General features: G+C 65.4%; 52 protein-coding genes (2 of these 52 cut by a window edge). 32 read left to right on the top strand and 20 right to left on the bottom strand.

Going from position 1 to position 56,673, the window contains the following annotated elements:
- The 3 genes from AB7F11_RS00515 to AB7F11_RS00505 all read left to right on the top strand — a co-directional run.
- Window positions 1-725, top strand: the 3' portion of a protein-coding gene (locus tag AB7F11_RS00515; RefSeq protein WP_428288647.1) for an aldehyde dehydrogenase family protein. 769 nt of this gene lie to the left of the window's left edge; the window shows 725 of its 1,494 coding nt (coding positions 770-1,494); the start codon falls outside the window, past its left edge; its stop codon occupies window positions 723-725.
- 22 nt (window positions 726-747) lie between these two features.
- Window positions 748-2,067, top strand: a complete 1,320-nt coding sequence (locus AB7F11_RS00510; protein ID WP_428288646.1) for a CaiB/BaiF CoA transferase family protein — start codon at window positions 748-750, stop codon at window positions 2,065-2,067.
- Window positions 2,068-2,131: 64 nt separating this feature from the next.
- Window positions 2,132-3,145: a DctP family TRAP transporter solute-binding subunit gene (locus AB7F11_RS00505; protein ID WP_428299809.1), complete on the top strand. Its 1,014-nt coding sequence runs from the start codon at window positions 2,132-2,134 to the stop codon at window positions 3,143-3,145.
- Window positions 3,146-3,166: 21 nt separating this feature from the next.
- On the opposite strand, the gene AB7F11_RS00500 is transcribed toward AB7F11_RS00505, so the two are convergent.
- From AB7F11_RS00500 to AB7F11_RS00480, 5 genes are all read right to left on the bottom strand, one after another.
- On the bottom strand, window positions 3,167-3,877 hold the full coding sequence (locus AB7F11_RS00500; protein WP_428300716.1) for a FadR/GntR family transcriptional regulator: 711 nt from the start codon (window positions 3,875-3,877) through the stop codon (window positions 3,167-3,169).
- A 112-nt stretch (window positions 3,878-3,989) separates the two neighbouring features.
- Window positions 3,990-5,630, bottom strand: a complete 1,641-nt coding sequence (locus tag AB7F11_RS00495) for a GMC family oxidoreductase (RefSeq protein WP_428288643.1) — start codon at window positions 5,628-5,630, stop codon at window positions 3,990-3,992.
- Window positions 5,631-5,650: 20 nt separating this feature from the next.
- Window positions 5,651-6,679: a DctP family TRAP transporter solute-binding subunit gene (locus AB7F11_RS00490; RefSeq protein ID WP_428288642.1), complete on the bottom strand. Its 1,029-nt coding sequence runs from the start codon at window positions 6,677-6,679 to the stop codon at window positions 5,651-5,653.
- A gap of 117 nt (window positions 6,680-6,796) precedes the next feature.
- Entirely contained in the window at window positions 6,797-8,074 is a 1,278-nt protein-coding gene (locus tag AB7F11_RS00485) for a TRAP transporter large permease (protein ID WP_428299810.1), read from the bottom strand.
- Window positions 8,071-8,679 carry a TRAP transporter small permease gene (locus AB7F11_RS00480; protein ID WP_428288640.1) on the bottom strand — a complete coding sequence of 203 codons (609 nt, stop codon included), beginning with the start codon at window positions 8,677-8,679 and terminating at the stop codon, window positions 8,071-8,073. The genes AB7F11_RS00485 and AB7F11_RS00480 overlap by 4 nt, the downstream gene beginning before the upstream one ends.
- 352 nt (window positions 8,680-9,031) lie before the next feature.
- On the opposite strand from AB7F11_RS00480, the gene AB7F11_RS00475 reads away from it, so the two are divergent.
- Genes AB7F11_RS00475 through gtdA form a run of 4 tightly spaced genes read left to right on the top strand, consistent with a single transcriptional unit; the run spans window position 9,032 to window position 13,543 of the window.
- Window positions 9,032-9,739 carry an EthD domain-containing protein gene (locus tag AB7F11_RS00475; protein ID WP_428288639.1) on the top strand — a complete coding sequence of 236 codons (708 nt, stop codon included), beginning with the start codon at window positions 9,032-9,034 and terminating at the stop codon, window positions 9,737-9,739.
- Window positions 9,736-10,635, top strand: a complete 900-nt coding sequence (locus AB7F11_RS00470; protein WP_428288638.1) for an NAD(P)-dependent oxidoreductase — start codon at window positions 9,736-9,738, stop codon at window positions 10,633-10,635. The genes AB7F11_RS00475 and AB7F11_RS00470 overlap by 4 nt, the downstream gene beginning before the upstream one ends.
- Before the next feature lie 18 nt (window positions 10,636-10,653).
- A complete protein-coding gene (locus AB7F11_RS00465) occupies window positions 10,654-12,408 on the top strand; it encodes an FAD-dependent oxidoreductase (RefSeq protein ID WP_428288637.1) in 1,755 nt (584 codons plus the stop codon).
- A 40-nt stretch (window positions 12,409-12,448) separates the two neighbouring features.
- Window positions 12,449-13,543 carry a gentisate 1,2-dioxygenase gene (gene gtdA / locus AB7F11_RS00460; RefSeq protein ID WP_428288636.1) on the top strand — a complete coding sequence of 365 codons (1,095 nt, stop codon included), beginning with the start codon at window positions 12,449-12,451 and terminating at the stop codon, window positions 13,541-13,543.
- Window positions 13,544-13,627: 84 nt separating this feature from the next.
- Here the strand turns inward: gtdA and AB7F11_RS00455 are convergent, their stop codons facing one another.
- The gene (locus AB7F11_RS00455) at window positions 13,628-14,593 is read right to left on the bottom strand and encodes a Bug family tripartite tricarboxylate transporter substrate binding protein (protein WP_428288635.1); all 966 of its coding nucleotides are present in this window, start codon (window positions 14,591-14,593) and stop codon (window positions 13,628-13,630) included.
- Between the two features lie 166 nt (window positions 14,594-14,759).
- On the opposite strand from AB7F11_RS00455, the gene AB7F11_RS00450 reads away from it, so the two are divergent.
- Both AB7F11_RS00450 and AB7F11_RS00445 read left to right on the top strand, forming a co-directional pair.
- Window positions 14,760-15,581: an SDR family NAD(P)-dependent oxidoreductase gene (locus AB7F11_RS00450; RefSeq protein ID WP_428288634.1), complete on the top strand. Its 822-nt coding sequence runs from the start codon at window positions 14,760-14,762 to the stop codon at window positions 15,579-15,581.
- A gap of 61 nt (window positions 15,582-15,642) precedes the next feature.
- The gene (locus tag AB7F11_RS00445; RefSeq protein WP_428288633.1) at window positions 15,643-16,377 is read left to right on the top strand and encodes an SDR family NAD(P)-dependent oxidoreductase; all 735 of its coding nucleotides are present in this window, start codon (window positions 15,643-15,645) and stop codon (window positions 16,375-16,377) included.
- 16 nt (window positions 16,378-16,393) lie between these two features.
- On the opposite strand, the gene AB7F11_RS00440 is transcribed toward AB7F11_RS00445, so the two are convergent.
- Window positions 16,394-17,287 (bottom strand): FadR/GntR family transcriptional regulator, encoded by an 894-nt coding sequence (locus AB7F11_RS00440; RefSeq protein ID WP_428300715.1) that lies wholly within the window; start codon window positions 17,285-17,287, stop codon window positions 16,394-16,396.
- Between the two features lie 18 nt (window positions 17,288-17,305).
- Here AB7F11_RS00440 and AB7F11_RS00435 point away from each other — a divergent pair, with 18 nt between their 5' ends.
- Window positions 17,306-18,745 (top strand): NAD-dependent succinate-semialdehyde dehydrogenase, encoded by a 1,440-nt coding sequence (locus tag AB7F11_RS00435; protein WP_428288631.1) that lies wholly within the window; start codon window positions 17,306-17,308, stop codon window positions 18,743-18,745.
- A 24-nt stretch (window positions 18,746-18,769) separates the two neighbouring features.
- Window positions 18,770-20,365, top strand: coding sequence for a GMC family oxidoreductase (locus tag AB7F11_RS00430; protein WP_428288630.1), 1,596 nt, complete (start codon window positions 18,770-18,772; stop codon window positions 20,363-20,365).
- A 75-nt stretch (window positions 20,366-20,440) separates the two neighbouring features.
- Here the strand turns inward: AB7F11_RS00430 and AB7F11_RS00425 are convergent, their stop codons facing one another.
- The 5 genes from AB7F11_RS00425 to AB7F11_RS00405 form a co-directional block, all read right to left on the bottom strand.
- Window positions 20,441-21,733 (bottom strand): TRAP transporter large permease, encoded by a 1,293-nt coding sequence (locus tag AB7F11_RS00425; protein ID WP_428288629.1) that lies wholly within the window; start codon window positions 21,731-21,733, stop codon window positions 20,441-20,443.
- Window positions 21,727-22,230 (bottom strand): TRAP transporter small permease, encoded by a 504-nt coding sequence (locus AB7F11_RS00420; protein ID WP_428288628.1) that lies wholly within the window; start codon window positions 22,228-22,230, stop codon window positions 21,727-21,729. Before AB7F11_RS00420 ends, AB7F11_RS00425 begins: the two co-directional genes overlap by 7 nt.
- On the bottom strand, window positions 22,227-23,270 hold the full coding sequence (locus AB7F11_RS00415; RefSeq protein ID WP_428288627.1) for a TRAP transporter substrate-binding protein: 1,044 nt from the start codon (window positions 23,268-23,270) through the stop codon (window positions 22,227-22,229). The genes AB7F11_RS00420 and AB7F11_RS00415 overlap by 4 nt, the downstream gene beginning before the upstream one ends.
- 253 nt (window positions 23,271-23,523) lie before the next feature.
- Window positions 23,524-23,979: a MarR family winged helix-turn-helix transcriptional regulator gene (locus AB7F11_RS00410; protein ID WP_428288626.1), complete on the bottom strand. Its 456-nt coding sequence runs from the start codon at window positions 23,977-23,979 to the stop codon at window positions 23,524-23,526.
- A gap of 22 nt (window positions 23,980-24,001) precedes the next feature.
- Window positions 24,002-25,615 (bottom strand): flavin-containing monooxygenase, encoded by a 1,614-nt coding sequence (locus AB7F11_RS00405; protein WP_428288625.1) that lies wholly within the window; start codon window positions 25,613-25,615, stop codon window positions 24,002-24,004.
- A 177-nt stretch (window positions 25,616-25,792) separates the two neighbouring features.
- On the opposite strand from AB7F11_RS00405, the gene AB7F11_RS00400 reads away from it, so the two are divergent.
- From AB7F11_RS00400 to AB7F11_RS00355, 10 genes are read left to right on the top strand one after another with little or no spacing between them, the layout of a single operon-like run.
- A complete protein-coding gene (locus AB7F11_RS00400) occupies window positions 25,793-26,728 on the top strand; it encodes an alpha/beta hydrolase fold domain-containing protein (RefSeq protein ID WP_428288624.1) in 936 nt (311 codons plus the stop codon).
- Complete coding sequence (locus AB7F11_RS00395; RefSeq protein ID WP_428288623.1) at window positions 26,725-28,827, top strand: acetate--CoA ligase family protein; 2,103 nt, start codon at window positions 26,725-26,727, stop codon at window positions 28,825-28,827. Before AB7F11_RS00400 ends, AB7F11_RS00395 begins: the two co-directional genes overlap by 4 nt.
- Before the next feature lie 14 nt (window positions 28,828-28,841).
- Window positions 28,842-29,822 (top strand): aldo/keto reductase, encoded by a 981-nt coding sequence (locus AB7F11_RS00390; protein WP_428288622.1) that lies wholly within the window; start codon window positions 28,842-28,844, stop codon window positions 29,820-29,822.
- A gap of 52 nt (window positions 29,823-29,874) precedes the next feature.
- The gene (locus AB7F11_RS00385) at window positions 29,875-30,120 is read left to right on the top strand and encodes a hypothetical protein (RefSeq protein ID WP_428288621.1); all 246 of its coding nucleotides are present in this window, start codon (window positions 29,875-29,877) and stop codon (window positions 30,118-30,120) included.
- A gap of 32 nt (window positions 30,121-30,152) precedes the next feature.
- Window positions 30,153-31,019: an alpha/beta hydrolase gene (locus AB7F11_RS00380; protein ID WP_428288620.1), complete on the top strand. Its 867-nt coding sequence runs from the start codon at window positions 30,153-30,155 to the stop codon at window positions 31,017-31,019.
- The gene (locus AB7F11_RS00375) at window positions 31,016-32,161 is read left to right on the top strand and encodes a CaiB/BaiF CoA transferase family protein (RefSeq protein ID WP_428288619.1); all 1,146 of its coding nucleotides are present in this window, start codon (window positions 31,016-31,018) and stop codon (window positions 32,159-32,161) included. The genes AB7F11_RS00380 and AB7F11_RS00375 overlap by 4 nt, the downstream gene beginning before the upstream one ends.
- Window positions 32,158-33,012: a PaaI family thioesterase gene (locus AB7F11_RS00370; RefSeq protein ID WP_428288618.1), complete on the top strand. Its 855-nt coding sequence runs from the start codon at window positions 32,158-32,160 to the stop codon at window positions 33,010-33,012. Before AB7F11_RS00375 ends, AB7F11_RS00370 begins: the two co-directional genes overlap by 4 nt.
- A gap of 1 nt (window position 33,013) precedes the next feature.
- Entirely contained in the window at window positions 33,014-33,907 is an 894-nt protein-coding gene (locus AB7F11_RS00365) for an NUDIX hydrolase (protein ID WP_428288617.1), read from the top strand.
- Window positions 33,897-34,706, top strand: coding sequence for an enoyl-CoA hydratase/isomerase family protein (locus AB7F11_RS00360; protein WP_428288616.1), 810 nt, complete (start codon window positions 33,897-33,899; stop codon window positions 34,704-34,706). The genes AB7F11_RS00365 and AB7F11_RS00360 overlap by 11 nt, the downstream gene beginning before the upstream one ends.
- 6 nt (window positions 34,707-34,712) lie before the next feature.
- Window positions 34,713-35,957, top strand: coding sequence for a CaiB/BaiF CoA transferase family protein (locus AB7F11_RS00355; RefSeq protein ID WP_428288615.1), 1,245 nt, complete (start codon window positions 34,713-34,715; stop codon window positions 35,955-35,957).
- On the opposite strand, the gene AB7F11_RS00350 is transcribed toward AB7F11_RS00355, so the two are convergent.
- Genes AB7F11_RS00350 through AB7F11_RS00330 form a run of 5 tightly spaced genes read right to left on the bottom strand, consistent with a single transcriptional unit; the run spans window position 35,950 to window position 40,181 of the window.
- Window positions 35,950-36,630: an EthD family reductase gene (locus AB7F11_RS00350; protein WP_428299813.1), complete on the bottom strand. Its 681-nt coding sequence runs from the start codon at window positions 36,628-36,630 to the stop codon at window positions 35,950-35,952. The genes AB7F11_RS00355 and AB7F11_RS00350 overlap by 8 nt on opposite strands.
- A gap of 2 nt (window positions 36,631-36,632) precedes the next feature.
- Complete coding sequence (locus tag AB7F11_RS00345; protein WP_428299814.1) at window positions 36,633-37,637, bottom strand: Bug family tripartite tricarboxylate transporter substrate binding protein; 1,005 nt, start codon at window positions 37,635-37,637, stop codon at window positions 36,633-36,635.
- A 53-nt stretch (window positions 37,638-37,690) separates the two neighbouring features.
- Window positions 37,691-38,599 carry a fumarylacetoacetate hydrolase family protein gene (locus tag AB7F11_RS00340; protein WP_428288613.1) on the bottom strand — a complete coding sequence of 303 codons (909 nt, stop codon included), beginning with the start codon at window positions 38,597-38,599 and terminating at the stop codon, window positions 37,691-37,693.
- Between the two features lie 17 nt (window positions 38,600-38,616).
- A complete protein-coding gene (locus AB7F11_RS00335; protein ID WP_428288612.1) occupies window positions 38,617-39,588 on the bottom strand; it encodes a Bug family tripartite tricarboxylate transporter substrate binding protein in 972 nt (323 codons plus the stop codon).
- 59 nt (window positions 39,589-39,647) lie between these two features.
- Window positions 39,648-40,181, bottom strand: a complete 534-nt coding sequence (locus AB7F11_RS00330; protein WP_428288611.1) for a nuclear transport factor 2 family protein — start codon at window positions 40,179-40,181, stop codon at window positions 39,648-39,650.
- A 127-nt stretch (window positions 40,182-40,308) separates the two neighbouring features.
- Here AB7F11_RS00330 and AB7F11_RS00325 point away from each other — a divergent pair, with 127 nt between their 5' ends.
- The gene (locus AB7F11_RS00325) at window positions 40,309-41,619 is read left to right on the top strand and encodes a CaiB/BaiF CoA transferase family protein (protein WP_428288610.1); all 1,311 of its coding nucleotides are present in this window, start codon (window positions 40,309-40,311) and stop codon (window positions 41,617-41,619) included.
- Entirely contained in the window at window positions 41,619-42,260 is a 642-nt protein-coding gene (locus AB7F11_RS00320) for a DUF2889 domain-containing protein (RefSeq protein WP_428288609.1), read from the top strand. The genes AB7F11_RS00325 and AB7F11_RS00320 overlap by 1 nt, the downstream gene beginning before the upstream one ends.
- Window positions 42,261-42,285: 25 nt before the next feature.
- On the opposite strand, the gene AB7F11_RS00315 is transcribed toward AB7F11_RS00320, so the two are convergent.
- Window positions 42,286-43,281, bottom strand: coding sequence for a Bug family tripartite tricarboxylate transporter substrate binding protein (locus AB7F11_RS00315; protein ID WP_428288608.1), 996 nt, complete (start codon window positions 43,279-43,281; stop codon window positions 42,286-42,288).
- A 127-nt stretch (window positions 43,282-43,408) separates the two neighbouring features.
- Here AB7F11_RS00315 and AB7F11_RS00310 point away from each other — a divergent pair, with 127 nt between their 5' ends.
- From AB7F11_RS00310 to AB7F11_RS00290, 5 genes are all read left to right on the top strand, one after another.
- Window positions 43,409-44,098: a nitroreductase gene (locus AB7F11_RS00310; RefSeq protein WP_428288654.1), complete on the top strand. Its 690-nt coding sequence runs from the start codon at window positions 43,409-43,411 to the stop codon at window positions 44,096-44,098.
- On the top strand, window positions 44,098-45,282 hold the full coding sequence (locus AB7F11_RS00305) for a thiolase family protein (RefSeq protein WP_428288607.1): 1,185 nt from the start codon (window positions 44,098-44,100) through the stop codon (window positions 45,280-45,282). Before AB7F11_RS00310 ends, AB7F11_RS00305 begins: the two co-directional genes overlap by 1 nt.
- Window positions 45,279-45,707 (top strand): Zn-ribbon domain-containing OB-fold protein, encoded by a 429-nt coding sequence (locus AB7F11_RS00300; RefSeq protein ID WP_428288606.1) that lies wholly within the window; start codon window positions 45,279-45,281, stop codon window positions 45,705-45,707. Before AB7F11_RS00305 ends, AB7F11_RS00300 begins: the two co-directional genes overlap by 4 nt.
- Entirely contained in the window at window positions 45,704-46,675 is a 972-nt protein-coding gene (locus AB7F11_RS00295; protein WP_428288605.1) for a Bug family tripartite tricarboxylate transporter substrate binding protein, read from the top strand. The genes AB7F11_RS00300 and AB7F11_RS00295 overlap by 4 nt, the downstream gene beginning before the upstream one ends.
- A gap of 112 nt (window positions 46,676-46,787) precedes the next feature.
- Complete coding sequence (locus AB7F11_RS00290) at window positions 46,788-47,357, top strand: nuclear transport factor 2 family protein (RefSeq protein WP_428288604.1); 570 nt, start codon at window positions 46,788-46,790, stop codon at window positions 47,355-47,357.
- Window positions 47,358-47,361: 4 nt separating this feature from the next.
- Here AB7F11_RS00290 and AB7F11_RS00285 read toward each other — a convergent pair whose 3' ends face one another.
- Entirely contained in the window at window positions 47,362-49,956 is a 2,595-nt protein-coding gene (locus tag AB7F11_RS00285; protein ID WP_428288603.1) for a CaiB/BaiF CoA transferase family protein, read from the bottom strand.
- An 89-nt stretch (window positions 49,957-50,045) separates the two neighbouring features.
- On the opposite strand from AB7F11_RS00285, the gene AB7F11_RS00280 reads away from it, so the two are divergent.
- Window positions 50,046-51,035, top strand: a complete 990-nt coding sequence (locus AB7F11_RS00280; RefSeq protein ID WP_428288602.1) for a Bug family tripartite tricarboxylate transporter substrate binding protein — start codon at window positions 50,046-50,048, stop codon at window positions 51,033-51,035.
- Between the two features lie 8 nt (window positions 51,036-51,043).
- The gene (locus AB7F11_RS00275; protein ID WP_428288601.1) at window positions 51,044-52,696 is read left to right on the top strand and encodes an AMP-binding protein; all 1,653 of its coding nucleotides are present in this window, start codon (window positions 51,044-51,046) and stop codon (window positions 52,694-52,696) included.
- On the opposite strand, the gene AB7F11_RS00270 is transcribed toward AB7F11_RS00275, so the two are convergent.
- The gene (locus tag AB7F11_RS00270; protein WP_428288600.1) at window positions 52,617-53,468 is read right to left on the bottom strand and encodes a FadR/GntR family transcriptional regulator; all 852 of its coding nucleotides are present in this window, start codon (window positions 53,466-53,468) and stop codon (window positions 52,617-52,619) included. The two genes, AB7F11_RS00275 and AB7F11_RS00270, sit on opposite strands and share 80 nt — an antisense overlap.
- Window positions 53,469-53,554: 86 nt before the next feature.
- Here AB7F11_RS00270 and AB7F11_RS00265 point away from each other — a divergent pair, with 86 nt between their 5' ends.
- Both AB7F11_RS00265 and AB7F11_RS00260 read left to right on the top strand, forming a co-directional pair.
- On the top strand, window positions 53,555-54,424 hold the full coding sequence (locus AB7F11_RS00265; RefSeq protein WP_428288599.1) for a branched-chain amino acid ABC transporter permease: 870 nt from the start codon (window positions 53,555-53,557) through the stop codon (window positions 54,422-54,424).
- On the top strand, window positions 54,421-56,673 hold the 5' portion of the coding sequence (locus AB7F11_RS00260) for an ATP-binding cassette domain-containing protein (RefSeq protein ID WP_428288598.1). Its footprint extends 267 nt past the window's final position; only the first 2,253 of its 2,520 coding nucleotides appear in the window; it begins with the start codon at window positions 54,421-54,423; the stop codon falls past the right edge of the window. The genes AB7F11_RS00265 and AB7F11_RS00260 overlap by 4 nt, the downstream gene beginning before the upstream one ends.

The raw sequence follows: 56,673 nt of genomic DNA, 5'->3' as shown, positions 1-56,673 counted from the left end.
GCAACATCAAACGCCTCTCGCTCGAGCTCGGCGGCAAGTCGCCCGACATCGTGTTTGCCGATGCCGACCTCGACGCCGCCGTGCCGGGTGCAGCCATGGCTGTGTTTTCCAACACCGGGCAGATCTGCAGCGCCGGCACGCGCCTGTTCGTGGAGAGAAAGATCTACGAGGAGTTCACCCACCGCGTGGCCGAGTACGGCAAGACCCTCAAAGTGGGCAACGGCATCGACCCTGGCACCCAGATCGGCCCGGTGATCTCCAGTGGTCAGCTCGACCGCGTGCTGGGCTATCTGGAGGCGGGCCAGCGCGAAGGCGCGAAAGCGCTCAGCGGTGGCCAGCGACTGAGCGGAGGCGACTACGACAAGGGTTACTTTGTACCGCCCACCGTGTTCGCGGGTGTGAACGACCAGATGACGATTGCGCGCGAAGAAATTTTTGGCCCGGTGATCAGCGCACTGCCCTTCGACGACATGGACGATCTGGTGAAGCGGGCGAACGACACGCCCTTTGGCCTGGGTAGTGGCGTGTGGACCCGCGACGTGGGCAAGGCGCACCGCATGGCCGGTGCCATCCGCGCCGGCACGGTGTGGGTGAACTGCTACCAGATGATGGACCCGGCGGTGCCCTTTGGTGGCTACAAGATGAGCGGCTACGGGCGCGAATCCGGCGTTGAGCACGTTCACGAGTTCCTCAACACCAAGGCGGTGTTCATCAAGAACAGTTGAGGCGGAGGCAACGATGGATTTCATGGCCCAACCCGCCGCTGCCGCGCGCGCCGAACCCCGCGGTCCCTTGCGTGGCATGCGCGTGATCGACTTCACTCACTTCGTGGCCGGCCCGTATGCCACCTTATTGCTGGCCGACCTCGGTGCCGATGTCATCAAGATCGAGAACCCCAGGCGCGGCGACGAGTTTCGTCACTACCCACCGGCGATGGACCAGCTCGGCGGCGAGGGTGCGCCTTTTCTCTGGGTGAACCGCAACAAGAAGAGCGTGGCCGTCGACATGAAGACGCCGCAAGGCCAGCAGTTGCTGCGCGAGCTCATCCGCGATGCCGACATCCTGGTGGAGAACTTCTCCACCGGTGTGATGGAGCGATTCGATCTGGGCTACGAACAACTGGCGAAGGACCACCCCAGGCTGATCTATTGTTCGGTCTCCGCCTATGGACGCAGCGGTCCGTTCGCCGACCGGGTGGGCTTCGACCCCATCGTCCAGGCCGAGAGCGGCTTCATGTCGCTCAACGGCTACCCAGACCGAGAAGGCGTGCGCACCGGCGCGTCTGTCATGGACATCGGCACATCCATGATGGCGGCCAACGGCATCCTGGCTGCGGTGATCGAGCGCCAGCGAAGCGGCCAGGGCCAGCGCGTGGAGACCTCGCTCTACGCCAGTGCCATGACCATGGTGGGCTATTCGCCGTTGCAGGTGATGAGCGACGCCAGCTGGACCGCGGGCCGACACGGCAACGGCAGTCCGGATACGGCGCCTACCGGCGTGTTCCACGCCAGCGACGGGCCGATCTACATCGCCTGCACGGGCACCGAGATCTACCAGCGCCTGTTCCGCCTGATTGGCCGCGAAGACATGGCCGATGACCCCGAACTGACCATCAAGGCGGGCCGACTCAAACACCGAGATCGCCTGTTTGAAGCCGTGAACGCGGCCTTCGCCACCAACACACGCGACCACTGGCTGGCCCGCCTGCGCCATGCGCGTGTGCCTGCAGGCGCCGTGCGCACCGTGGCCGAAGCCCTGCGCTCGCCCGAGACCGAAGCCCTGGGCATCGTCTCGCACATCCCGCACCCCGCGGGCGGGTCGATCGCCAACATCCGTTCTTCGGTAACGCTGGAGAAGACCCCCATGGCCGAACCGGTGGCCGCCCCTTTGCTGGGTGCGCACACGCGCGAAGTGCTGCAGGACGTTCTGGGTTACTCGGAGGAGCGCATTCAGGCCCTCAAAGCCGAGGGCGTGTTCGGTGAACGCCTGACCGACGCGCCCGTGCTCGAAACCCGCGAGGCGGCGATGCTGCGCTGCCCCTTTCTCAACCCTCAGCTCTCGAGCTGAGGCATTTCAAACAGTGCCGGCCAACAGGCACGCTTCTCACCCCCCAACCCCGGAGACATCACCCATGTTCATTTCACGCAAACTCGTTCCCCTGGCCACAGCGGCCGCTGCCTTCCTGTTGGTCGCCAGCCCGGTTCAGGCCCAGATCCAGGATCGCAACATCCGCGCCTCTCTGGTGCTCTCCAAAGACCATTCGCTGGGTGTCGGTCTGACCAAGTATTCGCAGTGCGTGGGCGAGAAATCCGGCGGCAGGATGAAGGTGCAGACCTTCTTCGACGGCGCACTGGGCAACGATGCGCCGGCCATTGCGCAGTTGCGTTCAGGCACGCTGGACATGGTGGTGACTGCCACGTCGGCCATGTCGCAGATGATCCCTTCGGCGGCGGTCTACGATCTGCCGTTCCTGTTCGCCGACGAAAAGGAAGCCGATGCGGCGCTCGACGGGAAGTCCGGCGCGTTGCTTTCTCGCCGCATGCTCGACGTGGGGCTGGTGAACCTGACCTACCTGGAGAACGGCTTTCGCAACGCCACCAACTCCAAGCACCCGATCAACAAGATGGAAGATCTCAAGGGCCTGAAGATCCGCTCCATGCCCAACCCGATGGTGGTGGAGACCTTCAAGGCGCTGGGCGGCTTCGCTTTCCCGATGCCTTTCACCGAGTTGTATTCGGCTCTGGAGACCAAGGCGGTGGATGGCCAGGAGAATCCGGTGCCCATCATCGAGACCGCCAAATTCTTCGAAGTTCAGAAGTACCTGAGCATGACGCGCCACATGTACAACCCTGCGCTGCTGCTGTATTCAAAACCCTTGTTCGACAAGCTCAACCCCGCCGAGCAGACGGTGCTGCGCGATTGCGCCAACGCGGTTCGCGACGAGCAACGCAAGATCAACCGCCAGATGGCCGCCGAGGGCGTGGACCGGCTCAAGGCCAAGGGCATGGTCGTCAACGCCATCGCGCCAGCCGAGGTTACGCGCATGCGCGAGGCGTCGAAGGTGGTCTACGAGAAAAACGCCCCCGTGATCGGCGCGGACATGATGGCGCTGGTGGAGGATGACCTCAAGCGCGTGCGCAAGTAGACAGCCAGCCAGCGGCGCGATTCAGAGGGGATCGCGCCGTGGCCTCTGTTGCGCCTCGGCCAGCAGGAAGCGGTCTTTCACGTGGACGAAGAACTCGTTGAGGTGCTCTTGCGCAGCTGCCGGGTCGCGCCGGCGCATGGCCGAAAGAATCTGGCGGCGCGTCTCGATCATGGCGGTGGTCTGAGGCCGCACCTGCATGACCATGCGCCGCACGATGATGCCCAGTGAATCGACCAGCAGCAGCAGCGCATCGTTGTGCGAGGCTACGGCGATGAGCCGGAAGAACTCGGTGCCGGCGATCAGGCGCTCTTCGAGTTCGCCATAGATTTCCAGGCGCTCGCTCACGTCGATGCTCTTTTCAATGGCATCGAACTCCTCGGGCGTGCCTCGTTCACAAGCCAGCCTGACCACCGATCCGGTGAGCACGATGCGTGCCTCCATGAGATGGTGCATGGAGATGTGGCCGAGGTTGATCAGGTCGTGGATCGACTGCGTGACCACGGTGGGGTCGCCTTCGCGCACAAAGGCGCCACCCTTGAGGCCCTTCTTGAGCACCAGCACGCCCGAGCTCTCCAGTGTTCGAAGCGCCTCGCGCACCGCGGGCCGACCGACGCTGAACTCGGCCGCGAGCTCGCGTTCCGTGGGCAGCTTGTCGCCTGGACGGAACTCGCCACGGGCCAGCTTGCGCCGGATCTGGTCGCAGATCTCCTCGAAGACGCGTCGTCGCCTCACTTTGGAGAATTGAAGGCGGGGTAGGGGTTCGGCGGTGTTGGTGGTCATGGGGACCCCGTGGGGGCCGTGGACAGGGGATGCTCTGGATTCTAGGTTGTGCGGCGCAGCAGGTTCAAGCCGCCAGTGGCTGGGCCTGGCGTGCCTGCAGTATGAAGCGAGCGGCCTTCTCGCCGATCATCATGGCCGGCGCGTTGGTGTTGCCGCCAACGATGTTGGGCATGATCGAGGCGTCTGCCACGCGCAGACCCTCGACGCCACGCACACGCAACTGCGGATCCACGACCGCCATGGCGTCGTGATCTGGCCCCATCTTGCAGGTGCCCACCGGGTGGTAGGCGGTGCCCACCTGGGTGCGGATCGCCACCTCCAGCTCGGCGTCGCTCTGGTACTGGGCGCCAGGCGTCACTTCGGCGCCCGCGTAGGGAGCGAAGGGCTCAGCGGCCAGCATGCGCCGCGCCTCGCGCACACCGCGCATGAGCGTGGCCACGTCCCCTGGCTGTGAGAGGAAGTCCGGGTGCAACAGTGGCGCGTCGGCCGGGTTGGTGCTCTGCAGTTCCAGGTGGCCGCGCGACAGCGGACGCATGAGGTGCACCATGAGCATGACGCCGTGCGTGCGCGGCAGCTTTTGCACCGCCGCCTTCAGGCCGACCACGAAGGTCATCTGCACGTCCGGGCGATCCAGGCCGGGCAGGGTGCGCATGTAGCCGCCCGCCTCGGCCGCGTTGGACGCCAGCATGCCGCGCCGGGCCAGCAGCCAGGCCAGCGGCGCAACGGCCACACGGGGAAGGGTGCGCGCACTCAGCGCATACGATTGCGCGCCGGGATTCAGGCAGGAGACCTGCACCGTGGGGTGGTCCTGCAGGTTGGCGCCCACGCCGGGGAGATCGCTCAGCACCTGGATGCCCAGGCGCGAGAGCGCTGCGGCGGGGCCGATGCCCGAGAGCATGAGCAACTGCGGCGAATTCACGGCGCCGCCCGAGAGCACCACCTCGATCGAAGCGGTCAGGGTTTCCCGGCGGCCTTCGCGCAGCACCGTCACGCCGATGGCGCGGCCTGCCCGCGTGTCCACGTGCTCGACCAGGGTCTCGGTCATCACCGTCAGATTGGGGCGGTGCCACACGGGATGCAGAAACGCCCGCGAAGCGCTGGAACGGACCCCGTTGCTTTGCGTGACGTGGGTCAGGCCAAAGCCGTCCTGCTCTGCGCCATTGGGGTCCGTGTTGTGCGCGTGACCCAACGACACCGCCGACTTCACGAAGGCGTGCGACAGCGGGTTGGTGCCGGGTGGAACGCTCACCTGCAACTCGCCGCCGGTGCCGTGCCAGGGGTTGGCACCGAGGGCGTGGTTCTCCTGGCTCTTGAAAACTGGCAGCACGTCGTCCCAGCCCCAGCCGGGGTTGCCCAGGGCAGCCCATTCGTCGTAGTCCAGCCGATGACCCCGGATGTAGACCGAGCCATTGAGCGAGCTGCAGCCGCCCAGCAGCTTGCCGCGCGGGCAAGGCAGTTCACGCTCGTTCACGCCCTTGTGCCTGGAGAAGTGGTATTTCCAGTTGTACTTGGCGTGGGGCAGCAGGAACAGATTGCCCGCCGGCAAGGAGGTCTTCAGGCTGGTGGGAAAACGTCGATCGGAGGGGCCGGCTTCGATCAGCAACACCTGCACGGCCGGGTCGGCCGAAAGGCGGTTGGCCAGCACGCAGCCGGCCGATCCACCGCCCACGATGATGTAGTCGAAACCTGTCTGGGAACGTGTCACGGCGAAGGCCTTTCGGTTGGTCAGTTGGCGCGAATGCGTTTGAGTTCGGCGGTCACGGCGTTCATCATTTCCGGCCCGATGACGGATGCCTGACGCTCCCAAAGCGCCATGGAGCGTTCGCGCATGCGCTGAATCTCGGTCGGGCTGACTTCGTTGACGACCATGCCGCGTTCTTTCAGTCGTGCCAGGCTCTGTTCGTTCTGTTGCCGGTTCACGCGGCGCTGCTCATCGCGGCCTTCGCGAACACAGTCCTTCAGCATGGCCTGCTCGGGTGGCGTGAGCTGGTCGAAGTTCTTCTTGGAGTAATAGACCATCACCGGGTTGTACATGTGCTTGGTCAGGCTCAGGTACTTCTGCACCTCGAAGAACTTCTGCTGCTCGATGGTGCTGAAGGGGTTCTCCTGCCCATCCACCGTCTTCGTTTCGAGCGCGGTGTAGAGCTCCGGCATGGGCAGCGTCATGGCAAAGCCGCCCATGTTCTTGAAGGCGTCGATGATCACCGGGTTGGGCATCACCCTCATCTTCAGGTTTTGCAGATCCTCCATCTTGTGAATGGCGTGCCTGGAGTTGGTGGTCTGGCGAAAGCCGTACTCCCAGTACCCCAGGCTCACCAGCCCCACCGAAGGCAACTTGCTGGCCAGCAGTTCGCCCACCGGCCCGTCCAGCAGCTGGTCGGCTTCCTTTTCGTTGTTGAACATGAAGGGCAGGTCGAACACGCCTGCGGCCGGCAGGATCGCGGTCACCGAGGCGGTCGCCCCGACGACCATGTCGATCGTTCCCGAGCGCGTCTGCTGTAGCGCTGGGCCGTCACCCGAGGCCAGGGCGGCGTCGAAGAACGGCTGAATCTTGAACTTGCCGCCGGTGCGTTGTGCGGCACATTGCACCACCTTGGTCAGCCCGATGCCCAGGGGGTGTTCTTTGCCCAGGGTGAGCGAGGCGCGCACGTTGCGTTCGGGGAACGTGGTCTGGGCATGCGCGGCGCTGAAGGTGGCGATGGCCACGGCGGCGGAAACCGCAGTACGGACTGTCAGTGAAAGGAAGTTCAGCATGTGTGTCTCCTGTTGTGGGGGTTGCAAGGCGGCCGCTTCAGCCATAGCTGGACACCTCGATGAGGTTGCCATCCGGGTCGCGGCGGTACACGGAATTCATGGGTCTTCGGCACCGTGTCAGAACATCCACTTGAGCGGGACCAGGACCAGCTCGGGGAAGATGATGAGCAGCAACAGGACCAGTGTCTGCGCGAAGAGGAAAGGCCAGACGCCCTTGACGATGGCGCCCATGCTGATCTTGGCCACGCCGCTGAGCACGTTGAGCACGATGCCCACTGGCGGCGTGATCAGGCCGATGGCGTTGTTCATGATGAACAGCACGCCGAAGTACACCGGGTCGATGCCCGCGTGCTTCACGATGGGCATGAGCACCGGCGTGAGGATCAGCAGGGTGGGTGCGAAATCGAGCGCCGTGCCCACCACGATGACCAGCACCATCATCATGAACATCAGCAGGCGCGGATCGTCCAGGAAAGGTTCGAGCATCTCGGCGATTTGCTGCGGCACGCTGGACGTGGTGATCAGCCAGGCCGACACCAGCGCAGAGGCAATCAGGAACACCACCACCGACGTGGTCTTGGCCGCTGTGACCAGCAGCGGGTAGAGGTGGCGCAGCTTGAGTTCACGGTAGAAGCAGGTGCCGACGATGAACGCATAGGCGCAGGCGGCCACCGCGGCTTCGGTGGGCGTGAAGATGCCGAACTTCATGCCGCCCACGATGCCGAAGGGCATGAACAGCGCCCACAGGGCGTTGCGAGTGGCCAGCAGGGTTTCGCGCAGGCTCTTGCGGGGCATGACCGCAACTTTGTCGCGGCGCGCCACCCACAGCCAGGCGATGAGCAGCGCCAGGCCCATCATCAGGCCGGGCACGATGCTGGCGATGAACAGTTTTCCGATCGACACGTTGGCGATGACGCCGAAGACGATCAGAGCCACCGAAGGGGGCATCACGGGCGCAATGATGCTGCCGGCCGCGATCAGGCCGGCCGAGCGCGGCACGTCGTAGTTGGCGGCCCGCATCATCGGTATTAGCAAGGTGCCCAGGGCCGCTGCGTCGGCCGCTGCAGAACCCGAAATGGCGGCCATGAGCACCGCGGCCATGACCGCGACAATGCCCAGCCCCCCGCGGACGTGACCCACGCATGCCATGGCGAATGCCACGATGCGCTTGGACATGCCGCCCGCGTTCATGAGCTCGCCCGCGAGAATGAAAAAAGGAATGGCCAGCAAAGGGAAGCTGTCCGCGCCCTCGATGAGTTTTTGCGACAGGATGGTCATGTCGACCGAACCCTGCGCCACCATGAGGGCCAGTGCGCACACCAGCAGCGCAAAGGCGATGGGCATGCCCAGCGCCATGGCGCCGAGCAGCGAAAACAGGAAGATGGCGACGGTCATGGGCCGTCTCCTGAGCGGGCCTGCACAGGGAGGTGATCGGCAGCCGCGCCAAAGATGTCTTTGTCGGAGGCGGTGCCTGTGACGATGCGCCAGAGCTTGGCCAGCACCAGCAGGCCAATGCCCACGCTGGTGAGGTAGGCCACGCCATAGATCCAGATCAGGGGCATGGAAGTGATCAGCGAGACGGAGGTGGCGTTCACCTCATGCTGCGACCAGGTGCCGCGAAACAGCAGCACGCAGCAGGCCAGCACGATGGATTCGCTCACGAACACCATCGCCAGCTGGCCCTTGCGGGGCAGTCGCCGCAACAGGCTGTCCACGCCCAGGTGAGTGCCTTCGCGAGTGGCCACCACCGCCCCGATGAAGGTCAGCCAGATGAACAGCGTGCGCGAGAGTTCTTCGGACGAAGCAATGCCCGTGCTGAAGCCGTAGCGAAGCACCACGTTGCTGAGCACCATGGCGACCATCGTCAGGAGCATCAGGGCCAGCAGGGCGTCAATGCCTTTGAACGCCAGGTCGATCGGGCCGCCAGATGGGTGCGGGACTGGCCCGGCCGCATGCGCGACGTCGTGTTTTTCGGGGGCGAGGTTTTCTGGCTTTCGCAATGGGGTCTCCGTGCTGTTCTTCGGGTTCAAGTCGATCGCCCGGGACCAGAGAATACGGTCGTACCATCGAATTCAACCTCGGGTTTACCCTGTTTGGAGCTTAGGTAAGACCAAGGTTGTCTGTTGAATAATCCAACCTCTTGGCTCAATGGTATTTGAATATGACGTTGATTTGTAACGACTTTATGGATATCTTCAGCTTGAGAGAAGGCGCCATATTGAATATTTCTATGAGTCGTGTTGTTTGGTAGGACATATAGCCACATGAGCGCCATTTTGGTACTTTGTACGGTGAATGGTCAGACCTATAATCGCGAATTGCCACGACACATCACCCTTTGAGAGAGACACGATGAGCATGAAGACCGTTTGCCTGGCCGCCCTCCGTCCCGTCCCCGAAGTCGTCGAGGCCGTCGAGCGGGCGGTGCGAGAACATCTGCTTGGCCTGGCCGATGTTCGGCAGATCGGGTTGGGCAAAGTGGTGCGCCATGTGCCCACCGACTACATCGCCAACGACCGGTCTTACGGCGGCGTGGTCGCAGAAGCCGATGACATCGGTGTCGTCCTGGACCTGCACGTGGCCCATGCGGGCGCTGGCGCCCAGGTGGTGGCCAGCCCCGCCTGGCGAAATTTCCTGCTGGCCATTTCTCCGGTGGCTCGACCACTGTTCTCGCTGGACAGCGAGGCCAATATCCCGGTGCCCCTGCGTGCCAGGTCCGTGCACGGGGGATTTCGGCGCTGGTTGCTGCTCACGCGCAAGGCCGCCACGCCGCAGGCCTTCCGGGAGGCCTGGTTCGTGCGGCATGCCAATCTGGTGCGGCACCTGCCTCGGCTGGATGGCTATGTGCAGAACCTGGTGAGTGCGCGCTACGACGCGCAGGGCAAGCCGGTGCCCTACGAGGAGCTGCCCATTGATGGCATCGCCGAAGTCTGTTACGCGGATGAAGCCGCCATGGTGGAGAGCTACGCATCTGACGCGCGCCTGCCACTGCGAGACGATGGCGCGGAACTCAACGCACGCGTGAGCACCGTGCTGATTGACGCTCGGGTGATCCAGTGAGCGCGGACCGCATCGGCTTCATCGGCCTGGGCGACATTGGTGCGCCGATGGCCATGCGCATCCTGGATGCGGGGCATCCGCTCACGGTCTTCAACCGGACGCCGGACAAGGCGCAGCCCTTCGCTGAAAAGGGTGCGGCGGTGGCACGGAGCCTGGGTGAACTGGCCGCAGTCTGCGACGTGATCCTTTTCTGTGTGAGCAACGGCGAAGCAGTGGAACACGTGGTGTTCGGCCCAGGTGGCCTGGCCGAGGCGGGTCGGGCCGGTCAGGTGGTGGTGGATCTCTCCACCATTCACCCGGTCCATACACAGCAAATGGCTGCGCGCCTGGCAGCCGAGCGTGGCATGGCGTGGGTGGATGCGCCGGTGTCGGGCGGCCCGGCCGGCGCACGCCTGGGCACACTGGCCGTGATGGCCGGTGGTGATGCGGCCGTGGTGGAGCGCGTGCGTCCGGTGCTCAGTGCCTTTGGTGGGCGCATCACCCACATGGGCCCGGTGGGATGTGGCATGGCCACCAAGGCGTGCAACCAGATGCTCAACTACGGCACTGGCGCCGTGGTGGCAGAGACCCTGAATTTTGCTGCCCGCTTCGGTATCGACCCCGCGCTCATACCCGAGGCCGTGGCGGGCGGCTTTGCCGATTCCAACGTGCTGCGCAACTATGGCCAGCAGATGGTGGCGGGCACCTACAAGGGAAACACCCTGACCGCAATGAAGGACATTGACATCATCATGGACATGGGCCGCATCACCTGCAGCGCCATGCCCGTGACGAGCCTGGTGGCTTCGTTCTTCCGCATGCAGATCGCGCAGGGCTACACCTCGGGTGGCCTGCCTACGCCCATGCGCATGTACGCGCAGGGTCCGCTGAAGGCCGTTGGCGTGAAGAAGAATTGAATCAAGGGGCATCTCATCATGAACGCGAACGAACAGGGTTTTGACCAGATGGTCGATGTGGTGGTGATCGGCACCGGCGCGGGTGGCATGGCGGCCGCGGTGGCCGCGCGCAAGCTCGGCCTGGATGTGCTGCTGCTGGAGAAGGAAGCGCTCTATGGCGGCACCACCGCGCGTTCAGGCGGAGTGCTGTGGGTGCCCAACAACCCGATATCGACCGCCCGGCCCGAGCCGGATTCGATGGACGATGCGCGCACCTACATGCGTTACGAATGCGGCGAGTTCTACGACGAAGAGCGCGTGGAGGCTTTCCTGAAACACGGCCCGCGCATGGTGGACTTTTTCGTCAGGCAGACCGAGGTGCAGCTCATCCCCCTGCCAGAGTACCCCGACTATCACGCCGAGAGCCCGGGTGGTCGCACGGCGGGACGTTCCATCATGGCTGCGCCGATGGACGGGCGCGAGCTGGGAGATCGCATCAAGTCGTTGCGCCCGCCGCTCAAGGAGATCACCTTTGTCGGGATGATGTTCAACTCCAGCGCCGAGGTGGGTCATTTCTTCAATGTCACGCGCTCTCTGACCTCGGCGATGTATGTGGCCCGGCGCCTCTTGACGCACGCATTTGAAATGTTGTTCCACGGACGCGCCATGCGCCTGACCAATGGCAACGCACTGGCCGCGCGTCTGGCGAAGTCGGCCTTCGACCTGAACATACCGATGTGGCTGGAGTCGCCCGCGAAATCGCTCGTCCGCGAAGGTGACCGCGTCACGGGCGTGGTGGTCGGTCGCAAGGATGGCAGCACCGTGCGCGTGGGTGCCCGCCGAGGCGTGGTGCTGGCGGCCGGTGGGTTCCCGCAAGACATGGAGCGCCGCAAACAGCTCTTTCCCCACGCACCCACCGGCCAGGAGCACCTCTCACCTGCGCCACCCGGCAACACCGGCGACGGTCTGCGCATGGCCGAGGCTGTCGGTGCCCAGGTGGCCACCGACCTGCCCAATGCCGCGGCCTGGATTCCGGTGTCTCGCGTGCAGCGTTCCAATGGCGATACCGGCGTGTTCCCGCACCTGATCGACCGCTACAAGCCGGGCATCATCGCCGTCAACCGCCGTGGCCAGCGCTTCGCCAACGAGTCGGACTCGTACCACGACGTGGGCATGGCGATGCAGAAGTCCTGCGCCGAACAGGCCGAGGTTTGCGCCTGGCTGATCGCCGACCACCGCACCATCCGCCGCTACGGCCTTGGCTTTGCCAAGCCGTTCCCGCTGCCACTGGGAGGCCACCTGCGCTCGGGCTATCTGCTGCGCGGGACCACGCTGAAGGAGCTGGCGGCCCAGGCGGGCATCGACGGCGAGCAATTGCAGAAGACCGTGGATGAATACAACCAGGGCGCGGTGGACGGGAGGGACCTGCAGTTCCGCCGCGGCTGGCGCGTCTACAACCGTTTCCTCGGCGACAAGACCCATCAGCCCAACCCGTGCGTGGCGCCGGTCGCGCAAGGTCCGTATTACGCGGTGCGCATCGTCATGGGCGATCTGGGCACGTTTGCCGGCATCCGGACCGACGCCCAGGCGCGCGTCCTGGATGCACAGGGGCAACCCATTGCTGGCCTGTTTGCCGCAGGCAACGACAATGCCAGCGTGATGGGCGGTGGTTATCCGGGCGGCGGCATCACGCTGGGCCCGGCAATGACCTTCGGCTTTCTCGCGGCAGAAGCGATGGCGGCCCAGGCAATTCCGCCTGCGGATGCGCCCGTTCGGCAGGCGGTGGAGGCCTGAGGCCGTCCGCAGCCCGCCTGCGCAACCCAGGAGACCTGCCATGACGAAACATCCCGCGCACCTGCCCGACCTGCGCGACCACTCCGGTGTGGTGCCCACCGTGGACCTGGCGGCAGAAGCCGGCCGCAGCGATTTCTACGCCCGCGCCGCTGAACACCAGCTCGCGCCGCTGTGGCGCGTGCTGCATGGTCTGGTCACCGAGAAGCCCGTGCCACGCTGTGTGCCGGCGATCTGGCATTACCGCGACGTTCGGCCCTTCCTGATGGAGGCGTGCGAGCAGATCTCCACCGAAGAAGCCGAGCGCCGCGTGCTGGTGTTCGAGAACCCGGGCCTGCCTGGGCAGTCGCGCATCACGCAGAGCCTGTTCGGCGGCTTCCAGATCGTGCTGCCGGGCGAGATTGCACCCGCACACCGCCACGTGGCCTCGGCCCTGCGGTTCATCGTCGAAGGCCGCAACGCCTACACCGCCGTCGCGGGTGAAAAAACCATGATGGAGCCGGGCGATTTCGTCATCACGCCTTCGATGGCCTGGCATGACCATGGCAACGAGAGCGATGGCCCCATGGTGTGGCTGGACGGGCTGGACATGCACATCGTCAACCTGCTTGGCGCGAGCTTTCGCGAGGGCTATCCGGGCAAGGTGCAGCCGCTGGACCGCCCCGAGGGCGCAGCCATGGCCGAGGCGGGCACCAACATGCTGCCGGTGGACCATGACTTCGGCAAGACGCTCACCTCGCCGATCTTCAATTACCCCTACGCGCGCACCCGCGAAGCGCTGGACCGCCTGGCCCGCTTTCGAGAGATCAACGCCTGGCACGGGCACAAGATGCGCTACGTCAACCCCGTCAACGGCGACTGGGCGATGCCCACCATGGCCACCAGCATGCAGCTGCTGCCCAGGGGCTTCACGACCCGGCCTTATCGCAGCACCGACAGCACCGTCTTCACCGTGGTCGAAGGCCGTGGCAGCACCACGGTGGAAGGCAAGACCATGCAGTGGGAGCCGCACGACGTGTTCGTCGTGCCGAGCTGGCACCAGGTGACCCACACCGCGAGCGAAGACGCCGTGCTCTTCACCTACTCCGACCGCGCTGTGCAGGAGAAGCTGGGGCTGCTGAGAGAAGAGCCGCTGTAAGTGCGCCAGCCGCGCCATCGTGACGCCTGCGGAACTGGCGCCGCCAGGCCGCAGGTCTTGCCCCCTTGCGGGGGGTGAGCCCAATCAATCCATCGTGATGTTGTTCGCCTTCACCACCTTGGCCCACTGCACGTTGTCCTTGCGGATGATGTCGCCCAGCGCCTGGGTGCCGCTCTGCGGCACCACGTTCACACCACGGATCTTTTCCTGGATTTCGGGCATGGCCACCACTTGTGCGATGGCATTGGCCAGGCGCGTGATGACGGGCTGCGGCGTGCCGGTGCGGGCGACGAGGCCGAACCAGGTCTCGGTGTCGTAGCCGGGCACAACCTCGCCAATGCTGGGCACGTCGGGCAGCAGCGGGCTGCGCCTGGCCGTGGAGACGCCGAGCACGCGCATCTTGCCTTCGGCCACGAGGCCGCGCGTGGCCGATGAAGGCGTGGACAACATGTACTTGGTCTGCCCGGCCAGCAGCGCCTGCGCCGACGGGCCTGCGCCGGGGAACGGCACCATCACCATGTTCTTGATGCCGGCGGCCTCGTGAAACGCTTCCATGGCGAGCTGGCCTACGCCGCCCAGTGCCGATGCGCCCCATTCGAGCTTGCCCGGGTTGGCGCGCGCGTAGTCCACGAAGTCCTTGAGCGTGGCTGGTGTCGATGGGTGCGTCATCAGCACCATCGGCGAGGTGCCGATCAACGAGACCGGCACAAAATCTTTCATCGCGTCGTACAGCGGCTTGCGCTGCACCAGTGGCACGGTAACCAGACCACTGCCGTGCAGCAGGAAGGTGTAGCCGTCGGCCGGTTGCGTGGCCACGTACTGTGAAGCGATGGCACCCCCCGCGCCGGCCTTGTATTCCATGATCACCGGCTGGCCCAGCAGCTTGGACAGTGGCTCCTGCAGGTGACGGCCGAGCACGTCGTTGGTGCCGCCGGCGGCGGCCGGCACGATGAATTTGATCGGCTTGCTGGGCCAGTTGTCCTGGGCCAGGGCAGTGGAGCCCAGCAGGGAGAAAACAAGGGAAGCGAGCAGTGTGCGGCGAGGCAGCATGGGTATCTCCGGTGGATGTCGTGGACAAGGATTGGTCTAAATGGCTATAGGACTGACCAATGAAATGAGCGATGCATAATAGCGCTGCCGCAGGGCGATCGAGTGAGTAAAACCCCTCACCAGACTTCGCTGCGAACACATGGACAGTGCCCTTCAGGAGACCCCCTTGGCTGGACAAAAGACTTCTTCAGATTCACCCGCGCGCGTGGCCGTTGTCACCGGTGCGGGCGATGGCATCGGCTGGGCCACCGCGCAGCGGCTGGCGCAGGATTTCGCGCATGTGGTGATCGCTGACGTGCGTCCGGAGGCGGCCGAGCAACGCGCCGCCGAACTGGGCGCAGGCCATCTGGGCCTGGGTTGCGACGTCACGGCCGAAGCTGCCGTGGTGGCGCTCATGCAGCAGGTTCAACAGCGGTTCGGCCGCATCGACGTGCTGGTCAACAACGCGGGCATCGGCGAGCAAACGGTGATGACGCTGGAGCAGACCGTGGATGCCTTCGATCGCATCCTGGCGGTTCACCTGCGCGGCACTTTTCTGGCCAGCCGCGAGGCCGGTCGCATCTTCGTGCAGCAGCAGTCGGGCGCCATTGTCAACATCAGTTCCATCGCCGGCCTGCAGGGCCACCCGGGGCGCAACGCCTATGGTGCGGCCAAGGCGGGCATCTCGACCATGACCGCAGCGATGGCCGGTGAGTGGGCGCGCGACGGCATCCGCGTCAACGCGGTGGCGCCAGGGTACGTTCTGACCGATCTCGTGAAGGACCTGGCCGCCAAGGGCGCCCTCAATCTGGCGGACCTCGAGAGTTGCACACCCATGGGCCGCACGGCGCGTCCGGAGGAGATCGCAGAAGCCATCGCGTTTCTCGCGTCAGACCGCGCCAGCTTCATCACCGGGGTCACGCTGCCGGTGGATGGCGGTTGGGCTTCGTTTGGCGCGCCGCCGGCCAAGCTGGGCACGGTGGCCGAAAAGCGGGTGGGGCCGAAATGACCCCCTGCCGCGCCTTCGGTGCCGGATCCCCGGTGTTCCTGGATGGCGGTCAGGCGCTCACATGAAAATGTTCGAAGGTCGCTGCATGCTTGTCACCGGGGGCGCCGGAGACATCGGCCGGGCCACCGCGCGCGCCTTTCTGCAGCAGGGTGCCCATGTTCACCTGGTGGACATCGACCACGATCGTCTCGCGAAGGCGCAAGAAGAGTTGCAGTCTCTGGGCCGCGTGTCGGCGCACGCGTCGGCGCTGGCATCGCCAGCCGAATGTCGGGAAGCCTTTGCCTCTTGCGGCCACGCCGTGCATGCGCTGATTCACATGGCCGGCGTCTTCGAGCCTGACCCGCTGGACAGTGACGACCGCCGTGTGTGGGAGCGGGCCATTGCCAGCAACCTCACCAACGCATACGACATGGCCATCGCGTTTCGGGCGCAGCATGTGCCGCCCGCAGCGGGCCGCATCGTGCTGTGCAGTTCCCGCGCCTTTCAGCGTGGAGCCCCTGGGCGCGCTGCCTACACCGCAGCCAAAGGCGGCATCGTGGGGCTCACGCGCACCTTCTCTCGCGAGTTCGCTCCTCACGTTCTCGTGAATGCCGTGGCGCCTGGCCTGATCGAGACGCGCATGACCACCGACGTGATCGCCCGCTTTGGCGACCAGCGCATGGCCGAAATTCCGCTGGGCCGCTACGGCACGCCTGAGGACATCGCGGGGGTGGTGAAGTTCCTCTGCGGACCGGACTCGGCGTACATGACGGGCCAGTTGATCACGGTCGACGGTGGGGTGTTGAACTCGTCCTGAGAATGGCTGTGGAGGGTCACTTGAGCTTGGTGGCCTTGTGGACGACCTGCAGGTATTCATTGAGGTGCTCGATCGCCTGTGCGGCGTTGCGCGCGCGCAGGCTGGCCAGGATCTTTCGGCGCAAGGGCACCAGTTGGGGCCGATGTCCGGCCGGCGTTTTTTCCAGCACCACATAGCGAAGGATCTGCAGCAAGGAGTCGATCAGGATCACCATCACTTCGTTGTGCGTCGCTTTCGCGATGAGGTGAAAGAAGAGGACGGCTTCGTCCGTCCGCTGGGTCCATTCCTTGGCCTTGGCCAGTGCTTCCATGCGGTCCAGATTCGCTTCGATGGCGGCGAAATCCGCGGCGGTGCCGTGCTCGCATGCACTCTGCAGGATGACGCTGTGGATCATCCGGCGGGCGTCGATCAGATTGGGAATCGAAATCCTGCCCAGCGCGATGAGGTCTTGCAAGGGCCGGGCCAGCATGTCTGCATTGCCCTGGCGGATGTAGGCCCCGCCCTTCGTACCCAGCTTGAGTTCGAGGATGCCCGCCATTTCCAGGGTGCGCAAAGCCTCTCGAATGACGGGACGGCTCACGCCAAAGCCGGTGGCAAGGTCCTGCTCCGAAGGCAGTCGGTCCCCAGCCTTCAACTCACCGGTATGCAGCATGGCCCTGATCTGGTCGCCCACTTCCTCGAAGCCACGCCGGGTCTTCACGCTGGTGAACCGGGCATTGGTTCGGGCCTGTGGCGGCGCACTGGCGGCGTCTTTTTTCATCTTGTGAACTCCAAAGACCGAATTACACAACAGCAGGGGATCGCCTGCGCCGCGATGTGGCGAAATATTCCGGCCTCCGCAGTGAGGTGTTTGGACTACAATGCAAATGGACAAACCATTTAAGTAGTTCGGTGGTTTTTCAATATACATCATCACTGGAGAAGGTGCGTGGCTGACATCTATCAGATCGGTTCATTGATCGCGGGAAAAGAGGTGACGCAGGGAGGCCGCGACACCCGTCCCGTGTTGAACCCCGCCACGGGCGAGACCATCGGAATGCTCTCGCTGGCCAGGTTGGAGGACATCGACGCCGCCGCCGAAATGGCCCAGAAAGGCTTCCAGCAATGGAGCGCGCTGTCCGCATTCGAGCGCGCCCGCTGCCTTCAGGCTGTGGCGGTGCAGGTCAGAGCCGACATCGAGCTGATGGCTTCCCTGTTGACGGCGGAGCAGGGCAAGACGTTGAACGAGGCCCGTGGAGAGGTGGCGGGCTCGGCCGATCTCTTTGAATGGCTGGCCGAGGAGGGCAAGCGCCTCTATGGCCGCATGGTTCCCTCCAGGAACGCCGCCATGCAGCAGATGGTGCAGCTGGAGCCGGTCGGGCCTGTGGCTGCCTTCTCACCGTGGAACTACCCTCTCGCACTGGCTGCTCGAAAGATTGCTCATGCACTGGCGGCTGGGTGTTCCGTGGTCATCAAGCCGGCCGAAGAGTCGCCCAGCGCGGTGTTGCACCTGGCGCGGATCTGTATCCGGTGCGGTGTGCCGGCAGAAGCCATCCAGGTGCTGTTCGGCGTGCCCGCCATGGTGTCCGAGCGACTGATCGCGTCTCGCCATATCCGCAAGGTGTCGTTCACGGGTTCGGTGGCGGTGGGCCGGCATCTGGCGGCCCTGGCGGGCCAGGCCCTGAAGAAGGTGACCTTCGAGCTCGGCGGTCATTCGGCGGTGATCGTCATGGACGACGCCGATGTGGAACGCGCTGCGCAACTCAGCGTGGCCAGCAAGTTTCGCAACGCAGGCCAGATCTGTATCGCGCCTTCGCGCTTCTTTGTGCATGACGCCGTTCACGACCGGTTCGTCGCCGAGTTCGTGCGCATGTCCCAGAAGCTCAGCGTTGGCGATGGCGCCAAGACGGGGACCGACATGGGACCGCTGGCTCACCTTCGGCGCACCGAGGCCATGCAAGTGTTCACCCAAGACGCGGTCGAGACGGGTGCGCGCATCGCCGTGGGTGCGCCAGATCGGCCCACCCGTGCAGGTTTCTTCTGGGCGCCCACCGTGTTGACCGACGTGCCCGACCATGCGCGCCTGATGCGCGAAGAGGTGTTCGGTCCCATTGCACCCATGGTCCGCTTCAACGATCTCGATGCGGTGATTGCCAGGGCGAACGACGTCGACTTCGGACTGGCAGGCTACGCGTTCACTTCCTCTTTGAAGAACGCCAGGAACATCCAGGACCGCCTGAAGGTGGGCATGGTGGGCATCAACTCTTTCAGCGTGACCGCCCCGGAGATGCCTTTTGCAGGCATCAAGGACAGCGGGCTGGGCGTGGCTCAGGGCCTGGAGGGCCTGCTGGACCACATGAATGTCAAGTCGGTCTACCGCGCCGACTGAATCGAGCATCGACCCATCAGGAGCATGTCCGTGCAGGAAACCTTTGACTACGTGATCGTCGGTGCTGGCAGCGCTGGTTGTGTGCTGGCCAATCGCTTGTCTGCAGATCCATCCAGCCGTGTGTTGCTGATCGAGGCAGGCCCACCCGACACCAACCCCTGGATTCACGTCCCCATTGGTTTCTACCGCACCATCTTCAATCCTTCCCTTGGTTGGAGCTACACCACGGAACCTGAACCGGGAACCGGCGACCGGGCCATGTCATGGGTGCGAGGCAAGGTGCTGGGTGGATCGAGTTCCATCAATGGTTTGCTCTACGTTCGTGGGCAGCATGAAGACTTCGACGACTGGAAGGCCCTGGGCAACCAGGGTTGGGGTGCCGAGGACGTGTTGCCCTATTTCAAGCGCTCCGAAAACCAGGTTCGGGGTGGCAACGACTGGCATGGCGCAGGGGGTCCGTTGACGGTTTCGGACGTCTCCCACCCCGACGAACTCTCCGACGCCTTTGTGCTAGCCGCCGAGCAGGCCGGCATTGCCCGCAACCCGGACTTCAATGGCGCCAGTCAGGAAGGTGCCGGCTACTACCAGCTCACCACGCGAAAGGGGCGGCGCGCCAGCTCGGCCGCTGCGTTCCTCAAACCGGTGCGGCATCGCTCCAATCTGGTGGTTCGCACCGGGGCGCTGGTCAGCCGTGTCCTCATGGACGGCAGGCATGCCAAGGGCGTGGAGTATCTGCAGGGCGGTCATCTCCACCAGGTGAGTGCGGCACGGGAGGTGATCCTGTCGGGCGGTGCGGTCAACTCACCGCAGTTGCTGCAGCTCTCGGGCATCGGACCGGGGGCGCTTCTGCAGGCGCATGGCGTGAAGCCCGTCCACGACCTGCCCGGTGTGGGGCAAAACCTGCAGGATCACTACAACGCCTATACGCTCGTCAGGTGCAAGTTGCCGGTGACCTGGAACGTCCAGTCGCGCCAGTGGGGCTGGAAGATCAAGGCGGGCCTGCAATTCCTGATGGGCGGTGGTCCATTGACGACCGGCTCGGCCAGGGCGGGCGGCTTTGCACGAACTCGCCCGGAGCTGGATCGCCCTGATGTTCAGTTCCATTTCATGCTTTTCACCACCAACGGCAAAAGCGCGGAGATGGATCGTTTCTCGGGGTTCACCATCACCGTGTGCCAGTTGCGCCCGGAGAGCCGTGGCGAGGTCAACATCGCCTCGGGTGACTTCCAGCGTGCGCCCCGCATCCTGCCGCGTTACCTCACGCATCCTCTCGACCAGAAAACGTTGGTCGATGGCATTCGCATGACCCGGCGAATTGTTGAATCGCCCGCCCTGCAGCCTTACGTTGAACGCGTAGCCCAGCCCAACTGGACCGACAGCGACGAGCAACTCCTGGCCTTTGCGCGCACCACGGGACGCACGGTGTTTCACCCCTGCGGCACCTGCAAGATGGGGAACGATGCGATGGCCGTGGTCGACGACCAGCTGCGGGTGCAGGGCCTGCAAGGGCTGCGCGTGGCCGATGCGTCCATCATGCCGACGCTGGTGTCGGCGAACACCAACGCGGCCAGCATCATGATCGGCGAGAAAGCCTCTGACCTGATTCTCGGCAGCCGGTGATTGGTCGCCAGTGAAGAGCAGCCGGGCTTGCCGGCTGCGTCTGCGTCTGCGTGAATGTGTCTGAGGCGATGACGCTCAGAACATCCGATTGGGCAACCAGAGCGAGAGCGCGGGCACGGCCGCCAGCATCAGAATGCGCACGATGTCCGCCGTGACGAAAGGCAGAATGCCTTTGACCAAAGTGGACAGCTTGAGGTTGGGCACCAGCGACTGGATCACGAAAAGATTGATGCCGATGGGTGGGGTGATCAGTCCGATTTCAGTGGCCACCACGACGATGATGCCGAACCAGACCGGGTCGTACCCCAGTCCTGTCACCACGGGGAACAGCAGAGGCACGGTCAGCAGAATGATCGACAGGCTCTCCAGGATGCAGCCCAGAAGAATGTAGATGCCGATGATGATCAGGATGACGGTGAAAGGTTGCAGCGTCGCGTCCTGCACCACGTCCAGCAAGGCCTTGTGTACGCCCGTGAGGTTGATGAACTCGCCGAACACGGTGGCGCCCAGCAGGATGGCGAACATCATGGCGGTGGTTTGCGCGCTGTCACTCAGGATGGAACGGATGGCCTCTCGCGTGAGCACGCGGCGGCCCAGCGCGAACAGGAAGGCACCGAAGGCGCCAATGCCCGATGCCTCGGTGGGCGTGAACAGGCCGCCATAAATGCCGCCCAGCACGAGACCAAACAACACGATCACCGGCACGAGGCCTTTGAATAGACCGTCGCGCTGTTCTTTCGGGATTTTCTCGGTGATGGGCGCCGCCGATGGATCGCGCCACACCACCCAGCGAACGGCCAGCATGTAGCCGAGGACACCGATGATGCCGGGGATGATGCCGGCCATGAAGAGCTTGCCGATGTGTGTCTCGGTGCTCACCCCGTAGACCACCATGATGACGCTGGGTGGTATCAGGATGCCCAGCGTGCCGCCAGCCGCCACGGCGGCAGCGCTCAGGCCTTCGGAGTAACCGTATTTCCGCATCGAAGGCAGCGACACCTTGCCAATGGTGAGCGCGGTGGCCACGCTGGAACCACAAATGGCACCAAAGCCGCCGCTGGCCACGATGGTGGCCATGGCCAGTCCGCCGCGCCGCCGTCCGATCAGCACCTGGGCAGCGCGAAAAAGATCCTGCGAAATGCCCGCGCCGGCCACCAGGTTGCCCATCAGCACGAACAGCGGGATGACGGCCAGGTTGTAAGAGAGCACGCTGTCGCGCGCACTGGCCGCGATCATGCTCAGACTGGGCATCAGCCCGCTGAGTGTGGCGAAGCCGGCGAATCCAGTCAGCAACAGGGCCACCGCGATGGGCACCCTGGCGAAAATCAGGGCGAAAGCGGCAGCGAAGCCCAAGGCGGCAGTCAGCATGAGGTGCGTGGGTCACCCGCAGTGGGTGTTTCTGTGGGAGGGTTGCAAAAGATGCCGAGAACAAAGGCCGCGCCCGTGACCAGGCAGACGGCGGACATGAGCCACAGCGGGTAATACAGAGGAATGCCGAGCTGGATCGTGGTGTCGCCATCCTCCATGACCCTCAGCGCGGCGCGGTGCAGCGGCCACGTCAGCCCGGCGAAGGTCGCTGCGCTCAACACCGCTGCAAATCGTGTCTGGATGCGCCGCGTCCTGGGGCCGGTGAGGAAATCCAGCAGGTCCACCACAATGTGGCCCTGTCGGTAGGCGAGCCTGGGAAACGCAAGAAACACGATGCCCGCCAGCATGAGCTCGGTGAGTTCGGTGGCGCCCGGTACGGGCTGTCGCAACAGGTTGCGCCCGAGCACGTCCACCGTGGTGAGCATCATCAAGGCGAGCAGCAGGACCCCCGTGAGGGTGTCCAGCGCCCGCTCTGCCGTGGCCACCACCCGGCTCATTTTCTGGCCTGGCGGTTCTTCGCGGCTTCAGCCAGCATGGCGCGGTATTCCTCCAGCATCTTGTCGGCGTCGGCCATGCCCTTCTTCTTGGCCGCATCAATCCAGGCCTGCTCCACCGGACGCAAGGTGCTCTTCAGGTCGGCCATCAGCTGCGGGCTGGCCACTTCGATCGTGCCGCCGTTCTTGCGCAGCGCGTCCACGCCTTCGCCGTCGATGCGGTTGTAGGCCTTGCCGATGCTGGTGGCCAGCGCTTCGCCCGAAATGCCCATGATGGCGCGTCGATCGGCCTCGGAAATCTCATTCCACTTTTTCTCGTTGATGACCAGGGAAAGCACGGTGTTGTAGATGCCGCCTGGAATCAGGGTCAGATGAGGCAGGGCGTCAAGCAGCTTGTAGCCGTACACCGCTTCCCGGTTGAGGAAAGAGCCGTCAACCACGCCCGAGGAGAGCAGCTCGTACATCTCCGTCACCGGCTTCTGCACGGGCACGGCGCCCAGTGCGGCCATGATCGGCAGGGTGCTGCCCTGCGGGTTGCGCATCTTCATGCCCTTGAGGTCACCGATGGCACGGAACTGTTTCTTGGCCAGGAAGATGTGGCCGGAGCCGACCGGGAACGTGCTGAGCACGTGTACGCCTTTGAACTCGCCGTACTTGGCCAGGTGGCGCTCATAGAAGCGGTGAAAGGTCGGCGAGGTCACTTCGGCGTCGTCTCCCATGAAGGGCAGCTCCGCAATTTCGGACAGGGTGAAGCGCCCAGGCGTGTAGCCATTGACGATCCACGACACGTCGGCCTGACCATCGCGGACCACGTCCAGTTGTCCCGGCACGGAGCCCACCACCTTGGGAAGCATGTCCACCTTGACCCGGCCGTTCGTGACCTTGGCCACTTCTTCCGCCCAGGGCTCGAAGACGGTCTTTTTCAGCGTGTGGGTGGGCGGCAGCCAGTTCGAGTAGCGCAGCACGGTCTGGGCGGATGCGCCGCTGGCGGCGATGAGCAGGGCAGCGGTGGCGGCCCAGAGTTTGGATGCTCCGAATTTCATGAAAGTCTCCTGTGCAGTGGCGGATTTGGCGGGTATCTATGCTGACATAAAACACAATAATTATTTAAATGGTCAGTCCAATAGATCAATAAGGGTAAACCATGAGGCTGAAGCGAGCGCGCGCGCAGAGGCTTGTCGCGATGGGCGACCGCTGATGCTGTCGAAGGAGGTCGAAGAACAACGCGCCCCAGGCCTGGGGTGCGATGCGCAGGGCTGTCTGCCCTGGGCTGGCTATCGGATGCCCATGGTGGGCTCAGTGCCCGCTGTCGCGTCCCACGTCACGCACCGCATCCAGATTCGCCAGCATGCGGTTGAGGTAGCCGATCAGCACGGTGCGTTCTTCCGGGCTGAAGCCGGTCAGCAGCGCTTCTTCGCGCGCCGTGGCCAGGCGGATGATGCGGTCGTGCTGCTTCTTGCCGGCCGGCGTGGTGGCGTACTCGATCTTGCGCAGACCCAGCGGGCGCGACTTGAGGAACCCGCGCTCCTGCAGCAGCGCCACGCTGCGGCTGACGGCGGCCTTGTCCAGCCCCATGAGATCGCAGGCGCTGGAGGCGGTGGACCAGGGATAGATTTCGAAATAGGAGAGCACCCGCCAGTCGGCCACGCCCATGTCGAAGCGGGCGCGGTACAGGCTGGACGCGCTGCTGGCCATCTTGTTGGACAGCCAAAGCAGCAGGCCGGGCACGTAACGATCGAGGTCTAGTTTCATGCCTCGAATGGTAGTGGCTGGATCAGGCTTGCATGAAACCTTCGTAGTTCTTTTCCGCCACGCCTTCGATGATGCGGCGGTAAGCAGGCACGCCCGCCACATAGGGCATGAACACCCGGGGCTTGCCCGGCATGTTGGCACCCAGGTACCACGAGTTGCCGACCGGGTAGAGCGTCTGGTTCGCAGCCTCGTTGACGTGGTCCACCCATTGGTCCTCGTGCGCCAGGTCGGCCTCGATGCGCTGCGTGCCCTGGACGCGGCTGCGTTCGAGGAAGTTGGTGATCCAGTCCACATGCGTTTCGATGGAGTGCACCACGTTGCTCAACACGGAAGGGCTGCCCGGCCCGGCAATGATGAACATGTTGGGGAAACCAGCGATGGACACACCCAGGTAGGTGCGGGGACCCGCCGCCCACTTTTCGCGCAGCGACTGACCGCCCGAGCCGCGGATGTCGATCGCCAGCAGTGCGCCGGTCATGGCGTCGAAGCCGGTGGCGAATACGATGGCGTCGAGCTCGTGGTGGCCCTGCGTGGTGCGCAGGCCGGTGGGTGTGATCTCGGTGATCGGATGGGCCTTCACGTCCACCAGGCCCACGTTGTCGCGGTTGAAGGTTTCGTAGTAGTTCGTGTCCACGCACAGCCGCTTGGTACCAAACGGAAGATCGGGCCTGGGGCAGAGAATGTCTGCCTTGACAGGGTCTTTCACCGTGGCGCGGATCTTGCCGCGCACGAAATCCCCGGCGTATTTGTTCGCCACGGGGTTGCGCATGAGGTCGTTGAAAGCGCGGAGCATGCGGAAACCACCGCCCGCTCCGCGCCAGCGGAATTCGAACTCCTTGAGGCGTTCTTCGTCGTTCACCTCCAGGGCGCTCTTGTCGTTCGCGCTGAGGTACTGGCCCGTGACGGCCTCGCGGCCCAGTGCGCGCCGCTCGGCATAGTGCGCCTTCACGTGGGCGAGCGTGGCTTCGGTCAGGGGTTCGTTCTGTGCTGGCACGCTGAAGTTGGCGGTGCGCTGAAACACGGTGAGGTGTGCCGCCTGCTCGGCGATCACCGGCGTCATCTGTACGCCACTGGACCCGGTGCCGATGAGGCCCACCCGCTTGCCTGAAAAATCCACGCCTTCGCGTGGCCAGTTCGCGCTGTGGTACCACTGCCCCTTGAAGGATTCGAGGCCCTTGAATTTGGGGGGCTGCGGGATCGACAGGCAGCCGGTGGCCATGATCAGGTATTGGCATTCGAAGCGCTCACCAGCCTGCGTGACCACAGTCCAGCGTGTGCTGGCGTCGTCGAAGCTGGCGCTGGCCACGCGGGTGTTGAACTGGATGTCCTTGCGCAGGTCGAAGCGGTCGGCCACGTGGTTGATGTAGCGCAGGATCTCGGCCTGTGGCGCGTAGCGCTCGCTCCAGTTCCATTCCTGCTGCAGTTCCTCGCTGAAGGAGTAAGAGTAGTCCAGGCTCTCCACGTCGCAGCGCGCACCGGGGTACCGGTTCCAGAACCAGGTGCCGCCCACGCCATCACCGGCTTCAAGCAATTGCACCGAAAGGCCCAGGCCCCGGGCACGGTGCAACTGGTACAGGCCGGCAAAACCGGCGCCAACAATGATCATGTCCACCTTGCGGACGGTCGGGCTGTTCATGAATGTTCTCCTCGGGAAGTGGGGGGCGAAGACTCGTGAATCGGCACGAGCCGGCTGTTGGTGATTCTGAGGCCGGCAAGTTGATCTGTCAACCTAATAGGTTGACCTGACAACAAAACGTACGTCTAATATCGGTATAGATACATAATGGTCATGCCATTGACACAGGAGACGCCCATGGACAAGGAAATCGAAGATCTGTTGCAGAAGGTCAAGGAGGCCAACCGAAAACCGTTCTGGCAGAGCACGCCGCAAGAAGCCCGCAGTGGCCCCATGCTCATGGCCCTGCTGTTCGGTGAACCGCCGGCTGTGGAGCGCGACGAGAGTTTCACGATTCCCTCTTCCCAGGGCTTTGCGCTGCCGGTGCGTCTTTACGTGCCTTCGGCGGCGCCGAAGGGTCTGATTGTCTATTTCCACGGTGGCGGCTGGGTCATCGGCACGGTGGCCGGCTACCACCCTTTCACCGCCACGCTGGCCAACCGCACCGGCTGCGCCGTGCTGTCGGTGGACTACCGGCTGGCGCCCGAGCACCCGTTTCCTCTGCCGGTGGACGACGCCCTGGCCGCGATCCGCTGGGCGGCATCGGATGCCGCAGCCAAGGCGATTGGCATCGCGCCACGGACGCTGGTCGCCATGGGTGACAGCGCCGGCGGCAACCTCGCCACGGTGGCCTCGCGCATTCACAACGCCAGCGGAGCCGGGCGCAAGGTGGACCTGCAGGTGCTGGCCTACCCGGTGGCCGACCACGATTTCCAGACCGGCAGCTATGCCGAGTTCGCCGAAGGCAACCTGCTCACGCGCAACGACATGAAGTGGTTCTGGGGCCACTATTGCTCGGACGAATCGAAACGCTCGCATCCGGATGCCTCGCCCATGCGCGCCCAGGACCTGTCGGCATCGCCCGAAGCCTTGATCGTCACCGCCGGGCGAGACCCGCTGCGCGACGAAGGCGAGGCCTATGGTCAGCGCCTTCAGGATGCCGGCGTGCCCACCGAGGTGGTGCGCGGCGAAGGTCTGGTCCACGGGTTCCTGGCCATGATCCACTACGCGCCCAGCGCAGGCCGCGCGTTCGAGAAGATGGTGAAGGCCATCGAAAGGGCGACGTCGAAGTGAGCGACCTGTCCTCCCTGTTCAACCCACGCTCGGTGGTGCTGGTGGGGGCCACGGACCGGTCTACCTGGTCAAAGATGGCGTTCGACAACCTGCGCCTGCTGGGCTTCGAGGGCCCGGTCCATCTGGTCAGCCGCGCCGGTGGCATGGCGCATGGCCAAGCCACGTACAAGTCCGTCACCGAGATCGGTGAGCCGGTGGACGTGGCGCTGCTGATGCTGCCGATCACGGCCATGGGCGACGCATTGCGCGACCTGGGGGTCGCGGGCATCAAGAGCGCGGTGGTGCTCGCGGGTGGCTTCGCCGAGACCGGTGTCGAGGGCCGCGCACTGCAGGACGACCTGGTGGCCACGGCGCGTTCGCTGGGCATTCGCCTGCTGGGGCCGAACTGCCTGGGCTTCATCAATTTCAACACTGGCGGCGTGTGCTGGACCGGTTCGATGCGCACCCCGCCGCTCCGGGGTGGCATCAGCATCGTCTCGCAAAGCGGGGCGGTGGCCACGGTGATGAAACACTTCGCGCACCAGCACGGCATCGGACTGAACGTGGTGGCAGCCACCGGCAACGAGGCGGTGCTGGGCCTGGCCGACGTGGTGGACTACCTGGTGGACGACCCGGCCACGCGTGTGATCACGGTGTTTGCGGAAACGGTGCGCGACACCACCTTGCTGCGCCGCGCGGCCGAGCGCGCCCTGCGCCTGGGCAAACCCATCGTGGTGCTCAAGGTGGGCCGCTCCGAGATCACCGTTCAGGCGGCGCAGTCGCACACCGGCTCCCTGGTGGGCGACGACAGCGTGTTCGACGGCGTGTGCCGTCAGCTCGGGTTGCTGCGCGTGCGCTCCATCGAGGAACTGATGTTCACCGCTGCGTTGCTGGAGAAAACCGGGGTGCTTCAAGGCGAAGGCGTGGCGGTGCTTTCGGCTTCGGGAGGCATGGGCGAACTTGCAGCGGACTACGCCCATCTCGAAGGCGTGAGCCTGCCCGGCCTGGCGCCAACCACGCTGGCTGCGCTGGCCGCCGCGCTGCCGCCCATGGCCACGCCGGCCAACCCGCTGGACCTCACGGGTGCCGTGGTGAACAGGCCCGAGCTGTTTCTGGATTGCATGCAGGCGCTGGAGCAGGACCCGGCCGTGGCGGTGCTGGTGTGTGTGTTCGATGTGCCGACCGATCTGAACAACGACTGGGCTCCGTTCGCCGTGGGCTCGTTGCAGGCCATCGGCCGCTTCAAGCCGCAGGGGCGCGTGCGTTTCCTGGCGATCAGCAACACGGTGAAGTACGTCTCCGATCGCAGCCGTGCAGAAATCGAGACGGCCGGCATGCCGTACCTGCCTTCCGGGCTGGATGTGGGCATGAGAGCTCTGCGCCATGCGTTGCGCTGGTCCGCGCAGCAGCGAGTGGGCGCTGCACAGGCTGAGGCTGCTCGCGCAAGGGTGGACTCGGCGGCCAGCCTCCCCGCCTCGGAGAGCGAAGCCATGGCCTTTCTGGCTGGTGCGGGTGTGCCCGTGGTGCCTCAGGTGCTGGCCAACAGCGAGGCGATGGCGGTTTCTGCCGCCGCAACCCTGGGCGACGGCCCGGTGGTGCTCAAGATCGCCTCGCCCGACATCGCGCACAAGACCGAGGTGGGCGGCGTGCTGCTCAACCTGCAGGGCGCAGCGGCGGTGGCCGAAGGTTTTCGCCGCATCATGGCCTCTGCACGCCAGGCGATGCCGCAGGCCCGACTGCACGGCGTCATCGTCTCGCCCATGCGCCGCGGCGGCGTGGAGCTTTTTGTGGGCGTGCGGCGCGATGAACAATGGGGCCACGTGATCGCGCTTGGCCTGGGCGGTGTGTGGATCGAAGCGCTGCAAGACGTGAGCCTGCGCGTGCTGCCGGTCTCGCCCGGGGAAGTCAGGCGCATGGTGGATGAACTGCGGGGCGCCCGCCTGCTGAACGGCTTTCGGGGAGCGCCACCCGTGGACCTCGACGAACTTGCGCGCATCGTCGCCCGCATCGGCGACGCCGCGCTGGCCCTGGGTGACTCGCTGGACACGCTGGAGGTCAATCCCTTGCTGGCCGAGGGGGAACGCATCGAAGCGCTCGACGCGCTGACCACCTACCGCTGAAACGGAGACGCACCATGGAATACGTACGACTCGGCCGCACCGGCCTCAAGGTGTCCAGGCTGTGCCTGGGCTGCATGACGTACGGCGAGCCCGGGCGCGGCTCGCACGAATGGACCTTGAATGAAGAGAACAGCCGGCCGCTGTTGCGTCAGGCGTTCGAGGCAGGCATCAACTTCTTCGACACCGCCAACATCTATTCCGACGGTACCAGCGAAGAGTTTCTGGGCCGCGCCATCCGCGAGTTCTCGCGGCGCGAGGACGTGGTGATCGCCACCAAGCTCAACGGCCCCATGCGCAAGGATGCGAACGCGGCCGGCCTCTCGCGCAAGGCCGTCATGACCGAGATCGACGCCAGCCTGAAACGCCTGGGCACCGACCATGTGGACCTCTACCAGATCCACCGTTTCGACTACACCACGCCGATCGAGGAAACGCTGGAGGCGCTGCACGACGTCGTCAAGGCCGGCAAGGCGCGCTACATCGGCGCGTCGTCCATGTACGCCTACCAGTTCTGCAAGGCACTCTACCTGGCAGACCTGCATGGCTGGACGCGTTTCGTCTCGATGCAGAACCACTACAACCTGCTCTACCGGGAGGAGGAGCGCGAGATGCTGCGACTGTGCCAGGAAGAGGGCGTGGGCGTGATTCCTTGGAGTCCGCTGGCGCGGGGCCGTCTTACGCGGGACTTCGACGAGAAGACCTTCCGCACCGAAACCGACCAGTACGGCAAGAGCCTGCACAAAGGGCTGGGCGAAGCCGACCGCCGCGTGGTCGATGCCGTGGCTTCGGTGGCCGCCGCGCGGGGCGTGCCGCGTGCACAGGTGGCGCTGGCCTGGGTGGCCAGCCGCCCGGGCGTCACCGCGCCCATCATCGGCGCCTCCAGGCCGGCGCACCTGCAAGACGCCTTGGCCGCGCTGTCGATCCAGCTCACCCCAGACGAGGTCGCCGCGCTGGAGTCGCCCTATATTCCGCACGCCGTGGCGGGCTTCTCTTGAACGCTGCATCGTCCTATAATGGTATGACCATTGAATACGAACGAGGCCAGCCATGCTGAACAAGACCATTCCCGAGCGCGTTTTCCAGGTCAAGGATGCCAGCGGTCGCCAGTACAAGGTGACGCGCTACGCCTGGCTGGAAAGCGAAACCGATGAGACCAGTGCCACCCAGTGGCACGAGACCTGGCACTTGCTGATGACCGAGAACGGGGGCTTTCTCGATCCCGTGGGCGATGGGCGCTACGTGATCGACGGCACCGGCACGGTGGTGGAGCCGGTCGACGCCCAACCCGCCTGAGCGGCTCGCTCCTGCCGAGCCGAAGCCCAGGCATGCCCACCACCCGGGACATTCACTTCTTCAGCGGCCCGCGCCTGAAACTCTCGGGTCGGCTCTACCTGCCCGATCCCGGGTGCGACCTTGGCGCCGGCGCCGTGTTCTGTCACGGCTTTGGCGGCGTGAAGGAGGGCACTCCTGTGGGCCTTTGCAGCTTGCTGGCCGAGGCCGGCTACACCATGCTGTCGTTCGACTACCGCGGCTTTGGCGCCAGCGAGGGCGAGCGCGCGCTGCTGCTGCCGCAGGAGCAGGTGGACGACGCGGTGGCTGCGCTGGAATACCTGGCCACGCAGGTGCGAGGTGTGGACCCGACACGCATCGGCCTCTATGGCACGAGCTTTGGCGCCGGGATTGCCGCGCTCGCGGCGGTGCGCAGTTCGCGCCCGCGCGCGCTGGTGGCTTCGGTGGGGGTGATGTCGGGCAGCGACTGGATGCGCAACGTGCACCGCTGGTACGAGTTTCGCGCCATCCAGCGCCGGGCACTTGCCGCCATCGCGCACAAGGCTGCCACGGGTGAGATCGAGCTGTGCGAGCGCCTGGACATCATGTCGCCTGAGCCTGAGTCGCTGGTGCGCTATGCCGAGAAAACGCCGATCTCGATGGAAACCGTGTGGCACCTGATGCACCACGAGCCGATCGACCACGCGCACCGGCTCGCCATGCCCGTGTTTCTGTTCGGTGCGGACGACGACACCGTGGTGCCCTGCGACCAGACCCGCCGTTTCTTCGACCGCGTGACCACCGAGAAACAAATCGAAGTCTTTCCCACCGGCAACCACTGGGTGGTGTACGACGAGGCACTGCCGCGCGTGGCCGAAGTGACGGCCGCGTGGTTCGCCAGACACATGGGAATTTCCGCATGAAGCAGACCAACGGGCCGCTGCACGGTCTCAAGGTGATCGAGATGGCGGGCCTGGCGCCTGGACCCTTTGCCGCCATGATGCTGGCTGACATGGGCGCGCAGGTGTTGCGCATTGACCGGCCCGACCCTGCGCCGCGCGCCATGCCGCAACGCTATTACTTCACCGACCGCAACCGCCGCTCCATCGCGGTGGACCTGAAATCGCCCGATGGGGTGGCCCTGGTCCGGCGCCTGCTGGCCGGTGCCGATGCGCTCATCGAAGGCTTTCGCCCCGGCGTCATGGAGCGGCTCGGCCTGGGCCCCGCCGACTGCCTGGCGATCAACCCGCGCCTGGTCTATGGCCGCATGACTGGCTGGGGGCAGGACGGCCCGATGGCCATGGCGCCGGGCCACGACATCAACTACATCGCGCTCTCCGGCGCACTGGAGGCGATTGGCGAAGCGGATCGGCCACCCGTGTTGCCACTGAACCTGGTGGGTGATTTCGGAGGCGGCGGCATGTACCTGGCCTTCGGCATCGCCTGTGCGCTGATCGAAGCGGCGCGCTCTGGCCAGGGACAGGTGGTGGACGCGGCCATGGTCGATGGCGCGGCGTCGCTCATGACCTACTTTCACGGCTACCGTGCGGGCGGCAAGTGGCCCGGCCGGGGCCGCAGCGTCACCGGCGGCGGGTCTCCGTTCTACGCCGTGTACGAAACGCTGGATGGCAAATACATCAGCGTCGGCTCGGCCGAGCCCAAGTTCTATGCCGAGTTGTTGCGCCAGACCGGGCTGGACCAGGCCGGCCTGCCGGATCGCGACGACCCCGCCCACTGGCCGGTGATCCGCGAGCGGCTGGCGGCCGTGTTCCGCACGCGAACGCGCGACGCGTGGTGCGCACAACTGGAGACCAGCGAGACCTGCTTTGCCCCTGTGCTCGACATGCAGGAGGCCGCCGCGCATCCGCACAACGTGGCGCGAGGTACCTTCATCGAGGTCGATGGCATGCTGCAGCCGGCGCCAGCGCCGCGCTTCTCCCGCACACCAGCGGCCATGCCGACCGCGGGCGTGGAACCGGGCGTGGACCTGCCAGCGGCCCTGGCCGGCTGGGGCCTGGAGGCCGACGAGCTGCACGCACTTGCGGCAGCCGGGACGGTGTCGTGAGCCTGCCGCCCCCCGGCCCGGGTGCCTGGACGTTCGAGCGCCTCCAGGGCTATGGGCGGCATGTCGGCCCTGTCTGGTGCCATCCCGATGGCGAGATGGCGTTGCGCATCGAGCCCGTGCACACCAACGTCAGCGGCCGAGTGCACGGCGGCATGGCCATGGGCCTGGTGTCCATGGCCATGACGCAGGCGGCGCAACGCGCCGCGCTGGCCGCACACCCTGGCGGGCACGCCACGCCGCTCTCTTATCACGGTGAACTGATTGATTCTGCGCAGGTCGGTGACTGGGTCTTCGCTCACACCGAGGTGGTGCGCACGACGCGCACGAGGGTCTTCGTCTCGGCAGAACTGCGCTGCGGTGAGCGCACGCTCATGACGGCCAGCGCCGTCTACCAGATTGAGGCCACGGCGCTGCGCCCAGACCGGCCCGGGCAGACACCCGCGGCGCTGCCCGCCGGCCATGCACTTCGAGCACCGGTGGATGCGTTCAGTGCCCACGTTGGAGCGATCCACGAGCGGCGGGACGAGCACGGCGAGCCCGTGGGCGGCCTGGTGGTCGACTCGATCCATCTGGACGCCCGTGGGGGCGACGAGATGGACACCGGCATGGCGCTGATGATGGCCGACCTGATTCTGGGTCGCCGCGCGCGCACCGTCAGCGGCTCGGTCTGCGTGACGGTGGGCATGGGCGTGATGCGACTGGCACCGGTGCGGCTGGGTGACGCTCTGGAAATCGACAGCCATACCGAGGGCCTGCACGGCGACACCGTGGTCGTCACCGGCCGCTTTCGTGTGAATGGCCTGCCAGCGATGAGCGTGACCAGCCTGTGGAAAATGGTGGAGAAAAAATGAAATGACACGAACCGACTCCAAGCCAACTCCCACCACCCTGCGCGCGGCCTCCACGCTCATTCTCCTGCGCGACTCGGAAGAAGGTCCGCAGGTGCTCATGCTCAAGCGACATGGCCTGTCTGACGTGCTCGCGGGGGCTTTCGTGTTCCCGGGTGGCAAACTCGATGCGTCCGACGCCGAATTGAAGGACACCACCCATCTCGATGAATCGCCCCAGGCGCTGCACCTGCGACTGGGCGAGAACGACATCGACGCCGCCACCGCCGTGGGCCTGTACGTGGCCGCCTTGCGCGAAACCTTCGAGGAATCGGGCTTGCTGCTGGCCGAAGACCTGGCGGCCGAGCGCGCAGAAGAAGCGCTGGCGCGCCAGGCCAGCGGCATGCCCTTCAACGCCTTGCTCGCGGAAATGCGCCTGCGCCTTCGCGTGGGGGCGCTCGCGCCGTGGTCTCGCTGGGTCACGCCGCCCGACTCGCCCAACAAGCGCTTCGACACCCGCTTCTTCGTGGCGCGCGCCCCCGACGGCCTGGCTCGCCACGACGAGCGCGAAACCACCGAAGCGCGCTGGGTGAAACCGCGTCCCGCGCTTCAAAGTTACTGGGACGGCGAACTCACCCTGGCGCCGCCACAGATCATGACCCTGGCCCATCTGGCACGGCACACCACCGTGGACAGTGTGCTGAGCGAGGCGCGTGGCCGGCTGCCGGTGCTGATCCAGCCGCACGTGATCCGCGATCCCGAGGGCAGAACCATGTGTTACCCCGGCGACGAACTGCACCCCGTGCGAGAGCGCGCCATGCCGGGGCCATTGCGGCTGTTCACACGGGGCCAGCGTTACGAGCCTCAAGACGGGTTCGAAGGTTTTTTTAGTCCGGCAGGAAACACCCATGCCCATTGAAGGCCCTGCTTTCGACACCATCCGCCTGGAACTCCAGGGCGCTCTGGCCTGGATCACGCTCCAGCGTCCCGAAGCCATGAACAGCATGAGCCCGCAGATGCTGGCCGACCTGACCGCGGCGCTGGATTTCGTGGAGGCCCGTCATGAAGTCCGCTGCCTGGCGATTCGCGGCACGGGCAAGGCCTTCTGCGCCGGCGCCGATCTCAAGGCCGTCAAGGGCTTTGGCGATGGCGAAGACGAAGCCACTGCCATACGCCTGTTCCTGGCTCGCGCCACCGCGCTGCTGCGCCGCATCGAATTGCTGCCCATGCCGGTGATAGCCGCCGTCAATGGGTTGGCGCTGGCTGGTGGGTTGGAGACCGTTCTTGTGTGCGACCTGGTGGTGGCCGCGGAGGAGGCGAAGTTCGGCGATGCCCACGCTCGCTACGGACTCATCCCAGGGTGGGGTGGCTCGGCGCGCCTGCCGCGAAAGATCGGTCCCAACCGCGCCAAGTGGATGATGTTCTCCGCCGAGATGGTGAGCGCCGCCACCATGGCCGAATGGGGCCTGGTGCACCAGGTGGTGCCGGGCGCTGAGCTGGAATCCACGGTGCAGGCGCTGGCTGCCCGCATGACCGACAAGAGCCCGCTGGGTCTGCGGCGCATGAAGCAGCTCGTGGACGACGGCCTGGAGCAGCCACTGGAAGTGGCGCTGCGCAACGAACGCGTCATGGTCGAGGCGCACAACGCATCCCACGACCGGCGCGAAGGCCTGGAGGCCTTCGCCCAGAAGCGTCCACCCCGGTTCAATGGCACTTGAAACAACATGAACAGCGCAAACCCCACACCCACACAGACCCGTTTGCAATCCAGCGCCCTGGGCGGCTTGCGCGTCATCGACTTCACCCACTTCATTGCCGGCCCCATGGCCACCATGATCCTGGCCGACGCCGGGGCCGATGTGATCAAGGTCGAAAAGCCCAAGGGCGATGACCAGCGCTACTTCGCACCCTCGGAAGCCCGTCTGGACGGGCAGGGCGCCAGCTTCCTCTGGGCCAACCGGAACAAGCGCAGCATCACGCTCGACCTCAAGACCGACGCAGGCCGCGCCATTGCCCAGGCGCTGGTGCGCGATGCGGACGTGGTGGTCGAGAACTTCACCTCGCGCGTGATGACGCAGTACGGCCTGGATTTTGAAACGCTGTCCCGCGACAACCCTCGCCTGATCTACTGCTCCGTCTCGGCCTTCGGGCGCAGCGGCGAATTCGCCGACCGCGCAGGCTTTGACACCATCATGCAGGCCGAGAGCGGATTCATGTCTCTGACCGGCTACGCCGATCGCGACGGCGTGCGCACCGGCCCTGCGGTGATGGACATGGCCTGCGCCATGATGGCCAGCAACGCGATCCTGATCGCACTGGCCGCGCGCCACCGCACGGGCCTGGGCCAGCATGTGGATGTGCCGCTGTTCGACACCGGGGTGCTGATGACCGGCTTCATGACCGCGCAATACCTCTTCAGCGGCAAGGTGCCCCGGCGCAACGGCAACGTGAGCAACGACGCGGTGCCCAGCGGCGTGTTTCCCACGGCCGACCACCCGCTCTTCATCACCTGCACGAGCACTTCGCTGTTCCGTCGTCTGTTCATCGACGTGTTGAAGATGCCCGACGTGGGCAACGATCCCGAGTTGCAGCGGATCGACGGGCGGCTGGCGCAGCGCGAGCGCGTGATCGAAATCCTGAACCGGGTGTTTGCCACCGACACGCGCGAGAACTGGCTGAAGCGGCTGGATGCCGCCAAGGTGCCGGCCGGTGCCGTTCGCACGCTGCCCGAAGCGCTGGAATCGCGCGAGGTGCAGGCCCGTGGGCTGGTCACGCAGGTGCCGCACCCCACCGCCGGCAGCGTACCCAATGTGGCCCTGCCCCTGCACTTTTCGGGCACGCCCGTGGTGCCACCGGTGGCTGCACCCATGCTGGGGCAGCACACCGACGAGGTGTTGCGCGAAGTGCTGGGTTACAGCGAAGAGAAGGTGCGGGAACTGCGTGCGCTGGGCGCGCTGGGCCTCACATGATGCGAACCGCGTTCACCGCATAGGCGGCCAGGGGTTCGTACGACGGGTGCCGGTGGATGAAGATCTGACCGGCAGGTGAGACCACCCAGTCGCGCAAGCCTTGCTCGCTGTCGAAGAACAACTCGGCCATGGCCTCCACCGGCACCTTGCCGCTGGGCACGTTGGCAGAAACCGGGTGCGCGCTGTCGACCACGGTGTTCTGAACGTAGGCGAAGGGGCCGCCCTCGGCGGGTGCGAGCTGCGCAGGGCGGGCACCCTCGGGCGCCGCCGGGCGCCGACGGGAAAGCACCAGCAGTTTGTTGGCCGGCCCGCCGGGTGCGCGGCCTTGCTCGGGCACCGGCGCCGTGCCGAACACCGGTTCACCCGCCAGCACCAGAATGGTGATGGCACCCTGGAAGTTCGGGATGTCGCGTTTGACCGCTGCGTACTCGGGCGATTGTTCGCAACGCTCCATGGCGGCCACATCGTCGAACCACTGTTGCGAGATGCCGCCCACTTCGTGGTCCGGAAAGGGTTGCACCTCGAACAGACGCTCGCGGATGTGGTTCTGAAGATAGCGGTGCAGGCCCGGCATGAAGCTGGCCAGGTGCCCATGCACCTTGAACCAGTGATCGCCGAACTGTGCCTCGCTGATGCCCTCTTTGCGGCTGAAGACGCCCGAGCGGAAGATCATGCTCAGTTCGGCGTGATGTTCAGGCGCTTGATGAGGTCGCCCCAGAGCTTGCTGTCGCGTGCCACGATCTTGGTGAAATCTTCCCCACTCACTTGCGAGGGCGACCCGCCGCCCTTGCGCACGATGGCCTGAAATTCCGGATCGGAGGTCATGGCCTTCACCGCGCCGGAGAGCTTGGCATAGACATCGGGTGGCAGGTTGGCCGGGGCCACCATGCCGAACAGCTGTTCGGGCAGCAGCACGTTGTAGCCAGCCTCTTTGATCGACGGGACATTGGGCAACGCGGGGTCGCGCGTTTCGCCAGTCACGGCGAGTGCCTTGGTGCGCCCGGCGTTGATGAGCGCGATCGAGCTCGGCACCGATTGCCATGCGTAGTGAACGTCGCCGGCGATGATGGCTGCATCCGTTTCAGGGCCGGTCTTGTAGGGCACGTGCACCGCCTGGATGCCGACGTCGGCGTTGAATTGCTCGGCGGCCAGGTGGATGCTGTTGCCAATGCCCGAGGAACCGAAGTTGAGCTTGCCAGGCTTGGACTTGGCCAGCGCAATGAATTCCGCCACGGTATTCACGCCCAGTGCGGGCGAGACCACCAGCACCTGGCGGGTGGTCTGGATCAGGCCGAGGTAAGTGAACGACTTGTTCACGTCGTAGCCGGGGTTCTTGATCAGGTGAGGGGCGGAAGTCAGGGCGGTGCTGGTGCCCATGCCGATGGTGTAGCCATCGGGCGCGGCGCGCGCGACTGCCGACAGGCCGATGGTGCCCGATCCGCCGAGCTTCACGTCCACGATCATGCTGCCGTTGAGTGTCTTGGCCATGTGAAGGGCAATCTGGCGGGCCAGGAAGTCAACCGCGCCGCCGAAGGGCGCAATCAGCGTGATCGGGCGCTCCGGGAAACTGGACTGCGCGAAGGCCAGCGAAGGCAGGGCGCCCAGGCTGGCCGCACCACCGGCCATGGCGGCCAGGCGCAGCGTGGCTGTGCGACGGGAAATTTTGTTGGAAGTGTTCATGGGAGTCTCCTTCAGGTGGTTGCGCGGCGGCGGGGGGGAAAGGGGGAAAGGGTTCACTCAATGACCGTGTTGACCAGTTCGCCAAGACCGTCAATGCGTGCGCGAATCACGTCGCCCGGTTCGAGGCAGCGCGGTGGAATCATGGCAAAGCCCACGCCCGAAGGCGTACCGGTGGCGATCACATCGCCCGGGTGCAGGGTGAGGCCTGCGGAGAGCTGTTCGATGATGGACGGTACATCGAACAGCATGTCCTGTGTACTCGCGTTCTGGCGCACCTCGCCGTTCACGTCGAGTTGCATGTTCAGGGCCTGGGCGTCGGGCACGGCGCTTCGGTGCACCACCCAGGGTCCCATGGGGCAGGTGGTGTCCAGGCCTTTGCCCTTGAACCATTGGCCGTGGCGCTTCTGCAGGTCGCGCGCGGTTACGTCGTTGATGATGGTGTAGCCGAACACGTGCTCCAGCGCGGACTCGCGCGTGATGTTCACGCCACCCTTGCCGATCACGATGCCGAGTTCGATTTCGTAGTCGAGGATGCGGGTGTGCTTCGCGTGCCGCTGGATCGAATCTCCAGTGCCGATGATGGTGGTCCAGGGCTTGGAGAAGAACTCGGCGGCCTTGGGGAAATCGTTGGGGTCTCGTTTGGCTGCGAGGTTACCTTCGATGATGTGCAGCCGGTAGTTGCGGCCCACGCAGAAGACGTTCTTGCCGGGGCGCGCCAGGGGCGCAAGCACTCGCGCCTCCGGCGTTGCGCGATTCGCGCTGTGGCGGGTGGTGTCCTGCATGGCCTTGCGGGCGAGTTCCAGCATCTCGGGGCCGGCTTCGATCAGCCCGGCCACATCGCTGGGCACGTCGGCTGAACCGCCAATGGACTCGCGCAGCATCGCGCTCAGGTTGACGATGCCTGCGTCGGTGTGGGCACCCAGGTGGGTAGCACCGTCTTGCGAAAAGGTCAGGAACTTCATGGTGTGGGGTTTACCGCTCAATCAAGTCGGATGCGTGTGCCGGAGATGAATTTTTTCCATCGGGCGGTATCACTTCGTATGATCTGGTCGATGTACTTCGCGCTGGTGTCGGTGGCGGGGTCCACGCCGATGTTGCGCATGCGCTCGCGCACGGCGGGAGTGGCCACCATCTTTGCCACTTCGGCATTGAGCCGGTCAATGACGTCCGCCGGCGTGCCTGCCGGTGCGGCCAGGCTGTACCAGGTGTCAATGTAGAAACCCTTGAGTCCCACTTCCTCCATCGTTGGAAGCTCTGGTGCGGCACCCAGGCGGGACTTGCCGGTGACAGCCAGTGCCCGCAGGCGTCCTGCACGCACGTGCGTGAGCACCGAGGTGTCGACGAACATGAAATCGAGCTGACCACCGAGCAGATCGCTGATGGCGGGACCGGCGCCGCGGTAGGGCACATGCACCACCGGCACGCCCGAGAGCTGGCGGAACATCTCGCCCGAGAGGTGCGGCGTGGAGCCGTTGCCAGCCGAACCATAGAACACCTTGCCGGGTCGCGCCCGTGCGTATTCGATCAGGTCCTTGACCGACTTCACCGGACTGCTGGCGTTGACCACCAGCACATTGGACGAAGTGAACACCATCGAGACCGGTGAGTAGTCCTTGAGCGGATCGAAGGGCAGGCTGGCGTACAGGCTGGGGTTGATGGTCATGGTGCTGTTCACCGCCATCAGCAGCGTGTAGCCATCGGCTGGCGCTTTGGCCACGTAGCCTGCGCCAAGCGCCCCGTTGGCACCGGGTTTGTATTCGACCACCACGCGCTGGCCCAGGCTGGGGCTGATGGCTTCGCTGACCATGTTGCCGAAGGTGGTGCCCATGCCTCCGGGTGGATAGGGAACCACCAGCACCACGGGCTTGTCGGGGTAGGCGGCCCAGGCGGGCATGAGGGCGCTGACGGCCAGCGCGAAGCCGGCGAGCAGTTGGCGGAAAGAAAAAGGCACGGGTGGGGTCTCCTGTAGGAACTGAGTTCAAGAAGGCGCGGAGGTTCAGCGCATGTCGTTCAGACGTCGAGCCAGTCTGGCGTGGCCTGGCGCTGCCCCATGCGAGGGGCCGGGGCATCCAGCGGAACCGGGTCCAGCCGCAGGCGGGTGAGGCGCAGGAAGCTGATCTTCCATTCGGCGCCCTCGCGCCGGTATTCTTCTTCGTAGTGGCCGTAGCCAAAGAATCCTTTGCTGCCCGGGGTCTCTTTCACGGTGCCGCCGTCGGTCCACTCCACAAAATCCTCCATGGCCCAGATCACGCGCGCGGTGTCGGGCCCGGTCATCACGGTCTCCTGCATATGGCAGTGGTGCACAGAGATCGTGTTGGCCAGTCGGGTGGACACGCCCTGCACGAACATCGCCACGTCCGCACCGGCTGGTGCCGAACCCAGGCCCTCGAAGCGGCAGTCCTCCGTGAAGATGGATGCCAGGCGATCCCACTGTTTGGTGTCGATGAAGCGGCAGTACCGGGCTTTGGTCTGGCGGATTGCGTCCACACAGAGCAGGTAATCGAGCGCGTCGCCTGCGTGTGGAGGCGTCGAGGGGGTGGGCAAGGGCATGTCTCCATGGGTATGTCGGCAACAGGCTGCAAAAAACTTGCACCACCTGTTGAACTTGACAGTATAATGGTCTTACCAATGGAATACAAGGCCAATTTCTACTGGCCGTATGAGGACAAACATGCTTGACAACCTGGAAGCCGAGTTCCCCGTCCACACGCCGCGTCCCTCGAACGCGCCCAAGGCGCTTGAAGGCGTGCGTGTCGTCGACTTCACCCATTTCATCGCCGGACCGTTCGCCACCATGGTCATGGCTGACATGGGCGCGGATGTGATCAAGGTGGAAACCCCGGGGCGCGGTGACGAGTTTCGCCACTATCCGCCGGTGCATGCAGAACTGCCGGCACAGGGCGCTCCCTACCTCTGGAGCAACCGCAACAAACGCAGCGCCGCGCTGAACATGAAGACGCCCGAGGGTCTGGCGGTGGTGCGGGAGCTGGTGGCCAAGGCCGATGTGGTGGTGGAGAACTTCTCCACTGGCGTCATGGAGCGCTTCGGTCTGGACTACGAAAGCTGCCGCAAGCTCAATCCGAAACTCATCTACTGTTCCGTCTCGGCCTACGGACGGGAAGGTGAATTCGCCGATCGCCTGGGCTTTGATCCCATTGCGCAAGCGGAGAGCGGCTTCATCTCGATGAACGGCTACAGCGACCGCCAGGGCGTGCGCACGCTCTCGCCGGTGATCGACATCAGCACGGCCACCATGGCCTGCAACGCCATCCTGGGTGCGCTGCTTGCCCGCCACCGTACGGGCGAAGGGCAGTCGATCGAGGTCGCGCTGTTCGACAACGCCGTGCTCATGACGGGCTACGCCGCCCTGCAGCATCTCTTCACCGGCGCGGTGCCGCAGCGCCACGGCAACACCAGCCCGGACACCTGCCCTTCTGGCGTGTTCATGAGCCAGGACAAGCCGTTCTACATCAACTGCGGCAACGACAAGATCTTCCACCGCCTCATGGCACAGGTGATCGAGCGCCCGGACCTGGCCGCCGATCCGGTGCTCTCCGACCGCAATGGCCGCATGGCCAAGCGCAAGGAAATCTTCGAGATGCTGGAAGAGATCTTTGCCAAGCAGCCCTGGTCTTACTGGCAGCCGCGCATGCGTGCAGCCTCCATTCCCTGTGGTGAAGTGCGCAACGTGGGCGATGCACTGCGTTCGCCCGAAGCGCGCGCGCGCAATCTGGTCACACGGGTGGAGCACCCGGTCATTGGCTGGCTGCCCAACGTCGCCCTGCCGATCCGCTATTCCGGCACGCCTGTGGCCGATCCGAAGCCCGCTCCGGCGGTCGGCCAGCACACCGAAGAAGTCTTGCGCGAAACGCTGGGCTACAGCGAGGAGCGCATCGCCGCGCTGCGCGCCACGGGCGCACTGAGCGCATCGGCCCCGCCTGCCAAGAGCCCGGCATCGGCCAAGGCGGAGGCCGCGGCCTGATGCGAGAGCTTCCACCGGCCAAGCCGCGGGAACAGTTGCATACACGTCAGGTGACCTGCACCGGCTGGGCGCGTGAAGATGGTCTGTGGGAGGTGGAGGCGCGGCTCTCGGACACGCGTGCCTACGACATGGACCCGGCCTTCGTGCGCGGCAATGTCGCCATGCGCAAGGCGGGTGACCCCATCCACCTCATGTCGCTGCGCCTCGCGCTCGACGACAGCTTCACCATTGTGGAGGCGCAGGCGGTGTCGCACCAGGTGCCGTATGCGGACTGCTTCGATATCAATCCCGCCTACGAACAATTGATCGGCTTGCGCATCGAGGCCGGCTTCACCCAGGCGGTGAAAACCCGCTTTCGTGGCGCGCTGGGCTGCACGCACCTCACCGAGTTGCTGGGGCCGCTGGCCACCACGGCCTTGCAATCCATCCGCCCGGCGATGGAGCGCAGGCGCCACGCGCTTGGTCTGCCGCCGGCCGAAGAGGGTCCACGCCCCGCGCTGCTCGACAGCTGTTTTGGCCTTCGCAAGGAAGGCCAGCCCGCCATCGTGAGATGGCCACACACGATCCCCCCTGCGTCGCCTGTGGCGCCACCCCCTCAAGGGGACGCTACCAGCCGTCCGGCGGAGCCGGCCCGGCGGTAGCTCTCGAAAAAGCCCTTGCAGCCTCTTATTGAGCCTGGATGCCCTTGGCCTTGATCAGGGCCTGGAAACGCGCGGCTTCCTTGTCCACCAGTGCGCGGAACTCAGCCGGTGTCGTGCTTTGCGGCTCATTGCCGGTGGCAGACAACGCCTCGCGCAGCGGGGCCTGGGCTAGCACCGTCTTCATGGCATCGGCGAGCTTGTTGACCACAGGCGTCGGCGTTCCGGGCGGCGCCACCAGGCCGAAGAACACGTCGGTGGTCATCGCGGGCAGGCCGAGCTCGGCCATGGTCGGCGTGTCGGGCAGAGACTTGTCGCGGCGCGAACCGGTGACGGCCAGGGCGTTGAGCTTGCCGGTGCGGGCCAGGGCGAGGTTGGAGGAGAGTGCGTCAAAGTAGAAATGGATCTGACCACCCATGGTGGCGCTGGCCGATTCGGCACCGCCCTTGTAGGGGATGTGCACGGCATCGAACCCTGCTTCGGTCTTGAGCAGTTCGGCCAACAGGTGCAGGCTGCCGTTCACGCCGTTGGAGCCGAAGCTGAGCTTTCCGGGGTTGGCTTTGCCGTAGGCAATGAGTTGCTTGAGGTCCTTGAACTCGGGCGAAGCCATGATCACGAACATGGATGTCGTGGCCAGGCTCACCGGGATCAGCGTCTTCACGTCGTAGCCCGGGTCCTTGTAGAGGAAGGGTGAAATGGCCATGACGCTGTTGCCCACCCACACCAGCGTGTGGCCGTCGGCCGGCGCGCGCACCGTCTGCTGCACGGAGATGGTGCCCGACGCACCCGGGCGGTTTTCGATCACCACGGGCTGGCCCAGCAACTTCTGGAGTTCCGTGCCCACGAGGCGTGCCGTGATGTCGGTGGAGCCGCCGGCGCCTGCGCCCACGAGGATGCGGATCGGCTTGCTGGGAAAGGACTCCTGCGCGCGCAGCACTGGCGCCATGCCCAGTGCGGCTGCGCCCAGGCCGGCGGCCAGAACCAGGCGGCGGTTGGGCCGGATGTGGGAAAAGTGTTCGTTCATGGTTGTCTCTCTTTGTGGATGAAGCTTCGGCAGAAGGGGGTGGCTCGTACGGATTGACATCAATTGGCTGGCGCATTATATTGGTCTAACCATTAAACATCAAGTCAGTTGCACCCCCATGGACCGAATTCCAGCCTCCTCCGCCGCCGCCCAAGTGCTCGATCAGTTGCTGGCCGAACGGCACAGTTGCCGCGCTTTTCTTCCGCAGCCGGTCGACATCGAGGTGCAGAAGCGGTTTCTCCAGACCGCCCAGCGCACCGCTTCCTGGTGCAACTCCCAGGCCTGGCAGGTCACCATCGCCTCCGGTGCGGCGGTGGAGCGATTCCGTGAAGCCATGTACCGGGCCGCCAGCAGCGGCGCCGAGCGCGGCAGCGACTTTCCGTTTCCCAAGGAGTACACCGGCCCCTACCTGGCGCGTCGGCGTGAATGCGGCTTTCAGCTCTACCAGGCGGTGGGCGTGGAGCGCGGCGACAAGGCCGGTGGCGCACGCCAGGCGCTGGAAAACTTTCGCCTGTTCGGCGCGCCGCATGTGGCCATCCTCACCAGCGACCCCGGCCTCGATGTGTATGGCGCGGTGGACGTGGGGGGCTATGTGCAGGTGTTGCTGTTGGCCATGCAGGCCCACGGCGTGGCCGCGATTCCGCAGGCCGCTCTGGCCGCGCACAGCGGCCTGGCCAAATCGTTGCTCGGCATCGACCCGGCGCGCAAGGTCGTGTGCGCCATCTCTTTTGGATATGAAGACACCAGCCATGTGGCCAACAGCTACCGCACCAGCCGCGCCAGCCTGGACGAAGCGGTGACCTGGGTGACCGACTGATGGGTTTCTTGCAGCGGCGCGATCTGGCGATCGTCGGGTACGCCGAAACGAAGCTCGTGCGGCGCAGCGGCCGCAGCGCGTTGTCGCTTGCTGGCGAGGCGGTGAGCGCCTTGCTCGCACGCACCGGCATCCAGCGTGATCAGATCGACGGCTTCGCCACCACCCTGGCAATGTCCGAAGGCGGCAACCCGTTTTACAGCAGCCTCATGGCCGAAGGCCTGGGGCTGTCGGTCTCCTGGTGTCAAGCCACCGACATCGGCGGCGCATCCTCGGGCGGCAACCTGATCCGTGCAGGCATGGCGATCGACGCCGGCCTGTGCGAGATCGTGCTCTGTCTGGCGGCCGATGCGGTCTCCACGCAGGACCGCTCGGTACAGTCTGGCCACCGCACCGAGTTCTGCGACCCTGCCGGCTACGCCGGCCCGCTCAGCGCCTTTGCCTTGCTGAGCTCGGTGTACGACCACCGCCACGGCCTGCCTCACGATGCGCTGGCCCGCCTGGCGGTGACGCAGCGCAATGGCGCGCTGCTCAATGACAACGCCTGCGAGGTGCTGCGCAAGCCGCTGACCGAACGCGACTACCTGAACTCGAAGATCGTCTCCGATCCCCTGCGCATCCTGGACTGCGTGATGCGCTGCGACGGTGCCAGCGCGGTGCTGGTCATGTCCACCCGAAAGGCACGCGAACTCGGGTTCCAGACGATCGTGCATCCCATTGCCTACGCCGAGCGCATCAACTTCGATCCGCGCGAAGCGCACGGCGACGACATACTCATCAGCGGCTTCACCGACGTGGGCCCGCGCGCCTTCAAGGCTGCCGGCATGGCTCCCGAGGATGTCCAGATGCTGCACTGGTACGACGACTTCCTCATCGCACTCATCCTGCAACTGGAGCAGACGGGCTTTTGCGGCCCGGGCGAAGGTGGCGCCTTTGTGCTCTCGCACGACATGAGCCACGCGGGCGAGCTGCCGCTGAACACTGGCGGAGGTCAGATCTCGGCCGGCCAGCCGGGCCTGGCCGGTGGCGGTGTCAATCTCATCGAGTGCCTGCGCCAGCTCTTTGGCGAAGCCGGCGAACGGCAGGTCAAGCGGCACGGCAACGCCATGCTCAGCGGCATCGGCGTGATTCCTTATGCGCGCAACTGGGGCACGAGCAGCGTGATGCTGCTCGAGCGCGGGCAATGAGCGCCGACGCCCGACACAGCGACGTGGCTGCGCCCTTCTGGGCCGGCGTGCGGGAGAGAAAACTCATGCTGCAGTTCGACGCGGCCAGTGGGCGCGCCCAGTTCTATCCCCGACCGCAAAGTCTCCACAGCGAGGCCGGTGTGGTGTGGCGCGAGGCCAGCGGACGCGGCACGATCTACGCACTCACGAACAGCCGTGTGGCACCGACTGCGCTGGCCGGGCGTGTGCCCTATGCGCTGGCCCTCGTGAAACTGGAGGAGGGTCCCCGAATGCTGGCCCGCGTTCTGGCGCCCTTCGACCAACTCGCCATCGGCCAGGCCGTGCGAATCACCTGGGAAGAGGGCGGCGACGCGCCGGCCTTTCCCGCATTCAGGCCGACCGGCGTTGCCGGCGGCTTTTCTCAAGACGAAGGAGACTCCCCATGATTTCACGCCGCCACCTGCTGGGTGCATCCGCCCTTTCCGCGCTGCCGATGGGCCACACCTGGGCGCAATCCGGCTTTCCCGGCAAGCCGGTTCACCTGATCGTTCCGTTTGCCGCAGGAGGCACGGGCGACGTCCTCTGCCGCAACCTCCAGGAACCGCTGCAGAGACTGCTGGGTCAACCCATCGTGGTGGAGAACCGCCTGGGCGCCGGTGGCACGGTGGGCACGCAGTACGTAAAGAACGCAGCACCCGACGGCTATACGCTGCTGCAGGTGGGCAACACCACGGTGACCAGCGCGCTCATGCGCAAGAACGCCGGCTTTGACCCGATCAAGGACTTTGCGTCCGTCGGGCTGGTGGCTACCACACCCATGGTGTTGCTGGTCAACCCGGTGATTCCTGCCAACAATGTGGCTGAACTCATTGCCTACGCCAAGGCTCGTCCGCGTGGTCTGGAATATGCCTCGGCGGGCCGGGGTTCTCTGGGGCACCTCACCAACGAGCTGTTCAACCAGATGGCGGGGCTGGAAATGGTCTACGTCCCCTACCAGGGCTCATCGCAAGCCACGAACGCCGCGCTCACCGGCGAAGTCAAGATGATCATCACCACGCCATCGGATGCCATCAACGGCCTGGTGGCCAGTGGCCGCCTGAAGATGCTGGGCGTGTCTTCGCCGCAGCGCAGCCCGCTGCTGCCCAACGTGCCCGCGATCGCCGAGACACTGCCCGGCTTCGATGTGCAGGCCTGGTTCGGTCTGGCGGCGCCGGCGGGCACGCCGCCCGATGTGATTGCGCGGCTCAACGAGGCCTTGAACAAAGCCGTCAGCGAACCCGCCCTGCAGGCCAAGCTCGCGGGCCTGGGCATGACACCCAAGCCCGCACCGGCAAAGACTTTTGCCGATACTTGGGCCGCCGATCAAAAGATTTGGACGCGCGTGATGCAGCAGGCCAATCTGCAACCGGAATAGCAATCTCCCCCGCGTCGCTTCGCGCCACCCCCCGGGGGGCAACACCTGCGGCCCGGCAAAGCCGGTTCCGCGGTGTTTCTCGAAGCGCCACCTCTCTCGAAGATCATCTGACATGAACAACGACTACTCGCCCGAACGCATCGCCGACCGCATGCAGATCCAGGACTGCATGTACCGCTGGTGCCGCAGCGTGGACCGGCTGGACTTCGATCTGATGAAGACCGTGTTTCACCCCGACGCCACCGATGCGCATGGCGCCTACGACGGCGGCGTGGACGGCCTGATGGAATGGATTCGCAACCGGCACCGCAACATTCCGTTTTCCATGCACGCGGTGAGCAACCTGCTCATCGAGTTCGCGGGTCCCGACCTGGCTTTGGTGGAGAGCTATGTGCGCACCACCCAGCGCTATCCCGCCGAAGCAGCCCAGGCGCTGGCGCAGCTGGCCGGCGGCAAGGCACCCGAGGGGGCCATGGATCTGCTCACCTGCTCGCGGTATGTGGACCGCTTCGAGCGGCGCCAGGGCAAGTGGAAGATTCTCAAGCGCACGCTGGTGGCCGACTGGAAGCAGGTGGTGCCGGTGGCCGCCAACGCGCCGCAACCGGTGCCGGGCTGGGAGTCGGGCCAGCGCACGCAGGAAGACTTCGTGTTCCGCGAGCGCAAGGCCCTGGGCCTGGCCTGATCCTTCAGATCACGTCGTCGCGCGCAAGGTCGCGGATGGTCGAGGTGCTGTAACCCAGCAGCTCGCCCAGCACGTACTCGTTGTCCTCGCCGTACAGCGGTGCGCCGCGATCGGGCAGACCGCCCACATGCGATGGCGTGGCCGATAGCTTGAACGGCATCTCGGTGATCGGCCAGGTGCCGATTTTTTCCGCCGCCACCTCGGTCATCCACTGCTCCTGCGCGAGCTGTGGGTCGTGCTCGCAGCGGTCTTCGGCGGACTGGCAGACGCCTGCGCTCACACCCGCCGCTTGCAGCAGCGCCATGCAGGCGTAGGGCTCCTGCGTGCGCGTCCATTGTTCTACCAGGGCGTCGAGTTCGTCCTGGTGTGCGAGGCGGCCGGCCAGCGTGGCAAACCGTGCGTCGCTCGCCAGTGCGGTGACGCCGCTGGCTCGCACGAAGGCTTCCCAGGCGGCCTGCGTTTCACAGGCAATCGCAATCCAGCGGTCGTGGCCCAGGCAGCGATAGGCGCCGTGCGGCGCGCAGGTGTTCCAGGGTGATCGGTTGCCGTTGCGTCGAAACGCACGTCGGTGCGCAGCCCATTCGAGCGCACTCACGCCGCACACCATGAGCCCGCTCTCGCACTGCGAGGCATCCACCCACTGGCCCTCGCCAGTGCGCTGGCGGTGCAGCAGGCCGGCCAGGATGGCCTGCGCAAAGCTGTAGGCACCGATCCAGTCCAGGTAGGAATAGCCCCAGCCTGCCGGCGGTGCGGGTTCCGGCAGGCCCGACATTTCCGACAGGCCGGTAAAGGCGGCTGCGATCGGTCCCACGGTGCGCATGCGCCCATACAGGCCATTGGCGCCCATGCCCGATTGCTGCACATAGATGATGTCGGCGCGGATGGCTTTCATGGCCTCGTAGCCCAGGCCCCAGCGCTCCATCACGCCGGGCGAAAAGCCCTCGGCCACCACATCGCTCACCGCCACCAGCTGGCGCGCGATCTCCAGCCCGCGGGGGTCGCGAATGTTGAGCGAGAGGCCGCGCTTGCCGGCATTCTTGTGGTTGAAGTGGCCGCCCATCTCGGGCAGGTTCAGTCCGGGCAGCGGCCCAGTGGCGGTGCGCCTCGCCTCGCGCCCGCCTTCGGGCGCGTTGGCGCCCAGGCGCGCATCGGCATTCGCCTTCCATTCCACCTTGATGCATTCGGCGCCCAGGGCCGTGACCATGCGTGTGCCGCCAGCGGAAGCGAGGAACCAGGAAAAATCGAGAATGCGCACGCCTTGCAAAGCGAATGGCTTGCCGCGCGCCGACAGGCGCGCAGGCCGGCTCACCGCCTTCACCGACGGTGCAGAACGCCGCTCGGCCAGCACCTCCGCCGTGTGCTCGCCCAGCAGCGGCGCACGACGTCGGGCCTGCCAGCCGGTGGCGGTGGACAGCCACTTGCCGCGCGGATAGGGCAGGGCTCGGCCCAGTTCAGGATGTTCGATCCAGGCGTGGCTGCCGCGCGCCTGCCAGTGCGGGTCGTCCAGGCTCTCGTGCGGTCTTCGCAGGGGTGACCACATCAACCCCTGTGCCTGCGCGTCCTGCCAGGGGAGGTCCTCGTAGAGAAAGCCTCGCACGAAGCGCTGCACCACCTCGAACACATGGGCGCGGTGTTCGTCGAAAGGCACTGCGCCAGGCACGTCGCGCTTCTTCGGGTCGCGTTGTCCATCCGGCGCGGTCAGGTCGTGGGCCGCCCCGTGTGCCTGCAGAAAGCGCACCACGTTGGCCTCGTCGCCCGCCGTCACCATCCAGCCCAGGTTCCAGCGGCCGTCCTTGGTCTGGGCCAGGGGCGTTGCCGGGTTGAGGATCTCGGCCGAGTGCCGGCAGGTCTGGCGGTGTTGCGCGGCGCCGCGCATCACCCAGTTCATCAGGTCCATCTCGGTGGAGGTGGACACCGCGGTGTGCACCGCGCAACTCACGTCCTGGCCCTGGCCGCTGGCGTGGCGTGCCACGAGCGCGCCCAGAATGCCCACCAGGGCCTGCTCACCAGCGATGTGGCTGGCGTGGAAAGCCTGTGGGGCAATGGGAGGCACGTCGTAGTGCCCGGAGGGGTCGGGGTCGTAGCCGCAGTTCATCATCACGCCCCCCAGTGCCAGGTGCACCAGGTCGCTGCCTGCATGGTCCTTCCAGGGGCCGGCGTCGCCAAAGGGCGTGATGCGCGCGGTGATCAGTGCAGGAAAGCGCTGGCCCAATTCGGCCAGGTTCATGCCGGTGGCCCGGGCGAGTTCGTCCTGGCGACCGCATAGCAGCACATCGGTGCTCTCCAGCAGGCGCAGCAAATCCTGGCGGCCCGCTGGTGTTTCCAGGTCCAGCACGAGCGAGCGCTTGTCCCGGTTGTAGGCCCAGAAGAATAGCGAGTGCTCGGGGTCTGGCGTGTCGTTCAGAAACGGCGCGATGCGCCGGGAGGGGCTGCCCGAGGGTGGCTCGATCTTCACCACGTCGGCGCCCATGGCGGCCATCAGCAGGCCGCAGTGGTCCAGGTGTTGATCACCCGTCTCCAGCACTCGCAGGCCCTGCAGAGGACCCGGGGCGTCGGGTGGCTGGAAAGGCGTGCGGAGCGGAGCGCTGTTCTCGGGCATTTGTCTCAATGATTGAATGGATGGACCAATTAGGCTAACATACCGTTGCACAACGATCCACTGTGCACCAGATCAGAAAAGGAAGAGACATGAACCGGCATTTCCGAAAAATCCTCGCGCTCGCCTGTGCCTTCGTCACACTGGCCAGCGCCCCGCTGCATGCGCAGCAGGCCGCATCGAACTATCCTTCGCGCCCGGTCACGATCGTGGTGCCGTTCACCGCCGTTGGTGCCACCGATGTGTCGGCGCGCCTGATAGCGGCCTTGCTGACAAAGCAGTTGGGGCAGGCCTTCGTGGTCGAGAACCGAACGGGTGCCAGCGGCATGATCGGCATGAACGTGGTAGCGCGTGCCGCACCCGATGGTTACACGCTGGGCTGGGGTGGCAACAGCCCGATGTCGGTGGCGCCGCATCTGAAAAAAGAGCCCCTGTACGACCCCTTGACGGCGTTCGCGCCCGTGAGCCTGGCGGCCATTTCTTCCTGGATCATGACCACGCGCCCAGGCTTGCCGGTGAGCACCGTGGCCGATCTGGTGGCGCTGGCCAAGACCCAGCCGGGCAAGCTCAGCTTTGCGTCCTCGGGCAATGGCAGTGCGCCGCACCTGATCGGTGAGCTGTTCAAGTCCTCGGCCGGCATCGACATGCTGCACGTGCCCTACAAGGGCGAGGTCGATGGCTTCAACGCCATGATGTCCGGCCAGGTCGACATGATGCTTGGCTCCACTTCTGCGGCTTCGCAACTGGTCAAGGCTGGCCGCCTCAAAGGCCTGGCCGTGACCACGCCCCGGCGCGATCCTGCGGTGCCTGATTTGCCCACCGTGGCCGAGGCCGGCGCACCGGACCTCACCTTCGAGATCTTCTTTGGCATGCTCGCGCCCGCAGGCACGCCCGCCCCTGTGGTGGCCAGGCTGGCGGAGGCGATGAAGCAGGCCGTGGCCGATCCGAGCTACCGCGAGACCATGGCCAAGGCAGGCGTGATCGCCACCAGCAGCACGCCCGACGAATTCCGTGCCTTGCTGGTGCGGCACAACGAACGCTGGAAAGACATCATCCGGCGCAACAACATCTCCAGCGAGTGAGCGCCACCTTGAACGCATTTGCCCCGGCCGTCGATGCCGACACCTATGCCCTGAGCGACCTGACCATCGCGCGCGTGCTCGCCAGGCAGGCGGCCGCGCATCCTGACAAGGTCTTTCTCACTGAAATTGCCACGGGCAGGCGTTTCACTTATGCCCAGATGGACGCCTGGTCCAACCGCGTGGCCCATGCGCTGGAAACCTTCGGTCTTCGTCGCGGTGCGCATGTGGGCGTGTTCCTCGGCAATGGTGCCGAGCACCTGGCGCTGTTCTTTGGTATCGGAAAGCTTGGTGCGGTGTCGGTGCCGGTGAACACCGCTGCGCGCGGGGAGTTGCTGCGTTATTACCTCACGCAATCGGACTGCGAAGCGGTGGTGGTGGAGGACTCGTTGCTGGAGCGCCTCGACGAAGTGCTGCCTGATCTGCCTGCAATCCGGCGCGTGTTGGTGGTGCGTACACCGGGTGAAGCGCCAGGCACGTCCGTGAGCGCCGGTTCACACGAGGTGGCCGATTTCACCGAGGCGGTGGGCGCCGCCAGCGAAGCCGCGCGTGGACTGGATGTGAAGTGCTCTGACCTGCTGATGCTTGCCTACACCTCGGGCACCACCGGTCCGTCCAAGGGCAGCATGCTCTCGCACGCGGCCGCGCTCACTTACGGCACCAGTGCCGCTGAGGCGCAGGGTTACCGCGAGTCCGATGTGTTCTACGTCTGTCTCCCGCTGTTCCACAACAATGCCTTGCTGGCGGCCAGCGGAGCGGCCCTGGTTTGTGGTGCCTCGGTGGTGCTGTCGCGACGCTTCTCGGTTTCGCGCTTCTGGAGTGAAATCCGCGAACACCGTGCCACCATCACCAATTTTCTCGGCGCCATGTCCAGTTTTCTCTGGAGCAGCCCGCCGTCACCGGCCGACGCCGACAACCAGCTTCGCCTGGTGAGCATGGCCCCCACGCCGAAGTATGCCGCCGAGTTCGAGAAGCGCTTTGGACTCAAGGCCATGAACAACTATGGCCTGTCAGACTTTGCCATGGTCACCGCGTTCACTGAACACGAGCCAGCGCAGAAGCTGGGCTCGATCGGCAAGCCGCGCCGGGGTTTCCAGGTGCGCATCGTGGACGAGGACGACTTCGAGGTGGCGCCCGGTGAAGTGGGCGAGATCGTGCTGCAGAGCGACGACCCCTGGCGGGCGGCCACCGGCTACTACAAGATGCCCGAGGCCACGCTGGCCGCGCACCGCAACCAGTGGTTTCACACCGGCGATCGCGGCGTGTGCGACGCCGATGGCTACCTCTGGTTCGTCGACCGCAAGAAGGACTGCATTCGCCGCCGGGGTGAGAACATCTCGGCCTTCGAGGTGGAGCAGATCATCGCCACCCATCCTGGTGTGGCCCATGCAGCCGTGGTGCCCGTGGCCACCGACACCAACGACGAGGAAGTGGGTGCGGTGGTGGTGCGCAGGGATGGCAGTGCATTGAGTGAGCTGGACCTCATCGAACATTGCCAGCGCAACATGGCTTACTTCATGGTGCCTCGCTACATCCAGTTTCTTGCAGAACTGCCCACCACCGTGAACCAGAAGGTGGAGAAGTTCAGGTTGCGCCAGGCGCTCGAGCGCGACCTTTCTTCGGCGTGGGACCGCGAGGCGGCCGGCGTGCAGGTTCAGCGCTAGCGCCAGCGCTGGCGGCCGAGGCCGGTTTGCCGGGTGGCAGCCCGCGCGCCTTGACCATGTAGCCCTGGTGGAGCTTGGTCAGTGCGGAAACCATTTCCTTCACGGCCTTCTCGGCGTCGCGCTTGCGCAGGTGGGCGAGCAGCCGCTTGCGCGACGGCAGGGTGTAGGTCTGGTCCTCCGTGGGGCCGATGGCCTTCACGAACTGGCGCAGGATCTCCACGATGCCCTCGGTGGTGGCCAGCAGGATGGGGTTGTGCGTGGCCTTGGCCAGCAGCACATGGAAGGCCTGGTGGTACTTGGTGCGCTCTTCGAAGCTGCCCGCGTTGTGCATCTCTTCGGCCATGGCCACATTGCGCTCGAGTTCGGCCAGGTCTTCGTCCGTCATGTTCTCGCAGGCCATGCGGATCACCGCAGAACTGACCGAGATCCGCGCGGCGGTGAGGTGGTCGGGTGTGATGGCGCCGAGGAAATAGAGGTCGCGCATGCCATTGACCACCGCGTTCGAACTGCCCGGCAGCACGAATGCGCCGCCGGCAGACCCCAGCTTGAGCTCGATCAAGCCACTCAGCTCCAACGCCCGAAGGGCTTCGCGCATGGTGTTGCGGCTCACGCCGAACATCTGCGCCAGGTCACGCTCGGGCGGCAGCTTGTCGCCCGGCCGCAGCTTGCCTTCGGAAATGTTGCGCCGCAACTGGCTGGCCACTTCCTGGTAGATGCGCTGAGGGCTGATCGGCTGGATGCCGAAGCTGGAGGAGGGGGGTGAGGTTTTCATGGGCGCAATCGTAGTGGCAAAGGATGGTTGATGGATGGGGAACCTCTATTGCACCAATGGTTGGTCCAATGATATATTGAGACGATATGCTTGACGCCATCCTCTCTCAGACCGTCAACGGTCTCGTGCTCGGTTTTCTCTTCATCCTGATCTCGATCGGTCTGTCGATCGTGTTCGGTCTGCTGGGCATCGTGAACGTGGCCCACGGCGCATTTTTTGCCCTGGGCGCTTACTTTGCCCTGACGCTGCAGCGCGAGTTCGGCTGGGCTGCGGTGCTGCTTGCGCCCATCGGGGTGGGTCTGGTGGGTATCGTGGTCGAGCGTGTGCTGGTGCGCCGTCTCTACGGCAAGGACCCCCTGATGACGCTGGTGCTCACCTTCGCGCTGTCGCTGTTCATCGAGGCCGTGATCCGAACCACCTGGGGGTCGAGCGCGCAGCCACTCTCTCCGCCCGAGGTGTTCTCAGGCTTCATCGAATACGGCCCCATCCTCACCACCACCTACCGCGTGGCGGTGCTTTTCATCACCGTGGCAATTCTCTTGTTGCTCTGGGCCTTTCTGTCCTTCACGCCCTACGGCCGCATCCTGCGCGCAGGGAGCCGAGACCCGCAGATGGTGGGCATGCTGGGCATCAACCTGCCGCTCGTGCTGACCGGCGCGTTTGGCGTGGGTTGCATGCTCGCGGGCGCGGCGGGCGTGCTGGCCGCGCCCCTGTGGTCGGTCACGCCCAGCATGTCTGCGCAGGCCATCATGCCGGCCTTCGTGATCGTGACCATCGGCGGCCTGGGTTCGTATGGTGGCGCGGTGGTCGCGGGCCTGCTGGTGGGCCTGGTGACGGCCATGAGCACGCAGTTCTTCCCGCAGGCCGCCGGTGTGGCGATGTACCTGCTGATGGCGGCGATCCTGCTGGTGCGACCGCGCGGCCTCTTTGGCGAGCACTGGGAACATTTTTCATGAAGCGCCTTTTCAAACACCCCGTGGCCCAGGTGGCGGCCGCGCTGGTGGTGCTCAGCTTGCTGACCCTGGTGACCACGCTGCCGCTGGGCCGCGTCACGCAGATCGCCATCTACGTGCTCTATGCCGCTGGCATTTCGTTGCTGGTGGGCTATCTGGGCCTGGTGCCCTTTGGCGGCTCGGTGTTCTTTGGGCTGGCCGGCTACGCGGCGGCACTTTCGCTGCTGCACTGGTTTGGCGATGTCAACGAATTCGCGGGCCTGGCTTTTGCCGTTGTCTTCACTGCGCTGGTGGCGCTGCCCGTGGGGGCACTCATCCTGCGAAGGCGGGGCCTGTATTTTTCACTCTTGAGTCTGGCGTGCGCACAGATCGCCTACGAGATCGCCTACAAATGGACGGACCTCACCGGTGGCGAAAACGGCCTGCAGCGCGTGCCCCGGCCGGTGCTGGAATCGGCCGTGGCCCTGCACGTCTTTGTCGTGGTCACGGTGCTCGTGACGCTGTGGTTGATGTGGCGCCTGGCACATTCACCGCTCGGGCGATTGTTCCAGGCCATCCGCGACAACGAACAGCGCTCCTCCAGCCTGGGTTACGACGTGCAGCGCATCAAGCTCGCCGGCTTTGTGATCTCGGCGGCGATCACCGCCCTGGCCGGCGGCATGCTCACGCTCTTCATGCGCGGTGTGTACGCCAACCCGCTGAGCTGGGAGCACGCGGCCGACGCGCTGCTCATGACGGTGCTGGGCGGCATGCACCACTTCGTGGGTGCGCTTTGGGGTGCCATCGTCTTCATCGTGCTGGAAGACCAGCTCAGCGCCATCATCAACAACTGGTGGCTGTTGTTCGCGCCACTGATCATGCTGGTGGTGCTGGTGGCACCCGAGGGCATCCATGGCCTGCTGCGGCGCTTTCTGGGTCGCAAGGGTTGGACGCTGGTGCGCGAGGGCATTCCAGCACGTCCTGCCCGCATTGCGCCATACGCCCCGATGGCGGCGGTCGTCCCGCAGAAGGGCGAGCCGCTGCTCAGCGTGCGGGGTCTCACCAAGAAATTCGGCTCGCTCACCGTGGCTGCGGGGTATGACTTCGACGTGCATGCGGGCACGCTGCACAGTTTCATTGGCCCCAATGGCGCGGGCAAGACCACCTTTTTCAACATGCTCAGCGGCGTGCTGCCGGCCGACGCGGGCGTGGTTCGCTTCCTCGGCCGCGACATCACGCGTCTGCCGATGCACCAGCGCATTCGCCTGGGTCTGGCGCGCTCGTTTCAGATCGTCAGCGTGTTCACCCATCTCACGGCGTTCGAGAATGTGCGCCTGGCGGTGCAGGCCACGCGGCCGGCTGCACACGCCTTCTGGCGCGACGCCCACACATCGGAGGAGATCAATGCGCGCACGTGGTCGGTGCTGGAGGCGGTGGGCCTGGCCGATCGCGCGGCCGAGCTGTGTACCGATCTTTCGCACGGTGAGCGCCGCCTGCTGGAGATCGGCATCACCCTGGCCACCGAAGCGCGCCTGCTGCTGCTGGACGAACCGCTGGCAGGGCTGGGCGAAGCCGATCGCGAGCGCGTGGCCGGGTTGATCCAGGCCCTGGCGCGTTCGCACGGCGTGGTGTTGATCGAACACGACATCGACCGCGTGCTCGCGCTCTCCGACCGCATCACCGTGCTGCACCAGGGCAGGCTGATCGCCGATGGCAAGCCGGCCGAGGTGGCGGCCAACCCCGAGGTGGTGCGCGCCTACCTGGGCAGTTCGGCCGAGGTGCGCAGTGCGGCAGCCGCCGAGCGCGTGCCGCGAGCAGCCACGCCGGTGGTGCTGCAGGCCAGCGGCCTGGCGGCCGGCTACGGGGGTGGCCGCATTCTGGATGGCATCGACCTGCGGGTGCATGAAGGTGAAGCCGTGGCCCTGCTCGGTCGCAATGGCGTGGGCAAGACCACCTTGCTGCGCGCGCTCTACGGCATGCTGCCGGCCGACGAGGGTCGCATCGTCTGGAATGGGCGCGAGATCCAGAACTTGCGCCCCTTCGAGATCAACCGCCTGGGTATCTCCATGGTGCCCGAGGGGCGTCGCCTGTTTCCCAACCTGACGGTGCAGGACAACCTGCTGATCGCCCTGCGCCCGGGCGGCATGTCGCTGGAAGAGGTCTATGAACTCTTTCCGCGCCTGTCCACGGTGCGCAAGTCGCGCGCGGAAAACATCTCGGGCGGCGAACGGCAGATGGTGGCGATCGCACGCTCCTTGCTCACACCCAGCCGG

Source organism: Hydrogenophaga sp., assembly GCF_050250835.1.
GTDB lineage: Bacteria > Pseudomonadota > Gammaproteobacteria > Burkholderiales > Burkholderiaceae_C > Hydrogenophaga.
This window is presented reverse-complemented; position numbering and strand designations above follow the sequence as displayed.

Excerpts from the sequence above, each read along its gene's own strand:
- AB7F11_RS00510 (WP_428288646.1), top strand. The coding sequence starts at position 748 with ATGGCCCAACCCGCCGCTGCCGCGCGCGCCGAACCCCGCGGTCCCTTG.
- AB7F11_RS00505 (WP_428299809.1), top strand. The coding sequence starts at position 2,132 with ATGTTCATTTCACGCAAACTCGTTCCCCTGGCCACAGCGGCCGCTGCC.
- AB7F11_RS00490 (WP_428288642.1), bottom strand. The coding sequence starts at position 6,679 with ATGCTGAACTTCCTTTCACTGACAGTCCGTACTGCGGTTTCCGCCGCC.
- AB7F11_RS00485 (WP_428299810.1), bottom strand. The coding sequence starts at position 8,074 with ATGACCGTCGCCATCTTCCTGTTTTCGCTGCTCGGCGCCATGGCGCTG.
- AB7F11_RS00475 (WP_428288639.1), top strand. The coding sequence starts at position 9,032 with ATGAGCATGAAGACCGTTTGCCTGGCCGCCCTCCGTCCCGTCCCCGAA.
- AB7F11_RS00465 (WP_428288637.1), top strand. The coding sequence starts at position 10,654 with ATGAACGCGAACGAACAGGGTTTTGACCAGATGGTCGATGTGGTGGTG.
- gtdA (WP_428288636.1), top strand. The coding sequence starts at position 12,449 with ATGACGAAACATCCCGCGCACCTGCCCGACCTGCGCGACCACTCCGGT.
- AB7F11_RS00455 (WP_428288635.1), bottom strand. The coding sequence starts at position 14,593 with ATGCTGCCTCGCCGCACACTGCTCGCTTCCCTTGTTTTCTCCCTGCTG.
- AB7F11_RS00445 (WP_428288633.1), top strand. The coding sequence starts at position 15,643 with ATGAAAATGTTCGAAGGTCGCTGCATGCTTGTCACCGGGGGCGCCGGA.
- AB7F11_RS00440 (WP_428300715.1), bottom strand. The coding sequence starts at position 17,287 with ATGTATATTGAAAAACCACCGAACTACTTAAATGGTTTGTCCATTTGC.
- AB7F11_RS00430 (WP_428288630.1), top strand. The coding sequence starts at position 18,770 with ATGTCCGTGCAGGAAACCTTTGACTACGTGATCGTCGGTGCTGGCAGC.
- AB7F11_RS00425 (WP_428288629.1), bottom strand. The coding sequence starts at position 21,733 with ATGCTGACTGCCGCCTTGGGCTTCGCTGCCGCTTTCGCCCTGATTTTC.
- AB7F11_RS00420 (WP_428288628.1), bottom strand. The coding sequence starts at position 22,230 with ATGAGCCGGGTGGTGGCCACGGCAGAGCGGGCGCTGGACACCCTCACG.
- AB7F11_RS00415 (WP_428288627.1), bottom strand. The coding sequence starts at position 23,270 with ATGAAATTCGGAGCATCCAAACTCTGGGCCGCCACCGCTGCCCTGCTC.
- AB7F11_RS00410 (WP_428288626.1), bottom strand. The coding sequence starts at position 23,979 with ATGAAACTAGACCTCGATCGTTACGTGCCCGGCCTGCTGCTTTGGCTG.
- AB7F11_RS00405 (WP_428288625.1), bottom strand. The coding sequence starts at position 25,615 with ATGAACAGCCCGACCGTCCGCAAGGTGGACATGATCATTGTTGGCGCC.
- AB7F11_RS00400 (WP_428288624.1), top strand. The coding sequence starts at position 25,793 with ATGGACAAGGAAATCGAAGATCTGTTGCAGAAGGTCAAGGAGGCCAAC.
- AB7F11_RS00390 (WP_428288622.1), top strand. The coding sequence starts at position 28,842 with ATGGAATACGTACGACTCGGCCGCACCGGCCTCAAGGTGTCCAGGCTG.
- AB7F11_RS00385 (WP_428288621.1), top strand. The coding sequence starts at position 29,875 with ATGCTGAACAAGACCATTCCCGAGCGCGTTTTCCAGGTCAAGGATGCC.
- AB7F11_RS00380 (WP_428288620.1), top strand. The coding sequence starts at position 30,153 with ATGCCCACCACCCGGGACATTCACTTCTTCAGCGGCCCGCGCCTGAAA.
- AB7F11_RS00375 (WP_428288619.1), top strand. The coding sequence starts at position 31,016 with ATGAAGCAGACCAACGGGCCGCTGCACGGTCTCAAGGTGATCGAGATG.
- AB7F11_RS00365 (WP_428288617.1), top strand. The coding sequence starts at position 33,014 with ATGACACGAACCGACTCCAAGCCAACTCCCACCACCCTGCGCGCGGCC.
- AB7F11_RS00360 (WP_428288616.1), top strand. The coding sequence starts at position 33,897 with ATGCCCATTGAAGGCCCTGCTTTCGACACCATCCGCCTGGAACTCCAG.
- AB7F11_RS00355 (WP_428288615.1), top strand. The coding sequence starts at position 34,713 with ATGAACAGCGCAAACCCCACACCCACACAGACCCGTTTGCAATCCAGC.
- AB7F11_RS00350 (WP_428299813.1), bottom strand. The coding sequence starts at position 36,630 with ATGATCTTCCGCTCGGGCGTCTTCAGCCGCAAAGAGGGCATCAGCGAG.
- AB7F11_RS00345 (WP_428299814.1), bottom strand. The coding sequence starts at position 37,637 with ATGAACACTTCCAACAAAATTTCCCGTCGCACAGCCACGCTGCGCCTG.
- AB7F11_RS00340 (WP_428288613.1), bottom strand. The coding sequence starts at position 38,599 with ATGAAGTTCCTGACCTTTTCGCAAGACGGTGCTACCCACCTGGGTGCC.
- AB7F11_RS00325 (WP_428288610.1), top strand. The coding sequence starts at position 40,309 with ATGCTTGACAACCTGGAAGCCGAGTTCCCCGTCCACACGCCGCGTCCC.
- AB7F11_RS00320 (WP_428288609.1), top strand. The coding sequence starts at position 41,619 with ATGCGAGAGCTTCCACCGGCCAAGCCGCGGGAACAGTTGCATACACGT.
- AB7F11_RS00315 (WP_428288608.1), bottom strand. The coding sequence starts at position 43,281 with ATGAACGAACACTTTTCCCACATCCGGCCCAACCGCCGCCTGGTTCTG.
- AB7F11_RS00305 (WP_428288607.1), top strand. The coding sequence starts at position 44,098 with ATGGGTTTCTTGCAGCGGCGCGATCTGGCGATCGTCGGGTACGCCGAA.
- AB7F11_RS00300 (WP_428288606.1), top strand. The coding sequence starts at position 45,279 with ATGAGCGCCGACGCCCGACACAGCGACGTGGCTGCGCCCTTCTGGGCC.
- AB7F11_RS00295 (WP_428288605.1), top strand. The coding sequence starts at position 45,704 with ATGATTTCACGCCGCCACCTGCTGGGTGCATCCGCCCTTTCCGCGCTG.
- AB7F11_RS00290 (WP_428288604.1), top strand. The coding sequence starts at position 46,788 with ATGAACAACGACTACTCGCCCGAACGCATCGCCGACCGCATGCAGATC.
- AB7F11_RS00285 (WP_428288603.1), bottom strand. The coding sequence starts at position 49,956 with ATGCCCGAGAACAGCGCTCCGCTCCGCACGCCTTTCCAGCCACCCGAC.
- AB7F11_RS00280 (WP_428288602.1), top strand. The coding sequence starts at position 50,046 with ATGAACCGGCATTTCCGAAAAATCCTCGCGCTCGCCTGTGCCTTCGTC.
- AB7F11_RS00270 (WP_428288600.1), bottom strand. The coding sequence starts at position 53,468 with ATGAAAACCTCACCCCCCTCCTCCAGCTTCGGCATCCAGCCGATCAGC.
- AB7F11_RS00265 (WP_428288599.1), top strand. The coding sequence starts at position 53,555 with ATGCTTGACGCCATCCTCTCTCAGACCGTCAACGGTCTCGTGCTCGGT.